We start from the raw sequence: 56,826 nt of genomic DNA on the forward strand, positions 1-56,826 counted from the left end.
CGATTCCCCCGTCGGCTGCCGCCGGACTGCCCCGGCCGGTCTCACACCTGACTAACGCGCGGTCCCATCTGCGGGTTCCCGGGCCCAACGGATACAGTCACCGCCAGGCAACCACGGGGACAGGAGAGGGCCATTAGCGGCAACCGGCAGACGAGCTGGGCGTTCGCCGACGCCTTTGTCGCCGAGGACGAGGCGCTGCTCTGGGCCCGCGACCGCGCGCGGGACGCGGGGCTGCGCTCCGTGTCGCCCGGCACCGGCGCCGCGCTGCGGCTGCTCGCCGCCACCGTGGACGCCAAGGCCGTCGCCGAGATCGGCACGGGCACGGGGGTCTCCGGCATCCACCTGCTGCACGGCATGCGCCCCGACGGGGTGCTGACCACCGTGGACCCGGAGCCCGAGCGCCAGCAGTTCGCCCGGATGGCGTTCCGGGCCGCGGGCTTCGCCGGGAACCGCGCCCGCTTCATCCCGGGCCGCGCCCTCGACGTCCTGCCGCGCCTCGCCGACGGCGGCTACGACCTCGTCTTCTGCGACGGCGATCGGCTCGAGTGCCTCGACTACCTCGCTGAATCGTTGCGCCTGCTGCGTCCCGGGGGCCTCGTCTGTTTCGAGGGCGTGTTCTTCGACGGCCGCACCGTCGACTCCGGACCCCAGCCCATAGAGGTACTGCGGCTGCGCGAGCTGCTCCGCGCGGTGCGCGAGAGCCAGGACCTCGTGCCGTCGATCCTGCCGGTGGGCGACGGCTTGCTGTGCGCGGTCAAACGATAGGTCGCCGCCGTGACGGCCGGGCCGTCACCGGGTCCGCGGGCCGGGCGCGTCAAACTCCCGTATGCCTTTGGGCCGCTCGACGATCTTCCGCACACAGCACTGCCCCGGCTCGTCGTACGATGCCGGGGCAGTGGAAAAGTGTGGGCGATTGCGCGTCAGCCGACGACCTTCTTCAGGGCGTCGCCGAGTGCGTCGGCCTCATCCGGGGTCAGTTCGACGACAAGTCGACCGCCGCCTTCGAGCGGAACGCGCATGACGATGCCCCGCCCCTCCTTGGTCACCTCGAGCGGGCCGTCGCCCGTCCGCGGCTTCATGGCCGCCATGCTCGTTCCCCTTCCTGAAACCAGCTTGTCGCAGCCGACAACCCAGGTGTCACCGGCATCGAACACATTGCTTCCAGGTCATTATCCCGCATGGCGGGACCCGATGACCAACATCGGTCGGCATCGCTTGCGCAACGCACGCCCGCAAAACCACTCAATTCGGCGATGTGACTGCAATACTTCGCCGCCCCAGGCGCTTCTTCCGCCTCTTGTTCTTTGACGCAGGTCACATCTCCGACGGCGTACCGGTGGCCGATGATCTAGGTCATGCTGGGCGCACCGAGGCCCAGGGACACACGCCCACGGGACCACCACACAGGACCAGCGGAGGGGACCCCACCATGGCCGACACCGTGCTCTACGAAGTGAGTGACGGGCTCGCGACGATCACGCTGAACCGCCCCGACGCGATGAACGCGATGAACACCGAGGCCAAGGTGGCCCTCCGGGACGCCGCGCGCGCGGCGGCGTCCGACCCGGAGGTGCGCGCGGTGCTGCTCACCGCGACCGGCCGCGCCTTCTGCGTGGGCCAGGACCTCAAGGAGCACATCGGGGTGCTCCAGGAGTCGCGCGCGTCGGGCTCCGGGCAGACCATGAGCACGGTGCGTGAGCACTACAACCCGATCGTGCGAGCGCTGACCGGCATGGCCAAGCCGGTCGTGGCGGGCGTCAACGGGGTCGCGGCGGGCGCGGGCCTCGGCTTCGCCCTCGCCGCCGACTACCGCGTGGTCGCGGACACCGCGTCGTTCACCACCTCCTTCGCCGGGGTCGCGCTGACCGCCGACTCGGGCGTGTCCTGGACGCTGTCCCGGCTCGTCGGCCAGAGCCGCGCCGCCGACCTGCTGCTCTTCCCGCGCAGCATCAAGGCGCAGGAGGCGCTCGACCTGGGCATCGCCAACAAGGTGGTCCCGGCGGACTCCCTCGCCGACGAGGCGCGCGCGGTGGCCCGGGCGCTGGCCGAGGGCCCGACCCTCGCGTACGGGGCGATCAAGGAGTCCCTCGCGTACGCCGCCGGGCACTCCCTGGACGAGACCCTGGACAAGGAGGACGAGCTCCAGACGAAGGCGGGTGCCTCCGAGGACCACGCCATCGCCGTGCAGGCCTTCCTGGACAAGGCCGCGCCCCGCTATCTGGGCCGCTAGGGCCTGGCCGAGCCGCTCGCCTCGCGGGCCACGCAGTCCGCGAGGTGGTCGTTCACCAGGCCGCAGGCCTGCATCAGGGCGTAGGCGGTGGTGGGGCCGATGAAGCGCAGGCCGCGCTTCTTCAGGTCCTTGGCCAGGGCCGTGGAGGCGTCCGTGACCGCGGGCACGTCGGCGAGCGTCCGCGGCGCGGGGCGGTCGGCGGCGTCCGGCGCGAACGACCAGATCAGGCGGTCGAGCTCGCCTTCGGGCCAGTCGGCGAGCACGCGCGCGTTGGCGAGGGTCGCGTCCACCTTCGCGCGGTTGCGGATGATGCCCTCGTCGGCCAGGAGGCGCTCGCGGTCGGCGGCCGTGAACTCCGCGACCGCGGCGACCTTGAAGCCGGAGAAGGCCGCGCGGAAGCCCTCCCGGCGGCGCAGGATCGTGATCCACGACAGGCCCGACTGGAAGGCCTCCAGACAGAGGCGCTCGAACAGCGCGTCGTCGCCGTGGACAGGGCGGCCCCACTCCTCGTCGTGGTACGCCACGTAGTCCTCGGTGGACAGGCCCCAGGGGCAGCGCAGGGCGCCGTCCGGGCCGGGGATCGCGTCGCTCATCGGTCGTCCTCCGGTCGCTCGGCCCGGGGGGCCGCCGGGTCGTCCTCGCCGTCCGGGGCGCGGTCGCCCGGGCCGCGCTTCTCCAGGTCAGGGGCACCGGGCCCCGCGTACGTCGTGAAGAGGCCGGGGCCGCCGACCGCGGTGGCCTGGGCGCCCGCGAGGGCCGTCTCCAGCTCCGCGATGCGGGCGTCCCGCTCGGCCAGCTCCGCGCCCAGGCGGTCCAGCGCCTCGTCGACGTCCACCATGCGGTAGCCGCGGACGGTCATGGGGAAGCGGACCGCCTCCACGTCGGCCCGGCGCAGCGGGCGGTCCGGCGGCAGCGGGTCGGCGAAGCGCTCCGGCACCACGTCCGGCAGCGCGCCGCTCTCGGAGCCGCCGAGGACGGCCAGCGTCACCGCGGCGACGACCACCACGAGGGCGACGACCAGGAACAGGAACATGACCATCTGTGCGGGTCCCCACGCTCGGATGCCGACCGCGGCCGGTCGGCACGGAACTGTCTGGCTGATGTCTGGCTCCGATCGTGCCATGCGCCTCTGACAGTTAAGGTCACAGGCGGCGACGGCCACGCGGTCGGCCGCGTAACGAAAGGGAGGCGCACAGCGGATGCTCAAGCTGGGCAGGCGCGTGTTCGAGGCGCATGAGCCGGTCATCATGGCGATCGTGAACCGGACCCCGGACTCCTTCTACGACCAGGGCGCCACGTTCCGCGACGAACCCGCGCTCGCGCGCGTGGAGCAGGCCGTGGCCGAGGGTGCCGCCATCATCGACATCGGCGGCGTCAAGGCCGGTCCCGGCGAGGAGGTGACCGCCGAGGAGGAGGCCCGCAGGACCGTCGGGTTCGTCGCCGAGGTGCGACGGCGCTTCCCCGACGTCGTCATCAGCGTCGACACCTGGCGGCACGAGGTCGGCGAGGCCGTGTGCGACGTCGGCGCCGATCTGCTCAACGACGCGTGGGGCGGGGTCGACCCCAAGCTCGCGGAGGTCGCCGCGCGGTACGGGGTGGGGCTCGTGTGCACCCACGCGGGCGGCGCCGAGCCGCGGACCCGGCCGCACCGGGTGGAGTACGAGGACGTCGTGGCCGACATCCTGCGCGTGACCGTCGGACTCGCCGAGCGGGCCGTGGAGTTGGGGGTCCCCCGGGAGTCCGTGCTCATCGACCCCGGGCACGACTTCGGGAAGAACACGCGGCACTCCCTGGAGGCGACGCGACGGCTCGGGGAGCTGGTGGACACCGGGTGGCCCGTGCTGGTGTCCCTGTCCAACAAGGACTTCGTCGGAGAGACCCTCGACCGGCCGCTCAAGGAGCGGGTGGTGGGGACCCTGGCCACCACCGCGGTGTCCGCGTGGCTGGGGGCGCAGGTGTACCGGGTGCACGAGGTGGCCGAGACGCGGCAGGTCGTCGACATGGTCGCCACGATCGCGGGGCACAGGCCTCCGGCGGTCGCCCGACGGGGGCTGGCCTGAGGCCCTGCCGGGAGGCCCCCAAGCCCGCCCCTTCACCGAAACCAGGGGCCGCCGCCCCTGGGACCCCGCCCGTTATCGGCGCTGCGCGCCTCGTCCTCAAACGCCGGACGGGCTGGATTTCCCAGCCCCGCGAGGCCTAGCGCCCCACTTCCTTCGTCACCAGGCTGACCGCCTCGTCCACGTCGTCCGTCACGTGGAACAGGAGCAGGTCGTGCTCCGAGGCCTTGCCCTGGGCCACGACCGTGTCGCGGAGCCAGTCGACGAGACCGCCCCAGTAGGCGGAGCCGAAGAGGACGATGGGGAAGCGGGTCACCTTGCGGGTCTGGACGAGGGTGAGCGCCTCGAAGAGCTCGTCGAGGGTGCCGAGCCCGCCGGGCAGGACCACGAAGCCCTGCGCGTACTTCACGAACATCGTCTTGCGGACGAAGAAGTAGCGGAAGTTGACGCCGATGTCGACGTGCGGGTTGAGCCCCTGCTCGAAGGGCAGCTCGATGCCGAGCCCGACGGAGACGCCCTTCGCGTCGCGGGCCCCCTTGTTGGCGGCCTCCATGGCCCCCGGGCCGCCGCCGGTGATCACGGCGAAGCCCGCCTCCACGAGGGCCTTGCCGATGCGGACCCCCGCCTCGTACTCGGCGCTGTCGGGGCGGGTGCGGGCCGAGCCGAAGACGCTGATCGCGCTGGGGAGTTCGGCCAGGGCACCGAAGCCCTCGACGAACTCGGACTGGATGCGCATCACCCGCCAGGGGTCGGTGTGCACCCACGCCGAGTCGCCCCCCTCGGTGTCGAGGAGCCGCTGGTCGGTGGTGCCGGGCGTGATCTGTTCACGGCGCCGCACCACCGGCCCCAGGTGCTGCTCCTCCGGCGGACCCTGAGCTTCCGGACTGCCCATGAACATCCCCTTCCACTGGCGGTCGCGGCGGGCCGGGTGGCCCCTGCCGCGCCCCACTCACTCGTTGTGCCACTTCAGCGTAGGTCTACGGGCGTTACGCGCGGCGTAATTCCACAAGGCGGCCGGGGTCAGGAGGTGAGCCAGGCGCGCAACCGGGCCTCCGCCTCGGGGATCAAGGAGGCCTTGACCCGCTCGTCCACCTTGTGGGCGAGGAGCGGCTCGCCGGGGCTGTAGTTGACGGCGGGCACGCCGAGGGCGCTGAAGCGGGCCACGTCGGTCCAGCCGTACTTGGGCCGGGCCTCGCCGCCGACGGCCGCGAGGAAGGCCTGCGCGGAGGGGTGCGTGAGGCCCGGGCGCGCGCCCCCCGTGTGGTCGTCGACGACGAACTCGTCGATCCCGCAGTCGGCGAAGTAGTCGCGGACGAAGGCCTCCGCCTCCTCGGGCGTGCGGTCGGGCGCGTAGCGGAAGTTCACGACCACCGTGCAGGCGTCGGGGATGACGTTGGTCGCGACGCCGCCCTCGATGCCGACCGCGTTGAGGCCCTCGTGGTACTGGAGGCCGTCGACGACCGGCTGGCGCGCCTCGTACGCGGCCAGCTTCGCGAGGATCGGGGCGGCAGCGTGGATGGCGTTGGAGCCCATCCACGCGCGCGCGGAGTGCGCCCGCTCCCCCGTCGTCTTCAGGTGGACCCGCAGCGTGCCCTGGCAGCCGCCCTCGACCTGGTTGTTCGTGGGCTCCAGGAGCACCGCGAAGTCGCCCGCGAGCCAGTCGGGGTGGGCCTCGGCGACGTGCCCCAGGCCGTTGAGGTGCGCGGCGACCTCTTCGTTGTCGTAGAACACGAAGGTGAGGTCGCGGTTGGGCTCGGGCACGGTCTGGGCGATGCGCAGCTGGACCGCGACACCGGACTTCATGTCGCAGGTGCCGCAGCCCCACAGCACGCCGTCCTCGTCCAGGCGCGAGGGCACGTTCCCGGCGATCGGGACCGTGTCGATGTGACCGGCCAGGACGACGCGCTCGGCGCGGCCCAGGTTCGTGCGGGCCACGACGTTGTTGCCGTGCCGGTCGACCGTCAGGTGCGGCAGGGCGCGCAGCGCGGTCTCGATGGCGTCCGCGAGCGCCTTCTCCTGGCCGCTGGGGGACGGGAAGTCGACGAGTGCGGCCGTCAGCGCGGCGGCGTCCATGGTGAGGTCGAGCGGCGGCTGCGCCGGGGTCTGATCCATGGCCTCGACCCTAACTCTCCGCCGCGGGTCGCCTCCCGTTCCGTCCCGCCGCCCGGCGCCACGCCCGAACCGTCCCTCTCCGTGCCCAGGCCGGCACTGTCAGTCCGCTCCAGTACCTTGGTGCGCGTGTCCGAGCCGTCCCTCCTCGTCCGGCGCGGCCGCCTCCCGCGCGCCGGGGCGGCCCTCGCCGTACTGCTCGCCGTGGTGGCCTATGTCGTGGTTCAGTACGTTTCCGGAAGCCGTTCCGACCCCCGCTGCACGGTCGTGTCGGGCAACGGCGACGGGGCGACGTACGAGATGAACGCGGAGCAGGCCGTCAACGCCGCGACCATCGCGGTCGTCGGCACCCGGCGCGGCATGCCCGAGCGCGCGGTGACGATCGCCCTCGCGACGGCCCTCCAGGAGTCCGGCCTGCGCAACATCCGCCACGGCGACCGGGATTCGCTCGGCCTGTTCCAGCAGCGGCCCTCGCAGGGCTGGGGCTCGCGGCGGCAGATCATGGACCCGGTGTACGCGTCGGTGCGGTTCTACGACCGCCTCAAGGGCGTGCCGGGCTATTCGCGCCTGCCCCTGACGGTCGCCGCGCAGCGCGTGCAGCGCAGCGGCTTCCCGCAGGCGTACGCGAAGCACGAGCCGGACGCCGCGCTGCTGGCCGCCGCGCTCACCGGGCGCACCCCGGCGACGCTCAGCTGTCAGGGCCTGCCGGGCATCGACCCGGGCGGCCCGCGCGAGGTGCGGCGGGCGCTCGCGCGGGACTTCGGTCGGGACCTGCTGCCCGAAGGCACGCCCGCGCGCGGGCGCGTGGTGAGGGTCCCCGTCACCGAGGCGGCCGCCGCCTCACCGGAAAGTGGCACTCCGCAGCGCGGCTGGGAGCTGGCGCACTGGGCCGTGGCCAACGCGACGGCCCTGCACATCGAGCGGGTCGCGTACGGGGGCCGGGAGTGGAGCGCCGGGGATTCCGCCGATCCCGGGGCCATGTGGCGCACGACCGGTGCGCGGACGCGCGAAGTCCGAATCGTCGCTGGGCAGTAGTGCGGAAGGGTCCCTCGAATGAGGGACGGCGATTACCGCGCGGAGACGCCCGGAGGCCCCTTTCGAACAGGTGCGGCAGCCCCCTCACATTCCTTGAGAACAAGGGCTGTTGAGCGGTCTTGACAGCATTTCCACGCATCGCGTTTGCCCGAATTTATCCGCAGCCGATAATGCGACGCATTGCCAACTCTTTACGTTGGCCCACCGCAACCTTCGTGAGCTTCGAGCGGTAGTCACTGCGTCAAGCGCCGGAGATCCTCCGGTCGGACACCTCACCGTCCCCTCCCGCTAAGGAGCATCATGTCCCTCCCCCTGACCCGCCGGATCGCCCGCGCCGCGCTGCTCGTCGCCGCGGCGGCGCCCGTGGTCGGTGCGGCCGGCTCCGCGAGCGCCGCCGACCTGCCCGACACCTCGAAGCTGGGCGGGCTCAGCGCCGTCGACCCGGGCAGCCTGGGCGACACGGTCGACGGCGCGACGCAGAAGGCCAGTGGCGTCGCGACGGAGGCCGGGAGCAAGGCCGTCAAGAAGGGTGTGCCGACCGCGGGCAAGGCGGTGGGCAAGGGCGCGAAGACGACGGCGCCTGCCGCGAAGGGGGCCGCGGATGACGTGGCCGAGGGGGCCGGTGAGGTTCTCGGGGGTGCGGCGGGCAAGGGGCTGCCGACCGAGCAGCTGCCGGTGAAGAGCCTGCCGCTGGGCTGACCCTCCGGGTCCGGGTACGCGGAAGGGGTGCGGGGAGCTTTGCAGCTCCCCGCGCCCCTTTGCTACCTCAGGCGCGATACCGCTGCTGCCACGCGTTCGTCCGTTGCTGTCATCGCTACGCGGACGAAGTGGGCGCCCGCCTCGCCATAGAAGTCGCCGGGGGCCACCAGGATGCCGAGGGAGGCGAGGTGGGCGACCGTGTCCCAGCAGGACTCGTCGCGGGTGGCCCACAGGTACAGGCTCGCCTCGCTGTGCTCGATGCGGAAGCCGTGCCGGACCAGGGCCTCGCGCAGGGCCGTGCGGCGGGCCGCGTAGCGCTCGCGCTGCGCGTGGACGTGGGCGTCGTCCCCGAGGGCCGCGATCACCGCGGCCTGCGTCGGAGCGGAAGTCATCATTCCGCCGTGCTTGCGGATCTGGAGGAGGTCGCCGAGCACGGCGGCGTCCCCGGCGGCGAACGCCGCGCGGTAGCCCGCGAGGTTCGAGCGCTTGGAGAGGGAGTGGACCGCCACGATGCCCTCGTACGAGCCGCCGCAGACGTCCGGGTGCAGGACCGACGTCGGGTCGGCTTCCCAGCCGAGCTCCAGATAGCACTCGTCGCTGACCAGCAGGACGCCGTGCTCGCGCGCCCAGGCCACGACCCGGGTCAGCTCGTCCTTTGACAGGACACGGCCGGTCGGGTTGGAGGGCGAGTTGAGCCACAGGAGCGCGAGGCCCGTGGGGTCGAGCTCCAGCGGGTCCTCGTACGTGACGTACTCCGCGCGGGCCAGGCGCGCGCCGACCTCGTACGTCGGGTAGGCCAGGCGCGGATAGGCGACCTTGGCGCCGGGGCCGAGGCCGAGCTGGGTGGGGAGCCAGGCGACGAGCTCCTTGGAGCCGACGATCGGCAGCACGTTGTGGTGGGTCAGATCGCGGGCGCCGAGGCGCCGGGCGCACCAGCCGGTGATCGCGTCGCGCAGCTCGGGCGTGCCCCACACCGTGGGATAGCCGGGCGAGTCGGCGGCCGCGACGAGCGCCTTCTGGATCAGCTCGGGCACCGGGTCGACGGGGGTGCCGACCGACAGGTCGACGATGCCGTCCGGGTGGGCCGCCGCCGTCTCCTTGTACGGCTCGAGCTTGTCCCAGGGGAACGTGGGAAGACGGTCCGAGACTGCTGACACGAGATGCGCTCCAGGCGGTGCGGGGGTCTTGTACAAACGCCCCGGCCCCGTACAGCGGACGTGGCCGTACGGGACCGGGGCGGCGCTTGAGCGGCCGCTTACTGGTTCTGCGGCGGCAGGCCTGCGACGAAGGGGTGGTCGCGCTCGATCAGGCCGAGCTTGCTGGCGCCACCGGGCGAGCCGAGCTCGTCGAAGAACTCGACGTTCGCCTTGTAGTAGTCCTTCCACTCCTCAGGAGTGTCGTCCTCGTAGAAGATCGCCTCGACCGGGCAGACCGGTTCGCAGGCTCCACAGTCGACGCATTCGTCCGGGTGGATGTACAAGGAGCGGTTGCCCTCGTAAATGCAGTCGACCGGGCACTCCTCGATGCACGCCTTGTCCTTGACGTCGACACAAGGCTGCGCGATGACGTAGGTCACGCTGTCGTTCCTCCTCGATACGGGCGCTGGCGGGCCGTCCTCAGGCTCCGCTCGCCTGGCGCGCGGGAGCGCGGCGTCGTCGATGCCCGCACCTAGTATCTCCGTTCCCGGGCAAGATCCGAACAGGAGGGGCGTACAGAGCTGTGGAATTCACTGCGGGCGGACGGCTCGAGGTCCGAATCACCCCTTCTGACGTGGGTAAACGCGTATCGGTTCGACGTGTGAGCGAGGCGGACGCCCCGGGCTCCCGGTTCACCGACACGGTGGGCGTTCTCACATCGTGGAACGACGGTGTGTTGGTGATCACACGCAAGAGTGGCGAGGCTGTCCGGATTGCGGAGAGTGCCCTGGTCGCGGGGAAGGTCGTGCCGAGCGCGCCCGCGCGCCGCCGGGGACCCGCCGCGACGTACGAGGAGCTGGCGCGGGCGGGGGCGCGCTCCTGGCAGCCGGTGGAGAGCGAGCGCCTCGGCGCGTGGACGCTGCGGGCCGCCGCCGGATTCACCCGACGGGCCAACTCCGTGCTGCCGCTGGGCGATCCGGGCCGCCCCCTCGACGACGCGCTGACGTACGTGCGCAGTTGGTACGCGGACCGCGGCCTGCCCGCGTACGTGCAGGCCGCGACCGGCGTCGACGACGCGCAGGACCGGCTCCGCGCGGAGCTCGAACGGCGCGGCTGGGCGCGGGAGGTGACCACACAGGTGCTGATCGGCGCGCTCGCCCCGGTCGGTGACCTGCCCGTGGACACCGGGCGGGTGACGCTGTCGCGGAGCGTCGACGCGGCGTGGCTGCGGCGGTACGGGCGGGCCGGGGCGGCGGGACCACATGTGGTCGAGGTACTGACGAGCGGCCCCTCGGTGTGGTTCGCTTCCGTGCCCGGCGACGAGGGCACGCCGGCGGCGATCGGGCGGTGCGTGGTCGACGGCCGGTGGGCGGGGTTCATGGCGGTGGAGGTGGACCCCGCGGCGCGGCGGCGGGGCCTGGCCACGGCCGTGATGACGGCCCTCGCGCGGCGGGCGCTCGACGAGGGGGCGTCGGCCGCGTGGCTCCAGGTCGAGGAGGACAACGGCGGTGCGCGGGCGCTGTACGACGGGATGGGATTCTCCGTCCACCACCGTTACCACCACTACAGGCAGCCCGAGCGACCGGAGGCATGAGCGACGACGGAGGGCCCGGGCGGCCGCGTCCGGGCGGCGGGACGCCCCGGACCGGGCGCGACGGCGCTTCGGCCCGCACGGACGGCGTCGTACGCGTACGCCGGTCGCAGGCGTACGGCGAAGACAGCACGGGAAGCAGCACCCCGGCACCACCCCTCGGCCCGGCCGGACGGGCCCACACAGAAACGACAGAGGCACGGATGCGCGCACAGCCCGCGAAGTCCAGTGAATGGCGGCGCAGATTCGCCGACGAGGCCAGGTCCGAGCGGCCCGACCTGTCCCTGCTGTGCCTGCTGCTGAGCGGGGAGGCGGACCCGGAGCTCGACGACGCGGGCATCGTGGCGGCGCAGATCGAGCTGGACACGCTCGCCGGGCAGCTCCCCTACCGGCCGGGCGGGGCGCGCGCGTGGGCCGCCGCGATGTCCGAACTGCTCGGGGGGCGGCACGGCTTCCACGGCACCGCGACGGACTACCAGCGCCTGGAGTCCTCGCTCCTGCACGAGGTGCTGCGGCACAGGCGGGGCCTGCCGATCCTGTTGTCCGTGGTGTGGATAGAGGTGGCCCGGCGTGCGGGCGCCCCGGTGTACGGCGTCGCGCTGCCCGGCCACTTCGTGGTGGGCTTCGGCAGCCCGGACGAGTACGGCGCGACGGAGCAGGTCCTCGCCGACCCGTTCAACGGCGGGCGGCTGCTGAGCCGCGAGGACGCGGAGCGGCTGGTCGCGCAGACCACGGGCGGCAAGCTCAACTCCTCGCTCCTGACGGCCGCGGCCCCGCTGAACATCATGCTGCGCATCCTCAACAACATCCGGGCCTGGGCCGCGGCCCGCTCCGAGCGCTCCCACGTGGCGCTGTGGGCCCTCGAACTGTCGCTCCTGCTGCCCTCGCACCCGGCGCGGCTGCGCTACGAGCGGGCCCAGCTGCTCGTCGAGCGCGGTGACTTCCTTGAGGGCGCGCGGGGGCTCGACGAGTACGCCGAGGTCGTCGAGTCGATCGAGCCCACGACGGCGGAGCGGGTCCGGCTCCAGGCGCGGGCGGCCCGGGCGAAGCTCAACTGAGGCCTCCCGGCGCGCCCCACCGGGTCCGCTCCGGCCGCTGAGGAACCGGTTGGGGAGGCCTCGGTCGGGCACCACCGTCGTATGCGTGCGTGGCGTCGAGCCTTCGCGGTGGAGGCCAGGGCCGAGCGGCCCGACCTCGCGCTGCTGTGCCTGCTGATCGGCGCGGAGGCGGACCCCGCGCTCGACGCGGCGGGCATCGCCGCGGCGCGCCACCAGCTCGACCTGCTCGCGCGGCTGCTTCCGCCGAGCCCGGGCGGGCCCCGCGCCTGGGCCGCCGCGCTCGCCGAACTCCTTGGCGGGCGCTTGGGGTTCGGCGGGCGGCCCGGTGACTACCAGCGCCTGGAGTCGGCCCTGCTGCACCGCGTCCTGCGGCGCAGGAGCGGCCTGCCGATCCTGCTGTCCGTGCTGTGGATCGAGGTGGCCCGGCGGGCGGGCGCCCCGGTGTACGGCGTCGCGCTGCCCGGCCACTTCGTGGTCGCCTTCGGCAGCCCGGACGCCTGCCCGGGCGAGGGCTGCGGCGCGTACGACTCCTGCGGCGGCCGGGGCGGGTGCGAGGAGCGCGTGCTCGCCGACCCGTTCGGCGGAGGGCGCCTACTGAGCTGTACGGAGGTGCGGCTGCTGGTCGCGGGCGCCACCGGGGCGCCGCCGGAACCGGCGATGCTACGGCCCGCCGACCCGCGCGAGATCGTCCTGCGCGTCCTGAACAACATCCGCGTCTGGGCCGCGGCCCGGCCCGAGCGCTCCGACGTCGCCCTGTGGGCCGTGGAGCTCGCGCTGCTGCTTCCCGGGCCCGCGGCCGGGCTGCACCACGACCGGGCCCAGCTCCTGGTCCAGCGCGGCGACTTCCGCACCGGCGCCGCCGAGCTGGAGACCTACGCCGACGCCCTCGCCCCGCGCGACGCGGCGGCGGCCGAGCGGGTGCGGCGCCAGGCGCGGGCGGCCCGGGCGCGGCTCAACTGAGCCCGGCCGGGCGGCGGGTCACAGCCAGCCCTTGTCCCGGGCGACCCGCACGGCCTCGGCGCGGTTGCGCGCGGCGAGCTTCTGGATGGCCGTCGACAGGTAGTTGCGGACCGTGCCCTGGGACAGGTGGAGGGCGGCGGCGAGTTCGGCGTTGGTGGAGCCGTCGGCGGCGGCGCGCAGGACCTCCCGCTCGCGGTCGGTCAGCGGGTTGGCGCCCTCGGCGAGGGCGGCCGCGGCCAGCGTGGGGTCGATGACGCGCTCGCCCGCGAGGACGCGGCGCACGGCGTCGGCGAGCTGGGCCGCGGGCGCGTCCTTCACCAGGAAGGCCACGGCCCCAGCCTCCATGGCGCTGCGCAGATAGCCGGGGCGGCCGAAGGTGGTGAGGACGACGACCTTCACCGCGGGCAGGGCCGCGCGCAGCTCCGCCGCCGCCTCGATGCCGGTGCGGCCCGGCATCTCGATGTCGAGGAGCGCCACGTCGACGGGGTGGGCGCGGGCGGCGGCGAGCACCTCGTCGCCGCGCGCCACCTGCGCCACGACCTCGATGTCCGGTTCCAGGCCGAGCAGCGCCGCGAGGGCCTCGCGGACCATGGACTGGTCCTCGGCGAGCAGCACCCGGACGGGGCCGCCCGCGGGGGCGTCGGCTTCGCCGGGGTCTGCGGGGGTGTGCGTGCCGGTCATGCGGGTGATCCTAGAGCGGACGCCGCGGCCGCCCCCGCCGGGTCCGCCGCCAGCGGCACGCGCGCGGCGAGCCGGAAGCCGCGGCCCCCGCGCCCGCCGCCCGAGCCCACCTCCAGGACGCCGCCGACGGCCTCCAGGCGCTCGGTGAGGCCGGTCAGGCCGTTGCCGTGGCCGGTGCCCGCCGTGAGGCCCACGCCGTCGTCCTCCACGGCCAGTTCGAGCACCGGGCCCGCGAGGGTCTGGCGGTGGGTGAGCGTGACCGCGCAGCGGCTCGCCCCGCTGTGCCGTACGACGTTCGTCACGGCCTCGCGCAGCGCCCAGGCGAGCGCGGCCTCCCGCTCCTCGTCGGGTGCCCGCGGGCCCGCGGGCACCTCCAGGGGGACGGTGGCCTCGACGCCCGCGGCGGTCAGCGCGGTGCGCGCCCCGGCGAGCTGGCCGGGCAGGGTGAGCCTGCGGTAGCCGGTGACCGCCTCGCGGACGTCCACCAGGGCCTGGCGGCTGACCTGCTCGATGTCCGCGACCTGCTGGGCGGCCCGGTCCGGGTGGTCGGGCAGCATCCGCCCGGCCAGCTCGCTCTTCAGCGTGATCAGCGACAGCGAGTGGCCGAGCAGGTCGTGCAGGTCGCGGGCCAGGCGCAGGCGCTCCTCGTTCGCGGCGAGCTGGGCGACCGTGGCGCGGGCCTGGCGGAGCTGGAGGGTCGTACGGATCAGATGGCGGACGCCGGTCATCGCGAAGCCGACGAGGAAGGTCGTCACGCCGAGGCCGGTGATCAGGTCCGCCGCGCCCACGCCCTGCGCGTACACGCCGATCGCCAGCATCGCCCCGGTGACGGCCGGGATCACCCACAGGGCCTGCGCCATCGGCAGGACCGCGCCCGCGGACACCGCGACGTACACCCACAGGCCGAGCCAGGCGGAGTCCATCCAGGCCGAGAGGGCGGCCGCGAGGAGCACGAGGGCCCCGTACGTGACGTACACCCAGCGCCAGCTGAGCACCCGGGTCGTGTACCGGAAGACCAGGGTCAGGTAGCAGCCGACGAAGGCGGCGAGGCCGAGCGAGCCGAGGACCGTCGCCGCCGTGGAGCGGCCGCCGTCGGCCAGGTCCTTCACCGGTGCCGCCATGAAGACCAGCCAGATGCCGATCCAGGCGGCCTTGGTGCGGGCCGCGCGGCGGTCCGTGACGGGCCGCCCGAAGCTGTGCAGGGGGTGGCTGCGCTCCAGGTCCAGTGGTTCGTTCACGCCTTCAGTGTGTCCTTCCGGTACAGCCAGGCCGCGCCCGTGGCGAAGGCCGTGAAGTACGCGACGAGCAGGACGACGTCCTTGGTGTGCGGGGCGCCGCCCAGCTCGATGGCGCGGCCGAGCGCCGCGTACGCGTGCGTGGGCAGCCACTCGCCGAGGGTCTGGAGCCAGTGCGGGAAGGTCGTGGCGGGCATCCACAGGCCGCCGAGGACCGAGAGGGTGAAGTACAGGATCATCGCGATCGGGCGAGCCGTGTCGCTGGTGGCGAGGTAGCCGACGGCCACGCCGAGCGCGGCGAAGCAGAGGCTGCCCGCCCAGATCGAGCCGGTCAGGGCCAGCCACTGCCAGGCGTCCAGGCGGACGCCCTTGACGGCGGCCCCGGCCACGAAGACCACGAGGATCGAGGGCAGGCTGACGACGGCGGCGCTGGCCGTCTTGGCGAGCACGTAGCCGCGGCCGGGCAGGCTGGTCAGGCGCAGCTGGCGCACCCAGCCGCTCTCGCGCTCCTTGGCGATGCGCTCGCTGTTGCCCATCAGGACGGCGGTGAGCGCTCCGAAGGAGGCCATGGACACCATCAGGTACGCGGGCACGCTCAGGCCGCCGCTGCCGGGCATCGTGGCGTCGGCGTCCTGGCCGCCCGCGGTGATCAGGAAGAGCAGCGCCGGGAAGAGCACGGAGAAGAACAGGAACTTCCGGTTGCGCAGGGAGCGCTTGATCTCCAGCTTGACGAGGGCCGCGGAGGAGAAGCCCGCCGCGCCCCGCCGGGCGCCCGCCCGTGCCGTCGCCGGGTGCGTCGCTTCCGTGGGGTGCGTCGCCGTGGTCACGTGGGTCTCCGTGCTCGTGTCGGTGTGCGGGGTGGTGTCTGTGTGTGCAGTGGTGTCTGTGTGTGCAGTGGTGGTGGAGGTGCGCGGGGTGGTGGAGGTGCGCGGGGTGGTGGAGGTGCGCGGGGTGGTGGAGGTGCCGGTCATGCCGTCTTCGCCTCCTCGGCCGCGGTGATCGCGACGAAGGCCTGCTCCAGGCCGAGGCCCGCGACCTCCAGGTTGCGGGGGTAGACGCCGAGGCCGTACAGCGCGTGCACGGTGGCGTCGGCGTCGGTGGACTGCAGCCGGACCGTGCGCCCGGACACGTCGAGCGCGCTGACGTGCGGCAGGCGGCGCAGCTCGGCGGTCAGCTCGGCGCCCCGCGCGGCCAGCTCCACCAGGTCGAAGCTGACCTTGCGGGCGCCCGCCCGTGCCTTGATCTCGGCGGCGGTGCCGTCGGCGAGGAGGCGGCCGCGGTGCAGCACCAGGACGCGGTCGGCGATCGCGTCGGCCTCCTCCAGGTAGTGCGTGGCGAAGAGGACCGCGCGGCCCTGGTCCGCCTGCTCCCGCATGGTCGCCCAGAACGCCTGGCGGGCGCTGACGTCCATGCCGGTGGTCGGCTCGTCGAGGACGATCAGGTCGTTGGGTCCGGCGGTCGCGAGCGCGAACCGGACGCGCTGCTCCTGGCCGCCGGAGAGCCGGTTGACCTTGCGGTCGGCGATCTGGGTGATGCCCGCGTGCGCGAGGACGTCGTTCACGCGGTACGGCCGCGGGTGCAACGCGCAGGCGAGGCGCACCAGTTCGCGCACCGAGACCTCGTCCATGAGGCCGCCGCTCTGCAGCATCGCCCCGACGCGGCCCGCGGTGATCGCCTCGCGCGGTCCGGTGCCGAACACGCTGACCGTGCCGCTGTCCGGGCGGCGCAGGCCGAGGAGCAGGTCGAGCGTGGACGACTTGCCCGCGCCGTTCGGCCCGAGCAGCGCCACCGTCTCCCCGGGCCGCAGATCGAGGCTCAGGCCGTCGACGGCCCGTACGTCGCCGTAGGACTTGGTCACCGATTCGAACCGCACGGCACTCGTCAAGGGGCCCGCCGCGGTGGTCGCTGTCATCGTCATGTGCACCATCGTCGCTGGTCAGAGCGGTACGACGGCAGTGTCGGGTGTGGTGACATCCGCATGACAGATGTCATGCGGACGAGCTGACCGAAGGCGGCGGGGGCACCCACGCGGGCAGACGAAAGCGCCGGGCGGGACCAGTGAACTGGTCCCGCCCGGCGCCGGTGTGCCAGCGGCTAGCTCGCGTTGGTCTCGATCACACCAATCCGCTCCGCGGGCGTCTTGCCGCGCAGCGCCTTGCCCATGGCCTGCGCGACGTCCGTCGGCTGGACCGGCGTCTTCTTGCCGTTGCCGCGCTGGATCAGGACGCCGTCGAAGGTGCTGCCGTAGAGCGCCTTGAGCGCCTTGAGGTCGTACGTCTCGACGAGCTTGCCGTTCACGACCTTCACGCCGAGCACCTGCGGCAGCGACCGCGCGGGGCCGAGCGGGATGCCGCTGCCCGTGCTCGTCTTGATCATGACGTTGGCGGACATGGCGGGCTTGGCGAACTCCCGCATGAACCGGTCGACCTCGGCGTCCGAGACCGTCGGCTTGCGGTTCGTGACGGGCACCGCCACGCTGCCCGCGCTGCCGGTCTCGACCTGCTTCTTGTACGCCTCCGCGACCGCGCTCGATGCCTTCTCGGCGTCGATGCCCTTGCCCGCCCTGCCGTGCACGGCGACGGCCTTGCCGGGCACGAACTTGACCGTGCCCTCCTTGGCGGTGCCGGAGCCGGAGCCGCCCGCGGCGCGCTCCAGGGCGGCCGTCAGCTTCTCCTCGTCGACGGGCATCTCCGGCTCGACGACGCGCTCGCCGCCGAACAGGCCGCCGATCACCGACACGGGGTTGTAGTCGCTGCCCGCGGCGGAGCGGACCGTGGCCTGGCTGTCGAGCGTGAGCCCGGCCTGGTCCGGCTTGAGGGTGAGCGTGTCGCCGCCGACCGTCAGCTTGAGCGGCTTGTTGACGCGCTCGCCGAGCGCCGCGTCGAGCTTCTTGACGGCCTCGTCGCGGGTGCCGCCGCCGATGTCGACGCCGAGGACGGTGGTGCCCTTCGGTACGTCCGCGTGGTTCATCAGGAGGCCCGCGCCGTACGCGCCGCAGCCGATGACCACGACGAGCCCGGCGAGCATGACCAGCTTGCTGCGGCCCTTCTTCTTCGCCTTCTTGGCCGCCGGGGCCGCCGGGGCCTTCTGCTGCGCGGGCTCGGGCAGCTTGGGCGGCGTGTGCGGCAGCGGCCCGTCGGGGGCGCCGGGCGCGAACGGCCCGTTCTGGGCGGGCGGGACGACCGGGATGCCGCTGTTGAGCGTGTCCCCGGAGACGTTTCCTCCAGGCGCTCCGGGGGCACCAGCGGCGGGCGGGCGCGGGCCGCCGGGGCCGCCCGCGCCGGGCACGGGCTTCTGCGGCGTGAGGATCGCGGTGTCGTCGCTGAGGCGGCCGGGGCCGCCGGGGCCACCGGGACCTGCGGGGCCGCCCGCGAACGGCTCGGTGCCGGTCCCGTAGGGGTCGGGCCCCGCCGCGTACGGGTCGGGCTCGGCCGGGGGCTCCGGCGTCAGCATCGGGCCGTCCCCGGTCACCGGTCCCCCGGTGGGCCCGGCGGGCCGGTCGTCGCCGAAGTACGGGAGGTCGTCGCGCCGCGGCTCCCCGCCGGAGCCGAGCGGTCCGGCCGCCACGGCGGCGGACACGTCGTAGCCACCCGTGCCGGAGTCACCCGAACCGGTGCCCGAAGAGGGAGGAGGGCTCGACGGAGTGGACGGACCCTTGGCCGGGGCCTTGCGCGGTGCGAACCAGTCGCTCGCGGGCTCCCCGCCGTCATCGCCGGAAGCGGAACCTCCGGTGGGCCCCGTGGACGCCTGCGGAGCGGCGCCGCCGTTCAGGGCCCCGCCGGGGGCGGGGGCGGGCGCGCCGGGACCGGGCAGCGCCGAGGCGGCACCCGTACCGGAGCCGGTGTCGTCCGGGGCGTGGGGTTCCGTGCCTCTGTCACCGTCGGCGTCCCCGACCGGCGTGCGCATCACGACGGGCGGGATGGGCCGCGATCCGGGGATGTTGATCCGGATCCGGGTGGTCAGCGTGGTCTCGGTCTTCGGTTCGCCGGACCGCCGGTCGCCGGGCCCGAGCCCGGCGCCGTCCGCTGCGCCGTCCGGGCCGACGCCCTGAGCGGGCGAGCCGTACGGCGGCGTCCCCGACGGGTACGCGGCTCCCGCGCGCCCGTGAGGACCGGAGGACGAACTGTCAGTTTCACGACTCAAGGCAGGTTCTCCTGGTTGGCTCCGCCGCCCGTCTCGACCACTCGGGCGGCTCGGCGGCGCGCACCACCATACTGGCCGCCGTCGGCAGGCATCCCGTGACCGGCGTCAAACCCCTGCCGGGAACGGGCTCAAGTGGTACGTCACTTGCCAAGTCGGGCGTCGGACGCGCCTGGTTGCGGCCGCTGCCCGAGCGTGGCACACATCACAGCCACGCCCATGCCGCCGAGCAGGAAGACGTACGACCCGAGCCCGGCGCCGAACACGAAGTCGCCCTCAGGGCGGGTCGCCGTGAGCAGCATGACGGCGGCGAGCCACCCTCCGGCGGGCGCGAGGGCCCCGGCTCTGGTGCCGGTGGCGGTGGCGCCGCCGTAGAAGGCACCGGCGGCTCCGGCGAGCGCGAGCAGCAACCCGCCCGGGAACCAGCCCTGTTGGACGAGCGCCCCCGCGACCCCGACGAACGCGCCGAGCAGGAAGAGCGCGACGTACGCCACCAGGCGTGCGGCGTTCAGCGGCTGGGCGAGGAAGCTGCCGGGGACGGCGGCGGCCGCCGCGCCGGAGCCCGCGGCCGGGGACGGCTTCGCGGCCTTGGCGGACGGCTTCGCGGCCTTGGCGGACGGCTTCGCGCCCTTGGCCGACGACGAGGCCTTGGATCGCGTACTCACTGGTCCGCCCCTTCCGTGCCGAGCCCGGCGAACAGGTCGGTCTCGCGCGCGCCGGGCGCCGCCCCCGACTCGCCCCGTACGAGCTCGTAGTACTCGGTGTCGAAGATCGGCTGGGCCAGGCCGTTCGACAGGGCGAACAGCGGCTCGCTCACCTCGATCTGCGTGGCGTGGGCCCGCATGGCCGCGGCCTTGGCGGCGGCGAAGGCGGGCCCGCCGGTCTCCGCGGTGATCCGCTCGTCGTCCGTGACGCCGGGCACGTCGGCCAGGGAGGCGACGGCCGTGAAGGGCGTGCCGGGGAGCGCGTCCGGGAGGGTTCTGAAGCGCTTCTCGACGACCGAGCGCGGCGCGCGGTTCCAGTAGACCTTGGCGATCGTGTGCGGCGCGCCCAGGTCGGTGCGGAAGCCGGGCTCGCCCGCCAGGTCCGCGGCGCGCATGGCGACGCGGTGGGCCTGGATGTGGTCGGGGTGGCCGTAGCCGCCGTCGGGGTCGTAGGTGACGAGCACCTGCGGCCGCACCTCGCGGATCACCGCGACGAGGTGCGCGGCGGCCTCGTCCAGGTCGGCGGCCCAGAAGGCGCCGGGGCGGTGGTTCTGTTCGAGGCCCATCATCCCGGAGTCGCGGTAGCGCCCCGCGCCGCCGAGGAAGCGGTGGTCGCCGACGCCGAGCTCCTTCATCGCGGCGGCCAGCTCCCCGACGCGGTACGCGCCGAGCGTGTCCTCGCGGTCGGGGGCGAGGTGCGCGAGCTCCGCCGGGATGACCTCGCCCTCCTCGCCGAGCGTGCAGGTCACCAACGTGACACGGGCACCGGCGGCCGCGTACGCGGCCATCGTCGCGCCGTTGTTGATCGACTCGTCGTCGGGGTGCGCGTGCACGAGCAGCAGGCGCCGGGCGGGCAGTTCCGTCATGGGAACAGCCTACGAGCCCGGCGCACCCGCCCCGCGCGCATGCCGCACGTACGCCCCTGTCGCGCCGGTGGGACAGGGGCGACAGGGGCGGCGGTGACGCTTCTCTACGGGTCGATGTCCTCGATCACGCCCGCCAGGTTCGTCGACAGCTCGTCGATGGTCGGCGCCAAGGACGAACTGGCCAGGTAGAACCCGAGCAGGGCGCACACGATCGCGTGGATCGTCTTGAGCCCCTGCTTCCGCACCAACATGACCACGATGATGGCCAGCAACAGCACCACCGAGACCGACAGCACCACGCCGGTTCACCTCCCACTTCCCCGAGCCTCACCCCTGCCTCGCCGGCGGAGTCCTCCACCCGTGCCAGCAAGGTCCTACCCACCACGCGCTACGGATCATAACTATCCGTGGAATCACATGAGTCGGAGCACCGAAACACAGGGGGCGCATCACACTTAGGCTCGGGGGATGACCACCCAGAACCCCGAGACCGCCGAGCGTTCCGAGACGTCCGAGCACGCTGGTACTCCGCCCGGCGCCGCGGCGCCGGAGCGCACGGACCCCTCCGACACCACGGCGCCGCAGCCGTCCTTCCCGCGCCTGCACGCCCGTACGCAGCGCTTCTCCCTCGGCACGCCGCGCGCCTTCACCGTCGCGCCCGACGGCTCCCGCGTCGTCTTCCTGCGCTCCGCGTCCGGCACGGACCGGGCGAACCAGCTGTGGGTCCTCGACCTCGCCGCGGACGGGCCCCCCGTGGAGCGCGTGGCCGCCGACCCTCAGGCGCTGCTCGGCGGGGCCGCGGAGCAGCTCTCCGCGGCCGAGCGGGCGCGCCGCGAGCGCAGCCGCGAGGGCGGCGCCGGGATCGTCGGGTACGCCACGGACGCGGCGGCCGAGCTGGCGGCCTTCGCCCTCTCGGGCCGCCTCTTCGCCGCCGAGCTGCGCGCGGGCACCGCGCGCGAGCTGCCCGCGCCCGCCCCGGTGATCGACCCGCGCCCGTCGCCGGACGGGCGGCACATCGCGTACGTCGCCGGGGGCGCGCTGCGCGTCACGGCTGCCGACGGCGGCGCGGACCGGGCCCTCGCGGAGCCCGACGGCGACGGGGCGGGCACGGTGACGTACGGGCTCGCGGAGTTCATCGCGGCCGAGGAGATGCAGCGCTCCCGGGGCTTCTGGTGGTCGCCGGAGTCGGACCGGCTCCTGGTCGCGCGGGTCGACGACACCCCGGTGCGGCGCTGGTGGATCGCCGACCCCGCGCACCCGGAGCGGGAGCCGGAGCAGGTGGCCTACCCCGCGGCGGGCACGCCCAACGCGGAGGTGCGGCTCTTCGTGATCGGCCTCGACGGCGCCCGCACGGAGGTCGTCTGGGACCGCGAGCGCTATCCGTACCTGGCCCGCGTGCACTGGTCGGCGAGCGGTGCGCCGCTGCTCCTCGTGCAGGCCCGCGACCAGCGCAGCGCGCTGTATCTGGCCGTGGACCCCGACACCGGGACGACGCGGATGGTGCACGCCGACGAGGACGACGACTGGCTCGAACTGTTCCCCGGTGTGCCCTGCTGGTCGCCCAGCGGGCAGCTCGTGCGGATCGCCGACGAGGGCGGCGCGCGCGTCCTCGCGGTCGGCGAACGGCCGTTGACGGGGCCGCAGCTGCACGTCCGCGCCGTGCTCGACGTGACCGACGACTCGGTCCTGATCTCGGCGTCCGCGGGCGAGGCCGCCACCGACCCGGCCCTCGGCGAGGTGCACGTCTACCGCGTCAACGAGCTCGGCGTGGAGCGGGTCTCGCAGGAGCCCGGGGTGCACTCGGCGGTGCGGGCGGGTGACGTCACCGTGCTGGTTTCGGCCACGCTCGATCACTACGGCTCACGGGTCCGCGTCCTGCGCGAGGGCAAGCAGGTGGCCACCGTCGTCTCGCACGCGCAGCAGCCGGGGCTCACCCCGCGCGTGACACTCACCGAAGGGGGCGCACGACGGATTCCGTGCGCCGTCCTGCTTCCGACGGGGTACGACCCCTCCTCCGGAGTGCGGCTGCCCGTCCTCATGGATCCGTACGGCGGCCCGCACGCCCAGCGGGTGCTCAGCGCGCGGAACGCCTTCCTGACCTCGCAGTGGTTCGCCGACCAGGGCTTCGCGGTCGTCGTCGCCGACGGGCGCGGTACGCCGGGGCGCTCGCCCGCCTGGGAGAAGGCCGTCAAGGGCGATCTGACCCGCACCCTCGACGACCAGGTGGAGGCCCTGCACGCCCTCGCCGAGCGCTTCCCGCTCGACCTGGACCGCGTCGCCATCCGCGGCTGGTCCTTCGGCGGCTACCTCTCGGCCATGGCGGTCCTGCGCCGCCCCGACGTCTTCCACGCGGCGGTGGCCGGGGCGCCGGTGACGGATCTGCGCCTGTACGACACGCACTACCAGGAGCGCTACCTCGGCGACCCGGGCACCTCGCCCGAGGCCTACCGCACCAGCTCCCTCGTCGCCGACGACGGGCTCGTCGACCCCGCCGAGCCGCACCGGCCGCTCCTGGTCATCCACGGCCTCGCCGACGACAACGTGGTGGTCGCGCACTCGCTGCGGCTCTCCTCCGCGCTGCTCGCCGCCGGGCGCCCGCACGAGGTGCTGCCCCTCTCCGGGGTCACGCACATGACGCCCCAGGAGCAGGTCGCGGAGAACCTCCTGCTGCTCCAGGTCGACTTCCTGAAGCGCGCGCTCGGCCTGTAGGCCGGGACGACCGGCCGGGGCCACATGGCGCCCCGGCCGGTCCAACGGCACCCGCACGGCCGTACGCCACCAGGCTGGCGCGCTCTCTTTACCTCCTGGGGTCGCCGGGGTTGCCGCCCTGTTACCGCCCTCGCGGGTGGCGCCCCAGACCCGCCCCTTCCCGCTTCCTGGGGGCTCCGCCCCCAGACCCCCGCTCCTCAAACGCCGGAGGGGCTATTCATAGCCCGTCCGGCGTTTGAGGACGAGGCGCGGAGCGCCGACAAACGGGGGCACGGGGGCGGCAGCCCCCGGATCGGGAAGGGGCGGGTCAGGGGCGTCCCACGCGGGTCAGGGCACCACCTGTTTCTCCTCCGCGAAATGGCACGCCGAATCATGCGCCGCAGGCCCCGTGACCAGGCGGAACTCCGCAGGGACGGCAAGGGCCGGGACCTCCAGGGCGCAGCGCTCCCGGGCCTTCCAGCAGCGCGTACGGAACCGGCACCCCGAGGGCGGATTCGCGGGCGAGGGCACGTCCCCGCTGAGGATGACGCGCTCGCGGTGCTCCCGGGCCCGCGGATCGGGCACGGGCACGGCGGAGAGCAGCGCCTGCGTATAGGGGTGCGTCGGATGCTCGTAGATCTCCGCGTCCGTGCCGACCTCGACGATCCGCCCCAGGTACATGACCCCGACCCGGTCGGAGATGTGCCGCACGATCGACAGGTCGTGCGCGATGAAGACGTAGGACAGCTCGAACTCGCTCTGGAGGCGCTCCAGGAGGTTCACGACCTGCGCCTGCACGGAGACGTCGAGCGCGGAGACGGGCTCGTCGGCGACGATGACCTCCGGGCGGAGGGCGAGCCCGCGCGCGATGCCGATGCGCTGGCGCTGTCCGCCGGAGAACTGGTGGGGGTAGCGGTTGATGTACTCGGGGTTGAGCCCGACCACGTCGAGGAGGTCCTGGACCTTCTTGCGGCGCGAGCCCTTCGGCGCGACCTCCGGGTGGATCTCGTAGGGCTCGCCGATGATGTCGCCGACGGTCATGCGGGGGTTCAGGGACGTGTAGGGGTCCTGGAACACCATCTGGATGTTCCGGCGGACGGCCTTCAGGGCCCGGCCCGAGAGCCCGGCGATGTCCTCGCCCTTGAAGCGGATCTCCCCCGCCGTGGGCCGCTCCAGATGGACGAGCATCTTGGCGACGGTGGACTTCCCGCAGCCGGACTCCCCCACGATGCCGAGGGTTTCGCCGCGCCGCAGGTCGAAGTCCACGCCGTCGACGGCCTTGACGGCGCCGACCTGCTTCTTCAGCACGATCCCCTGGGTGAGCGGGTAGTGCTTGACGAGTCCGCGCACTTCCAGAATGGGCTCAGCCACGGAGGCACTCCTTCCAGAAGTGGCAGGCGCTGCGCCGCTCCCCCGCGAGCCCCTCGTACGTGACCGGGGCGAGCGGCGGTTCGTCGGTGCGGCACACGTCCTGGGCCATGGGGCAGCGCGGGTTGAAGGCGCAGCCGGGCGGGATGTTCGTGAGGTTGGGCGGCAGGCCCTTGATGGCGTAGAGGTCCTGGCCCTTCTGGTCCAGGCGCGGGATCGAGTCGAGGAGGCCGCGCGTGTAGGGGTGCGCGGGCGCCTTGTAGATCTCGTGGACGGGGGCCTTCTCGACGATGCGGCCCGCGTACATGACGGCGATGGTGTCGGCCACGTCGGCGACCACGCCCAGGTCGTGGGTGATGAGGATCAGGCCCATGTTCAGCTCGCTCTTGAGCTCCGCGAGGAGGTCCATCACCTGGGCCTGGACGGTGACGTCGAGCGCGGTCGTCGGCTCGTCCGCGATGATCAGGGCCGGTTCCAGGGCCATCGCCATGGCGATCATGATGCGTTGGCGCATGCCGCCGCTGAACTGGTGCGGATACTGCCCGACGCGCTCCCTGGCGGCGGGGATGCGCACGCGGTCCATCAGCTCGACGGCCTTGGCGCGGGCGTCCTTGCGGGACATGCCCCGGTGGACGACGAACATCTCGCCGAGCTGGTCGCCGACGCTGAGCACGGGGTTCAGGGAGCTGAGCGCGTCCTGGAAGATCATCGCCATGCCCGCGCCGCGCACCTTGCGCCGCTCGTCCTCCTTGAGCTTCAGCAGGTCCCGGCCCTGGAAGAGGATCTCGCCGCCGCTGATGCGGCCGGGCGGCATGTCGAGGATGCCCATGACGGCCTGCGCGGTGACGGACTTGCCGGAGCCCGACTCGCCGAGCACGGCGAGCGTCTCGCCCGCCGCGACGGCGTAGTCGACGCCGTTGACGGCCTTGGCCACGCCGTCGCGGGTGCGGAACTCCACGTGCAGGTCGCGCACTTCGAGCAGCTTGCCCTGCGGGGGCGCCGCGGCCGCTGCGGATTCCGGGGGTGCCGTGGGTGCCATGGCGCCTACCTCAGCTTCGGGTCGAGGGCGTCGCGCACCGCGTCGCCGAGCATGATGAACGCGAGCACGGTGACGGCGAGGGCCCCGGCGGGCCACAGCAGCATGTGCGGGGCGTTGCGGACGTACGCGGACGCCGCCGAGATGTCGATGCCCCAGCTGACCGTCGGCGGCTTCAGACCGACGCCCAGGTACGAGAGCGTGGCCTCCAGGGCGATGTACGTACCGAGCGCGATGGTGGCGACGACGATGACCGGCGCGACCGCGTTGGGCGCGATGTGGCGCAGCAGCATCCGCGTGTTGGAGGCGCCGAGGGCGCGGGCCGCCTGGACGTAGTCGTTCTGCTTGGCGGTGATCACCGAGCCGCGGGCGATGCGGGAGATCTGCGGCCAGCCGAGCAGCACCATGAAGCCGATGACCGGCCAGACGGTGCTCGAGGTGACCACGGACAGCAGCACGAGACCGCCGAGCACCACCGGGATGGCGAAGAAGATGTCGGTGATGCGGGAGAGGACCGCGTCCCACGCGCCGCCGAAGAACCCGGCGAGCCCGCCGAGCACGCTGCCGAGGAACGCCACGCCGAGGGTGGCGCACACGCCGACGGTGACCGAGGCGCGGGCCCCGTAGACGGTCCTGGTGTAGACGTCGCAGCCCTGGCCGTCGAAGCCGAAGGGGTGCCCCGGCGAGGAGCTCTTCTGGGCGTTGGCCAGATCGCAGTCCAGCGGGTCGCCGGAGGCGATCGCGGAGGGCCACAGGGAGATGAAGACGAGGAAGAGGATGATCAGGCCCGAGACGATGAAGACGGGGTTGCGGCGCAGGTCGTGCCAGGCGTCGGACCACAGGCTGCGCGCGGGCGCGGTGGGCCCGCCCGGGCCGCCGGGGGCGAGCGTCGTCGCCTCGCTGGCGGCGAGGTCCATCGCGCCGCCCGCGCCGGTCCCCGCGATGGCGCCTTGGGGCTCCTGGGGTTCAGGCATAGCGGATCCTCGGGTCGAGTACGGCGTACAGGAGGTCGACGATGAGGTTGGCGACCAGGAAGACGAGGACGAGCACGGTCACGAAGCCGACGACGGTCTGGGTGCTCTGCCGCAGGATGCCCTGGTAGAGCTGGAAGCCGACGCCGTGGATGTTGAAGATGCGCTCGGTGACGATCGCGCCGCCCATGAGCGCGCCCACGTCGGTGCCGATGAACGTGACGACGGGGATGAGGGAGTTGCGGAGCAGGTGCCGCAGGACGACGCGGCGCCGGGGCAGGCCCTTGGCGACGGCGGTGCGGACGTAGTCGGCGCGGCGGTTCTCGGCGATGGACGTCCGGGTGAGCCGGGTGACGTAGGCGAGCGAGACGGAGGCGAGCACGAGGCCCGGCACGATCAGCTCGTCCACTCGCGCCTCGGACGACACCGACGGCTTGATGACACCCCACTCCACGCCGAGCAGCAGCTGGAGCAGCAGGCCGGTGACGAACGTCGGCACCGAGATGACGACCAGGGTGAGGATGAGGACCGTGGTGTCGATGGGCCTGCCGCGCCGCAGCCCGGTCAGGACGCCCAGGCTGATGCCGATGACGATCTCGAAGACGATGGCGACGAGCGTGAGGCGGACGGTGACGGGGAACGCGGTCCCCATCAGCTCGGTGACCTTCTGCCCGTTGAAGGCGGTGCCGAAGTCGCCGGTGAAGACGTTGCCCATGTAGGTCACGTACTGCTGCCAGACGGGCTTATCGAGGCCGAACTCCTTCTTCAGCTGGGCGGCCGTCGCGGGGTCGCACTTGCGGTCGCCGCACAGGCCCGCGATGGGGTCGCCCATCACGTTCACCATCAGGAAGATCAGCAGGGTGGCGCCGAAGAAGACCGGGATCATCTGCAGCAGGCGCCGGATCACATATCGCCCCATGGGCTGGCTCCGGAGGTAGGGGGAGCGGCCGCCCCGGTGTCCTGGGGACCGGACGGCCGCTCCGCGCGGCTCAGTTGACCTTGATCTCCGCGTACACGGGCACGCTGAACTGGTTCAGCGACACGTCCGAGACCCGGTCCGAGTAGCCGGCGCTGCCGTTCTGGTACCAGAGCGGGATCGCCGCCATGTCCTTGGCGAGCACCTTCTCCGCGTCCTGGAAGGTGGAGACGGCCTTGCCGGTGTCGGTCTCGGCGTTGGCCTTGTCGACGAGCTCGTCGAACTCCTTGCTGGTGTACTTGCCGTCGTTGGACGGGGCGTCGGTGTAGTACACCGGCTGGAGGAAGTTCTGGATCAGCGGGTAGTCCATCTGCCAGCCCGCGCGCCAGGCGCCGTCGAGCTTCTGCTGCGAGGCCTGGCTGCGGAAGTCGGCGAAGGTGCCGATGGAGTTGCCGACGCAGGACCTGTTGTTGCCCAGGGCCTTGTTGATGGAGTTGCACACGGCGTCCACCCACTCCTTGTGGGAGCCGGTGTCCGCGTTGTACGAGATCTTCAGGGTGCCGCCGGGGATGCCGCCGCCCTCCTCGACGAGCTTCTTGGCCCGCGCGGCGTCGTACTCGCAGGCGTCGCCGCAGACGCTGTCGCTGTAGCCGCCGTCCTTGCCGAGCACCGGCGAGGTCCAGTCCTTGGCGGGCGTCCGCGTCTTCTGGAAGATCGTCTCGGTGATCTGCTTGCGGTTGATGGCCATGGAGAGGCCCCTGCGGACCTTCTCCATGCCGGGCTTGTTCCACTTGCTGTCGTAGAAGGCGAAGGACAGCGTCTGGATGATGCCCGCGGGGGTGTTGATGTAGCGGTCGCCGAGGTCGCTCTTGACGTTCCTGAGCTGCGCGGCCGGCACGTCGTCGACGAGGTCGAGGTTCCCGGCCATCAGGTCGTTGTAGGCGATGCTGTTGTCGGTGTAGACCTTGAGGTCCACGCCGCCGTTCTGCGCCTTGTCGTCGCCGCTGTAGTCGTCCCACTTCCTGAGCTCCATCTTGGAGCCCTTCTGGTACGACGTGATGCTGTACGGGCCGTTGCCGACGGGCTTGGCGAGCCAGGCCGAGCGGTCGTCGAAGAAGGCCTTGGGCAGAGGCGCGAAGGCCGGGTAGCCGAGGGTCTCGGGCCAGGTGGAGAACTTCTGCGAGAGCTTGACGGTGAAGGTCCGCGCGTCGACGACCTTCAGGCCGGACAGGGTGTCCGCGCTCGGGTCGCCCTTCTCGGGGTGGACCTTGTCGTAGCCCTCGATGTAGCCGAAGAAGTAGGCGTTCTTCTGGTTGTTCTTGAGGTGCGCCCCGTAGTTCCAGGCGTCCACGAACGACTTCGAGGTGACGGCCTCGCCGTTGCTGAACTTCCACCCGTCCTTGACCTTGACGGTGTAGGTCCGCGAGTCCTTCGTCTCGATGGACTCCGCGACCATGTCCTTGGCCTCGCCGGTCTTCGGGTCGTACCGCTTGAGGCCCCGGAAGATCATGTCGAGGACCTTGCCGCCCTGCACCTCGTTGGTGTTGGCGGGCTCCAGCGGGTTCTGCGGGTCGCCCCAGGAGGAGCTCACGACCCCGGAGCCGTCGCCACCGCCGCTCCCACCACCACAGGCTGTCGCCGCGAGCGCGACCGCCGCCGCACAAGCGGCCCACTTGGCGTGCGTGGCTCCACGCATGAACTGCCTCCTCGCCTCCACCGCGCACCTGCCGCGCGCACTATTCGCCAATATGGCGCTATAGGTGGCAAGCAGCACATTCAGCCCGGCCGTATGAGGGAGGAGGCCCTCCGGATGTACGTATGCCGCGCCCGGAGGCCTCGCTACGCTGCCTTGATGGACTACGCCAAGATGCGCGCGATCGCCGAGGAGCTGGGCGCTTACGCCGAGCGCCTCGAAGGGACGTGGCGTGTCGAGATTGGCCCCTCGGGTCCGGTCCTGGCCATGACGTGCCCGTCGAAGCGCCATGAGGGCACGGTCCGCCGCATCCGCCAGCAATTGGACGCACAGCTCCCCGCCACCCACCCCGGCTACATCTGCGCGAACGGCCCGGAAATCGAGCACCCGTCCATCGGCCGCATGCGCCGCCCGGACGCCGTGGTGATCCCGGAGGCCGTGCTCGACGAAGAGGGTCTGGCGGTCGACGCCACCCAGGTCCTCGCCGCCGTTGAGATCGTCTCCCCCTCGAACCCGGAGAACGACTACGGCGCGAAACTCTCCGAGTACCCCGCCATGGGCATTGAGCTCTACATGATCGTCGACCCCCGAAGGGGCACCATCGAGGTGCACTCCGAGCCGTGCGGAACCCACTACGGGAAGAAGGTCCCCTACATCTTCGGCGACCAGGTCTCCCTGGGACCCTGGACCCTGGACACGTCCGCTTTCCGCCGTTACGCACAGCCCGGGCAGGGCTGAGTCACCGGCCGTGGGAGCCGGGCGCCGTAGGGCAGGCCGCCGTGCGGGCCCCGCACGCGCGTGTGCCCCGCCGGGCTCAGGGACCGGCGGGGCACACGGACGGTGTCGCGGTGCTAGGCCGCGTGCACCACGTCCTTCTCCTCCGCGAAGTGGCACGCCGACTCGTGGGCGGCCGGGGTGTCCGCGTCCTTGAAGCGCTCGGGGATCGCGAGCAGCGGGATCTCCTCGGCGCACTTGTCCTGCGCCTTCCAGCAGCGGGTGCGGAAGCGGCAGCCCGAGGGCGGGTTGGCCGGGGACGGCACGTCGCCGGTGAGGATGATGCGCTCGCGGCCCTCGCGGGCCTCCGGGTCGGGGACCGGGACGGCCGAGAGGAGCGCCTGCGTGTACGGGTGCGTCGGGTGGTCGTAGATCTGCTCGTCGGAGCCGATCTCGGCCATCTTGCCGAGGTACATCACGCCCACGCGGTCCGAGATGTGCCGGACGATCGACAGGTCGTGCGCGATGAAGAGGTAGGACAGGTTGAACTCGTCCTGGAGCTTCTCCATCAGGTTGATGACCTGGGCCTGGACGGACACGTCCAGGGCCGAGACCGGCTCGTCGCAGATGATGATCTCGGGGTTGAGGGCCAGGCCGCGGGCGATGCCGATGCGCTGGCGCTGACCGCCCGAGAACTGGTGCGGGTAGCGGTTGATGTACTCGGGGTTGAGCCCGACCACGTCCAGGAGCTCCTGGACCTTGCGGCGGCGGTCGCCCTTCGGCGCCACCTCGGGGTGGATCTCGAAGGGCTCCCCGATGATGTCGCCCACCGTCATGCGCGGGTTGAGCGAGGTGTACGGGTCCTGGAACACCATCTGGATGTTGCGGCGCACGGCCTTCAGGGCCCGCCCTGACAGCTTGGTGATGTCCTGGCCCTTGTAGAAGACCTCGCCCGCGGTGGCCCGCTCCAGGGTCATGAGCAGCTTCGCCACCGTGGACTTGCCACAGCCGGACTCGCCCACGATGCCGAGCGTCTCGCCCTGGTAGAGGTCGAAGGAGATGCCGTCGACCGCCTTCACCGCGCCGATCTGGCGCTTGATGAGGATGCCCTGGGTCAGCGGGAAGTGCTTCACCAGATTGCGGACCTGGAGGATCGGCTCGCCGCGCTCGACGGGGGCCTCGATGGCCGCGACGGCCTCCTCGGGCGTCGCCGCGTCGACCGTCTCCACCTCGGTGACGTTCGGCGTGGCGTCGGTGACGTCCGCGGCGTCCTTCTTGAGCTCCTCAGCCATGGATCGTCTCCTTCCAGAAGTGGCACGCGCTGCCGCGGCCGACGAGCTCCCCGCCGTCCCGCTCCGTGACCGGGGCGAGCGCCGGGATCTCGGTGCGGCAGATGTCCTGGGCCTTCGGGCAGCGCGGGTTGAACGCGCACCCCGTGGGGATCCTCAGGAGGTTGGGCGGCAGACCCTTGATCGCGTACAGCTCCTGGCCCTTCTGGTCCAGGCGCGGGATCGAGTCGAGCAGACCGCGGGTGTAGGGGTGCGCCGGGCGCTTGTACAGCTCGTGCACCGGCGCCGTCTCCACGATCCGGCCCGCGTACATGACGGCGATCTTGTCCGCCACGTCCGCGACCACACCGAGGTCGTGGGTGATCAGGATCAGGCCCATGTTGTACTCGCGCTGCAGCTCCGCGAGCAGGTCCATGACCTGCGCCTGGACCGTCACGTCGAGGGCCGTGGTGGGCTCGTCGGCGATGATCAGGTCCGGCTCCAGGGCGAGCGCCATCGCGATCATGATGCGCTGGCGCATGCCGCCCGAGAACTGGTGCGGGTAGTCGTTCACCCGCTCCTTGGCGGCCGGGATCTTGACCTTGTCCATCAGCTCGATGGCCTTGGCCTTGGCCTCCTTGCGGCTGGCGCCCTGGTGCACCCGGAACATCTCGCCGAGCTGGTAGCCGACGCTGAGCACCGGGTTCAGGGAGCTGAGCGCGTCCTGGAAGATCATCGCGATCTTGCGGCCGCGGATCTTCCTGCGCTCCTCGTTGGACATCTTCAGCATGTCCTGGCCGCGGAAGAGGATCTCGCCCTTCCCGATCTTGCCGGGCGGCATGTCCAGGATGCCCATGATCGCCTGCGCGGTCACGGACTTGCCGGAGCCCGACTCGCCGAGCACGGCGAGCGTCTCGCCGGGCTCCACGGTGTAGTTGACGCCGTTGACGGCCTTGGCCACGCCCTCGCGGGTGTGGAACTCGACGTGCAGGTCCCGGACTTCGAGCAGGGGTGCCCGCTCGGCGTCGCGCGGGGCGGGCACGCTCGCCTCTTTCTCGATGGTGGTCACGTACGCCTCCCTCAGCGCAGCTTGGGGTCGAGGGCGTCGCGCACGGCGTCGCCCAGCATGATGAACGCCAGGACGGTCAGGCTCAGCATGCCGGCCGGGAAGAACAGGATGTACGGGTTGTTGCGCAGCTGCTTGGCGGCGTCGGAGATGTCGCTGCCCCACGAGATCGCGTCGTCCGACAGGCCCATGCCGAGGAAGGAGAGGGTCGCCTCGGCCGTGATGTAGCCGCCGAGCGCGATGGTCGCGACGACGATCACGGGCGCTGCCGCGTTCGGCAGGATGTGCCGGATCAGGATCCGCCAGGTGCTCGCACCGAGCGCCTTGGCCGCGACCACGTAGTCGGAGTGCTTGGTGGTGATCACGGATCCGCGCATGACGCGGGTGATCTGGGTCCAGCCGAGCACCGTGAGGGCGCCCACCACCGTCCACACCGTGCGGTCGGTCACGGCGTTCATCACGACCATGGTGCCGAGCAGGAACGGGACGCCGAAGAACACATCGGTGATCCGCGAGATGATCGCGTCCCAGATGCCGCCGAAGTATCCGGCGAGCATGCCGAGGATGGAGCCGATGATGGTGACGGCGATGGTGACGCAGATGCCGACCGTGATCGAGTTGCGGGCTCCGTACAGCACGCGGGCGTAGATGGACCGGCCCTGGCCGTCGTAGCCGAACCACTCCGGCTGGAAGAAGTGCGTGTAGCTCGGCTTCTCCAGGAAGTGGTTGCGCAGGTCGCCCTTGGTCGGGTCGGCGCTGGTGAACAGGCCCGGGAAGAACGCGATCACCACGAGCAGCACGATGAGGAGCGCGGATATCACGAAGAACGGGTTGCGGCGCAGGTCCCGCCAGGCGTCCGCGGCAAGCGAGCGGGGCTTGCCCGGCGCCGGGCCCGCCGCGCTCTCGGGTGCCGCCGCGGCCTTGACCGCGGCGTCGGAGGCGGCCTCCGGCTGGGTGGTCTTGGTGACGTCAGGCATAACGGATCCTCGGGTCCAGGACCGCGTAGAGCAGGTCAACGATCAGGCTCGCGGCCAGATAGACGAGCACCAGGATGGTCACCGTGCCGACGATGACCTGGCCCTCACGGCGTGCGAGACCGTCGAACAGAGTGTTGCCGACGCCCGGCACGTTGAAAATGCCCTCCGTGACGACCGCTCCGCCCATCAGGGTGCCGATGTCGGTGCCGAGGAAGGTCACCACCGGGATCAGCGAGTTGCGCAGCAGGTGGCGCGTCATGATCCGGCTCTTGGGCAGGCCCTTGGCGACGGCGGTGCGGATGTAGTCGGCGCGCAGGTTCTCCGCGATGCTCGTCCGCGTGAGCCGGGCGACGTACGCGAGGGAGAGCGAGCCGAGCACGATCGCCGGAAGGATCAGCTGCGTGATGTCCGTGGCGTCCTGGACCGTTGGCTCGGTCCACTTCAGCTGGAGTCCGAACACCGTCTGGACGATGTAGCCGAGCACGAACACCGGAACCGAGATGACGAGCAGCGTGAAGACCAGGATCAGGTTGTCCACGACGCGGCCGCGGCGCACACCGGCGAGCATGCCGAGGGCGATGCCGAGGACCATCTCGATGCCGAAGGCGAGCAGGGCGAGCCGCACCGTGACGGGGAACGCCTGGCTGAGGATGTCGCCGACCGGCCGGCCACCGATGTTGGTGCCCAGGTCACCGACGGCCAGGTTCTTCATGTAGTGCAGATACTGCTGCCAGAGCGGGAGGTCGAGACCGCGCTGGTGGCGAATGGCCTCCATCTGCGCCGGGTCCGGCGGCTTGTCCCCCCACAGCGCCCGTACCGGGTCGCCGGGAAGCACATTGACCATCAAGAAAATGAGAAGAGTGGTCCCAATGAAGACTGGGATCATCTGGAGCAGTCGCCGCGCGACGTAGCGCCCCATGGAAGCCTCCGTCCTGTGCGAAGCCGCCCGTGGTGCCGACCGGGATCACCGGTCGGCACCACGGGCTGAGCCCTCGCGAACTACTTCTTGTACACCTGGACTTCAGTGAAGATCGGGCTCGCTTGCTGGTCGAACTTCACGCCAGAGACATTGGTGGAGTAGCCGGTCTGGAACTTGCCGTACCAGAGCGGGATGGAGGGGAAGCTGTTCTGCAGGCTGCGCTCGGCCTCGTTGTAGAGGTCGGCGGACTTCTCGATGGTCGGCGCCTTGTCGGCCTTCGCGGTCAGCTTGTCGAAGTCCTTGTTCGAGAAGCCGCTCTGGTTGCCGCCGACGCCGGTGCCGTAGAGGTCACGCAGGAAGTTGCCGTTGAACGGGTAGTCGAGGACCCAGCCGGAGCGGTACATCGACTTGACCTTCTTGGCGTCACGCGTCTGCGTGTCGGCCTGGAAGTCGGTCTTCGGGTCGCCCACGCAGTTCACGCCGGTCGCCTGCTTGATGCTGTTGCAGACGGCGGTGACCCAGCCCTTGTGCGGCTGGTCGGCGTTGTACTGGATGGAGACCTTGTTGTCCGGGACGCCGCCGCCGTCCTTGATGAGCTGCTTGGCCTTCTTCGGGTCGAACTTGCAGTACTCACCGCAAGCGCCGGCCTTGTAGCCGATGACGTCCTTGGCGACCCAGCCGGTGGCGGGCTCACGGGTGTTGTTCAGGACCGTCTTGATGATGGTGTCGCGGTCGATCGCCATCGACAGGCCCTGGAGGACCTTGACGTCGATGTTCTTCCACTGCTTGGTGTAGCGGGCGAACGCGATCGTCTGGATCATCGAGAAGTCCTGGTTGATCGCGCGATCACCCAGGTCTTCCTGGTAGTTGGCCAGCTCGCCTTCCGGCACGATGGCCATGGAGTCGACGTTGTTCGACACCAGGTCCTTGTACGCGCCGTCGGAGGAGGCGTAGTTCTTGAAGGTGACGCCACCGTTCTTGGCCTTGTTCGGGCCCTGGTAGCCGTCGTAGCGGGTGACCTTGATGGACTTCTTGTGGTCCCAGCTGGCGAACTTGTACGGGCCGTTGCCGACCGGCTTCTCGCCGTAGCCCTTCGGGTCCTTGAAGAAGCCCGAGGGCAGCGGGGAGAAGACCTCGTAGCCCAGCTTGTACGCGTAGTACGGGATGCCCGTGGTCAGCGTGATCGTGAACTCGTTCTCGCCCTTGACCTTCAGACCCGACATCTTGTTGGTCTTCGGCTTGCCCTTCTCGGGGTGGACGTCGGTGTAACCCGCGATGTCCGCGAACCAAGAGCTGTTGGTCTGGTTGTTCGGCGTGTAGGCCGCCCAGTTCCAGGCGTCGACGTACGACTTCGCGGTGACCGCCTCGCCGTTGTGGAACTTCCACCCCGGCTTGAGCTTGACCGTCCAGGTCTTGTTGTCCTTGGACGGCGTCACCGACTCCGCGTTCATGTTGACCAGCTTGCCGGTGCCCGGCGTGTAGTCGACGAGACCGGTGAACAGCGTGTGGATGACGTCGCTTCCGTACGCCTCCTTGGTGTTCGCCGGCTGAAGCGGGTTCTGCGGCTCGCCACTCGCGTAGACGAAGGTGCCGTTCTTGTCGATCGCCCGGTTCTTGTTGTCACTGCCGCTGTCGCCGCCACCACAGGCCGTCGCGGCAAGGGCGATAACAACCGCGCCCCCAACCCACTTGGCGCTCTTGGCACCACGCATGGGGTTCCTCCTCATGAGTCCACTTGTTCGCTACAAGAGGGGGTACGTCAAGCAGCGCCGACACCCCTGCCGGCGAAGATCGAGTACCCCAGTGTGCTCGTGAGTCGGCGCTCCCCACAGCGCGTGACCCATTGACCCGAGCTATACGCGGTCAACTATTAGCCATGAGGTACGGCCCGACCACACCCTTTTGGTCTCGGTTCAATCACACCTGGCACGTACAACTTCCAAAATCCGGACAAACCGATCCCAGATAGATGGTTGCGAAACGGACGTGTTACCCATCTAACGGTCAAGAGAGTCCGTATAGCGGACAGATCGTGGGCAAAAACCGGTTGCCGAGGTCCGTCGACGCCCCCCCCCGAACGCGCGGGAGGCCGGTTTCCCCCACACGCACCCGTGCGGGGGAAACCGGCCTCAGCGCCGAACGCCCTGAAGGGGCGCGGGGAACTGCGCGACCAGCCACGGCAAAGCCGCAGATGAAAGACGACCGAAGAGGCTAGGCCACGCCTGCGTGGCTCAGCCGTGCTTGGCGCGCGACGCCGCACGGGCGCGCTCGCGCTGGTCCAGGTTCACCTTGCGGATGCGGACCGCCTCCGGGGTCACCTCGACGCACTCGTCGTCGCGGCAGAACTCCAGGGACTGCTCCAGGGAGAGCTTGCGCGGGGGCACCACGTTCTCGGTGTTGTCCGCGGAAGCCGCACGCATGTTGGTGAGCTTCTTCTCCTTGGTGATGTTCACGTCCATGTCGTCGGAGCGCGAGTTCTCGCCGACGATCATGCCCTCGTACACCTCGGTGCCGGGCTCCACGAAGAGCACGCCGCGCTCCTGGAGGTTGATCATCGCGAACGGCGTGACCGCGCCCGCGCGGTCGGCGACCAGCGAACCGTTGTTACGGGTCTGGAGCTGGCCGAACCACGGCTCGTGGCCCTCGTGGATGGAGTGCGCGATGCCCGTGCCGCGGGTGTTCGTCAGGAACTCCGTACGGAAGCCGATGAGGCCGCGGGACGGGACGACGAACTCCATGCGCACCCAGCCGGAGCCGTGGTTGGACATGTTGTCCATGCGGCCCTTGCGGACGCCCATGAGCTGCGTGACGGCGCCCATGTGCTCCTCGGGCACGTCGATGGTCATGCGCTCGACCGGCTCGTGCGTCTTGCCGTCGATCTCCTGGGTGACCACCTGGGGCTTGCCGATGGTCAGCTCGAAGCCCTCGCGGCGCATCTGCTCGACCAGGATGGCGAGCGCCAGCTCGCCGCGGCCCTGCACCTCCCAGGCGTCCGGGCGTCCCGTCTCCAGGACACGCAGCGAGACGTTACCGATCAGCTCGCGGTCCAGACGGTCCTTGACCTGGCGGGCGGTGACCTTGCGGTCCTTGACGGCGGACTTGGCGTCCGCGCCCTTGCCGGTGCCGCCGCGGCCGACCAGCGGCGAGGTGTTCGTACCGATCGTCATGGAGATCGCGGGCTCGTCGACCGTGATCAGCGGGAGCGCGATCGGGTTCTCCGGGTCCGCGAGGGTCTCGCCGATCATGATGTCGGGGATGCCCGCGACGGCGCAGATGTCACCGGGGCCCGCCTTCTCGGCGGGCTTGCGGGTGAGGGCCTCGGTCATCATCAGCTCGGTGATGCGGACGTTGGAGATCGAACCGTCGCGCTTGATCCAGGCGACGGTCTGGCCCTTGCGCAGCTCGCCCTGCTCGACGCGGAGCAGCGCGATGCGGCCGAGGAAGTTGTCGGCGTCCAGGTTGGTGACGTGGGCCTGGAGCGGGGCCGACTCGTCGTACTCGGGGGCCGGGACGTGCTCCAGGAGCGTCGTGAAGAACGGCTCCAGGTTGGTGCTGTCCGCCGGGACGGTGCCGTCCTCCGGCTTGGTCAGCGAGGCCACGCCGTCACGGCCGCAGGCGTAGACGATCGGGAACTCGATCTGGTCCTCGTCGGCGTCCAGGTCGAGGAAGAGGTCGTACGTCTCGTTGACGACCTCGTCGATGCGGGAGTCCGGGCGGTCCGTCTTGTTGATGCAGAGGATCACCGGCAGCCGCTGCTGGAGCGCCTTGCGGAGCACGAAGCGGGTCTGCGGCAGCGGACCCTCGGAGGCGTCGACCAGAAGGACGACCGCGTCCACCATCGACAGACCGCGCTCGACCTCGCCACCGAAGTCGGCGTGACCGGGGGTGTCGATGATGTTGATCGTGATCGGGTCGCCACCGTCCTTCGGGTGGTACTTGACCGCGGTGTTCTTGGCCAGGATCGTGATGCCCTTCTCACGCTCCAGGTCGTTGCTGTCCATCATGCGGTCGTCGAGGGACTCTGCGGCGTGCGCGGCAAAGGCGCCCGCCTGCTTGAGCATGGCGTCGACGATGGTCGTCTTGCCGTGGTCGACGTGGGCGACGATGGCGACGTTACGAATGTCGTGGCGCGTGGGCATGCGAGGTGCGCTTCTCCCGGGAAGAGTGGAAGGCTGCGCGTACTTTTCTCTTTTGGTACGCGCGCCCTGCCGGGCAGACACACGCCACGGCCTTACCCCATTCTACGCGGCCCCGCCGGAACCGGCCCGGCGGGGCCCCGGCCTCAGCCCCGGGACGGGCTCTCGGCGGGTCTGGCGCCGGGCTTGCGGTAGCCCATGTCCTCGTAGAGCGGGGTCGCGAAGCCGAAGGCCCCGGCGTTGGCGAGGTTCGGCCGGGCCGCCACCAGTTGGGGGCGCTGGTAGAGGGGGATGGAGCCCGCCGCCGCCCAGATGCGGGCGTCGGCCTTCTTCACCAGGGAGCGCATCTCGCCCTCGTCGAGCTCGGCGAGGGCCTGGTCGAAGAGCTGGTCGATGTGGTCGGTGCCGACGCGGGTGTAGTTCTGTTCGACGTTGAGGGAGCCGTCCGCGGCGGGCACCGGCTTGGCGAAGATCGGCCGGGCGTCGGTGGCGGGGAAGGCGGACGCGGGCCAGGAGTACAGGGCAAGGTCGTACTGGCCGGACGCGATGTGGTCCTTGAAGTAGCTCTCGTCGGCGACCTTCGCGATCTCCGTACGGACGCCGATGCGCTCCAGCATCCGGGAGATGCGGTCGGCGACGCCGCGCAGCGCCTGGGAGCCGTCGCCGGACGGCAGGACGAAGCGGAGCGTGAGCGGCTTGCCGTCCTTGGCCAGGGGCCCGCCCGCCCCCTTGCCCGCCTTCGGGGCGGCGGTGCCCTTGGGGGCATAGGCTCCCGGGGCACCGCCCCTGGCGTGCTTCTCCGTGTGCTTCTCGGCGTGCTTGCGCGCGTGCTTCTTGGCCGGGGCGCCCGGGTCCTTGCGCTGCTCCTTGTCGGCGTCGCGGCGCGCGGTGAGGGCGTCGGCCTGGCGGGCCAGGACGGCCTGCTGGAACGCGGCTGCGGGGGCGGGCGCGAGGACCGAGGCGCCCCGGTCGCCGGGCTTCTGGTCGTCCTCGCCGACGATGTACGTGCCGTCGTCGCCGCCCTCGTCGCGGGCGTCCGCCTCGCTCCCGGCCGCGTTCTCCTTCTTGTCCTTCTTCTGGAGCTTCTCCTTGAGCGGGCCGCCGGGCGTCCAGCCCGCGTCGGCGAGCAGCGCCCGCGCCTCGGCGGTGTCCTGGTCGCCGAGCGCCCCGCTGTTGTCCGCGTACGCGTCCTGACCGGCCAGGGCCAGATGGCTGCCGACCGGGGCGGCGGGCAGGCCGAGCGGCTTCAGAACCGTTTCCGCGAGCTCGGTGCGGTTCAGGGCGCGGGCGACCGCGCGGCGGACCCGGTCGTCGGCGAGGGGGCCCTCGGCTCCGTTGAGGGCGAGCTGGGTGTAGGCGGGTTCGAGGGACTTGCGGACGGTGTAGCCGCGCAGGCCCGCCTGCTCGTCGGCGTACCGCGCGACGGCCTTGTCCGTCCGCTCGCGCGCCTCCTGCTCGGCCGCGGCGGCCTCCTCGTCCGTGCCGTGGGCGACCGCCCAGGAGCGCAGGGCGTCGGCGGGGGTGAGCCGGGCGCCGGGGCCGTGCGCGAGCGGGCCCCGGTCGCCCTTGTCGCGGGCGGCCAGGGCGATCCGGCCCGCCTCGTCGGCGTCCACGTCGGCCAGGTCGACCTTGCCCGCGGCCAGCGCGGCGGCGCGGCGCTCGCGCGGCACCTCGCGCAGGACGAGCGCGTCGAGCTTGGCGGGGCTGCCCCACCAGCGCGGGCTGCGCCGGAGCGTGACCTCGCCCGCGCCCCGGTCGACGTCCTTGAGGGCGAAGGGGCCCGCGGTGACCTTCAGCCGGGTGCGCGCGCCGTCGTTGAAGGAGTCGGGGGTGCCCATGACCTCCTTCGGGTACAGCGGCGAGAACAGCGAGCGCCAGTCCGCGTACGGCTGCGCGAAGGTGACGCGCACCTCCAGGTTGTTGGCGCCGCGCTCGATCTTCTCGATGCGGTCGTAGCCCGCGTTGCGGGCCGTCCAGTACGCGCTGTCCTTGCCGGACAGGGCCCGCCACTGGGCGGCGAAGTCGTCCGCGCCGATCTCCCGGCCGTCGCTCCACACCGCCTGCTGGTTCAGCTTGTAGAGCACGACCTGCTTGGGCTCGCGCTCGACGACCTTCGCGGTCTCCAGGAAGTCCGGGTTGCGCTGCACGCGGCCCTGCGCGTCGAGGCGGAACAGGGAGGGCAGGACGGCGCCCGCCACCCGGGACGTGGCGTCGTCCGCGTCCGACTGGAAGGTGTTGAAGGTCTCCGGCAGCGCGTCGACGGCCCACTTCACGGTGCCGCCGTCGGCCACCAGGTCCCGGGCGGCGGGCGCGATGTCCTGGGCCGCCGCGGGGGTGCTCGTCTCGTCGTCCGCGCCGCACCCCGCGAGGGCGGGCAGCGCGAGGACTCCCGCGGCGAGGAACACGGCCGATCGGACCGTGGCCTTCGGGCGGACCGGTCGCTGCGGCCTGGCGCGGTCGTGGGGCATGACGGATACCTCCGGGGCTGGCCCGGCCGCGATCCGCCCTGCCGGGCGGGGGTGGGAGGGGGCCGGGGCTGGTGACGTGGTGCCGTTCGTGGTCCGGGTGGGGGGCTCGCAGCGCCGTTCCGCGGGGCCTTGGGGTGGCGTCCCTGGGGTGTCCCCGGGGGCTCCCGGGGGCGGTGTCCCCGGGGGCTCCCGGGGGCGGTGTCCCCGGGGGCGGTGTCCCTGGAGGCGGTGTCCCCGGGGGCGGTGCTCCCGGGGGCGGCGCCCCTGGAGGCGATGTCCCTGGAGGCGATGTCCCTGGAGGCGATGTCCCTGGAGGCGATGCCTTCGGGCGGTGCCTTCGGAGGCAGGGCCTTTAGGGCGGTGCCCCCTGGGACGGTGCCTTCGGGGCGTGGCCCTGGGGGCTGTGCCTTCGGGGCGTGGCCCTGGAGGCTGTGCCTTCGGGGCAGGTGCCCCCGGAGGCGGTGCCTCTCAGGCCATGCCTTCAGGGCGTGTCCCTAGAGGCCGTGCCTTCGAGGCAGGCGCCCCCGGAGGCGATGTCCCTTGGGCCATGCCTTCGGAGCGTGTCCCTAAAGGCCGTGCCTTCGAGGCAAGTGCCCCCGGAGGCGGTGCCCCTCAGGGCCATGCCACAGGAGCGGTGCCCCCGAAGGCGATGTCCCTCGGGCCGTGCCTCAGGAGCGGTGCTCCTGGAGACAGTGCCCCTCGGGACGGTGCCCTGGAGGCGGTGTCCCCGGAGTGGCGCCCCTGGAGACGGTGCCCCCGGAGACAGTGCCTTCGGGAGGTGTCCCCGGAGGCAGTGCCTTTAGGACGATGCCCCTGGAAGCGATGCCCTCGGACCGTGCCCAAGGACGACGCCTCTGGAGACAGTGCCCCCAGGGGCGTGCCCCTGGAGACAGTGCCCCGAGGGCTGTGTCCCTGAGGCAGTGCCTTGGGGGCGATGCCTCTGGAGTCGGTGCCCCTAAGACCGTGCCTTCGGGGCGGTGGCCCTGGAGGCAGTGCCCTGGGAGGTGGTGCCCTTGTGGGGCGGTCTCCTTGGCGGTGGTGCTCGGGGTGCCGTTTCCATGGGTCTGCGCGGATAGCGGCGCTACGGGCGAAATATGGAGTTGATCACATGTATCACCCCCACTGAACGCGACGGCCCCCGGCGAAGCCCCCCGACACGACGGCCCTCCCCCCAGAACCCACCCATGCGGCCCAACGCCCCCTCCCCCGCCCCGGGAACGGCGGACGACGGAAGAACAACAGCGGACGAGCGGCCCCCCAGCCCGTCCGGCGCTTGAGGACAAGCGCGCCAGCGCGACAGGGAGACGAGCAGGAGACCGAGACAAACAACCCCGTCCCACGCCCGAGGACAAGCGCAGCAACGCAATGGGAAGACGAACGGAAGCACAGAGAACCAAGCCCGTCCGGCGCTTGAGGACAAGCGCGGCAGCCCGACAGGGAGACGAGCAGGAGGCCGAGACAAACAAGCCCATCCCACGCCCGAGGACAAGCACGTCAGCGCAAAGGGAAGACGAACGGAAGCGCAGAGAACCAAGCCCGTCCGGCGCTTGAGGACAAGCGCGGCAGCCCGACGGGGAAACGAACGGGAGGCCGAGGTAACAAGCCCGTCCGGCGCTTGAGGACGAGGCCGGAGGCCGATGGGGGAACGGGCGGCAGGACCGGCCCGGCCCCGCCGGAAGGAGAGCCGGAGCGCGGCCCCACCGGGGCCGCCGGGGCGCACTCCGGCGGACATGAGCCACCCCACCCCCTTCCCGGGCCCAATCACGACAGATCCCTTCCCAAGCCGGGATGTGAGGCGCGACACTCGCAGGCGCATGAGCGTTTACGACCGCACCCCTTGAAGTGAGGGCAAGTCATGGCTCTGCAAGACGACCTGACGGCCATTCAGCGCTGTGTCGACGACCTCGTCCGCACGGTCGGCCGGATCGAGCGGCAGGCCGAGGCGGACGCGGCGGGCGTCGACTTCCGCCGGGTCCGCATGGACACCGACCACCTGCGCGAGAGCGTCGCGCTGCTGCGCGCGGCCGTGGCCCCCGCATCCCCGACCGACCACCAGACCCAGGCGCCCCCGCCCCCCGCGCGGCCCGCGATGGTCCCCGTACCGGACACCCCGTACGACAGCTCCCTGTGGACGGACTCCGACGACGAGGGCCTGGGCGCCCGCTACCGCCGCGCGCCCTAGCCCGGCCCCGGCCCCGGCCCGCCCGCCCCGACCCCCCGGCCCCCCGGGCCCGCGCCCGTCGTAACCCACCCGTCGACGAAGGAGTGGAGCCTCGTTGGCAACTGGCACCGAACCCCATCTGAACAAGGGCACGGCCCCCGGCGGCGTACGGCACGGCACGCGCGCCGCGATCGCCGCTGCCCATCTGCGGACGGACCGCTGGTGGCTCCAGCCCGCCGCGACCGCCGCCGGGCTGTTCGCCTTCGTCGTGTACTCGACGTGGCGGGCGTTCGCGAATTCCGACTACTACGCGGCGCCGTACGTCTCGCCGTTCTACTCGCCGTGCGTCGCGGACAATTGCAAGCCGATGAAGAACGGCCCGAACTGGGAGGTCTTCGGCAGCTGGTGGGGCCTGTCCCCCGCCCTGCTCATCCTCATCTTCCCGCTGGGCTTCCGGCTCACCTGCTACTACTACCGCAAGGCCTACTACCGCGGATTCTGGGCGTCCCCGCCCGCCTGCGCGGTCGCCGAGCCGCACGCCAAGTACACCGGCGAGACGCGTTTCCCGCTGATCCTGCAGAACATCCACCGGTACTTCTTCTACGCCGCCGTGCCGGTCGCGGGCATTCTCACGTACGACACCGTGCTCGCCTTCCGCGACGAGCACTACGAGTGGGGTCACATGGGCCTCGGCACGCTCGTGTTCCTGGTGAACATCGTGCTGATCTGGGCGTACACGCTCTCCTGCCACTCGTGCCGACACGTCGTCGGCGGAAAGCTCAAGCACTTCTCCAAGCATCCGGTGCGCTATCGGCTGTGGCAGTGGGTGGGCTGGCTGAACGGCCGTCACATGCTGCTTGCCTGGGCGTCGTTGATCAGCGTCGCGCTCGCCGACTTCTATGTGTATCTGATCGCCTCCGGCGCGTTCGACGATCCGGCACTGTTCTGACGACGAAGATGAAAGACGAAATAGGGGCGTTCTGATGTCTCAAGTGGAGCGGCAGCAGTGGGATGTCGTCGTCGTGGGCGCCGGCGGTGCGGGCCTGAGGGCCGCGATCGAGGCCCGTGAGCAGGGCGCGCGCACGGCGGTGATCTGCAAGTCGCTGTTCGGCAAGGCGCATACGGTGATGGCCGAGGGCGGCATCGCGGCCGCCATGGCGAACGTGAATTCCGGCGACAACTGGCAGGTGCACTTCCGTGACACCCTGCGCGGCGGAAAGTTCCTCAACCAGTGGCGGATGGCCGAACTGCACGCGCGCGAGGCACCCGATCGCGTATGGGAACTGGAGACCTGGGGGGCGCTCTTCGACCGCACCAAGGACGGCCGCATCTCACAGCGGAACTTCGGCGGCCACGAATACCCCCGGCTCGCCCACGTCGGCGACCGTACGGGGCTCGAACTGATCCGCACCCTCCAGCAGAAGATCGTGGCCCTCCAGCAGGAGGACGAGAGGGAATTCGGCGACTACGAAGCCCGGCTGAAGGTCTTCCAGGAGTGCACGGTCACGCGCGTACTCAAAGAGGGCGACCGGGTCAGCGGTGCCTTCTGCTACGAGCGGGAGAGCGGGCGGTTCTTCGTCATCGAGGCGCCCAGCGTCGTGCTCGCCACCGGAGGCATCGGCAAGTCCTTCAAGGTGACGTCGAATTCGTGGGAGTACACGGGCGACGGGCACGCCCTCGCGCTGCTCGCGGGCGCCCCGCTGCTCAACATGGAATTCGTCCAGTTCCACCCGACGGGAATGGTGTGGCCGCCGTCGGTGAAAGGCATCCTCGTCACCGAGTCCGTACGCGGCGACGGCGGTGTCCTGCGGAACTCCGAGGGCAAGCGGTTCATGTTCGACTACGTCCCGGACGTCTTCAAGGAGAAGTACGCGGAGTCCGAGGAGGAGGGCGACCGCTGGTACGAGGACCCGGACCACAACCGCAGGCCGCCCGAGCTGCTGCCCCGGGACGAGGTGGCACGGGCCATCAACTCCGAGGTGAAGGCGGGGCGCGGCTCGCCGCACGGCGGGGTGTTCCTGGACGTGTCGACGCGGATGCCCGCCGAGGTGATCCGGCGCCGGCTCCCCTCGATGTACCACCAGTTCAAGGAGCTGGCGGACGTCGACATCACCGCGGAGGCGATGGAGGTCGGCCCGACCTGCCACTACGTGATGGGCGGCATCGCGGTCGACTCCGACACGGCGGCGGCGCGCGGGGTGCCGGGCCTGTTCGCGGCTGGTGAGGTCGCGGGCGGCATGCACGGCTCCAACCGGCTCGGCGGCAACTCCCTGTCCGACCTGCTCGTGTTCGGCCGCCGCGCCGGTCTCCACGCGGCGCGGTACGCGGACGAGCTGGCCGTGCGCCCCGTGGTGGACGAGCCGCAGCTGGACACGGCGGCGGCGGAGGCACTGCGTCCGTTCAGCGCGGAGGGCCCCTCGGACGGGGCGCCCCCGGAGAACCCGTACACGCTCCACCAGGAGCTCCAGCAGACCATGAACGACCTGGTCGGCATCATCCGTCGCGCGGGCGAGATGGAGCGGGCCCTGGAGAAGCTCGCCGACCTCCGGGTGCGGGCGCGGCGGGCCGGGGTCGAGGGGCACCGGCAGTTCAACCCGGGCTGGCACCTGGCGCTCGACCTCAGGAACATGCTGCTCGTCAGCGAGTGCGTGGCGCGCGCGGCCCTGGAGCGCACCGAGAGCCGCGGCGGGCACACCCGCGACGACCACCCCGGGATGAACCGCGAGTGGCGCCGCGTGAACCTGCTGTGCCGCCTCGTCGACCCGACCGGCGGCCTCGCCGCGACCGACCCGGTGCGCGGCCAGATCGACCTCGAACGCGTCACGACCGATCCCATCCGCCCCGACCTGCTCGCCCTCTTCGAGAAGGAGGAGCTGGTCAAGTACCTGGCCGAAGAGGAGCTCTACGAGTGAGCACAGCTGCATCGTCCACGGCGTACGACGCGCGCTTCAGGGTCTGGCGCGGCGACACCGGCGGGGGCGGCCTCGAGGACTTCACGGTCGAGGTCAACGAGGGCGAGGTGGTCCTCGACATCATCCACCGCCTCCAGGCCACCCAGGCGCCGGACCTCGCGGTGCGCTGGAACTGCAAGGCGGGCAAGTGCGGTTCCTGCTCGGCGGAGATCAACGGTCGGCCGCGCCTGATGTGCATGACCCGGATGTCGGTGTTCTCGCGCGAGGAGACCATCACCGTCACGCCGCTGCGGGCGTTCCCCGTGGTCCGCGACCTGGTGACCGACGTGGGCTTCAACTACGCCAAGGCGCGCGAGGTGCCCGCCTTCGTGCCGCCGCCCGGTGTGGGCCCCGGCGAGTACCGCATGATGCAGGAGGACGTGGACCGCTCCCAGGAGTTCCGCAAGTGCATCGAGTGCTTCCTGTGCCAGGACACCTGCCACGTGGTACGTGACCACGAGGAGAACAAGACGGCGTTCGCGGGGCCGCGCTTCCTGATGCGCGTCGCGGAGCTGGACATGCACCCGCTGGACGCCGCGGCGGACACGGGCCTCGACCGCAAGGCGACCGCCCAGGACGAGCACGGACTCGGCTACTGCAACATCACCAAGTGCTGTACGGAGGTCTGCCCCGAGGGCATCCGCATCACGGACAACGCGCTGATTCCCCTGAAGGAGCGGACGGTGGACCGCAAGTACGATCCGCTGGTCTGGCTGGGGAACAAGATCCGGCGGCGGGGGGAGTAGGCGCGGCTCGCACGAGGGCGGACGAGATCCGGGGCTGCCGGGTGCGGACCGGGGCCGACGGGTGCGGACCGGGGCCGACGGGGGTTGTCGAGGGTTGTGGGGGTAATCCCCCAGGCAAGTCTCGTGATCTCCCCCATGGTTCCGGCGTGGGCGCGCGGCCAGCATGGAGGCATGGACATTCGCACGGCGCGGAGCGCGCGCTCGATGAAGGTGCTGGCGGCCGCGGGGCTCGCGGCGGCGGTGACGCTGGGGGCCGGGGCCACCGCCCCGGCCTTCGCACGGGGGACGGAGAGCGCGGTGCGCGCACAGCCCGAGGAGGGGGTGCGCCCGGTGCTGCCCGCCCCGACAGGACCCCACCCCGTCGGCACGGTGACGTCCCGCCTCGTCGACCACTCCCGGCACGACCCCTGGGTCACCTCGCAGCCGTATCGGGAGCTGATGGTGAGCGTCTGGTATCCGGCGCGGAAGACCGGCGGCAGCCCCGCCCCCGCGCCCTATATGGCACCGGGCGCGGCCGAGCGGTGGGACGCCGCCGCCCCGCACGGCATAGCGAAGGGCGCCGTCGACTGGCCAGGCATGCGCACCCACGCACGCCAGTCCGCCCCGGTCGACGACCGCGGCGGCCGACGCCCGGTGCTGCTCTATTCCGCGGGGGCCAACGACCCGCGGACCTGGGGCACCTCCCTGGTCGAGGAGATGGCGAGCCGCGGCTATGTGGTCATCACCGTCGACCACACCTATGAGGCACCGGGCGTGCAGTTCCCCGACGGTTCGGTCAAGGGCGACAAGCCCCTGCGGGACGCCCTCGCCAAGGTGACGGACGACCGGTCGCTGTCCCGGCTCCTGAAGAAGGTCCTGGACACCCGGGTCGCCGACGACAGGTTCGTCCTCGACCGGCTCGGCGCCCTGCCGCACGGCCTGTCCCGGGTGATCGACCGCGGCCGCGTCGGCATGGTCGGCCAGTCCGCGGGCGGAATCGCCGCCGCCGAGACGATGTACGAGGACAAGCGCGTCAAGGCCGCCGTCAACCTCGACGGCACCCTGGAGCTCAACGGCGAACCCAAGGGCACGAACCTCACCCCGGTCGCCCGGCACGGCGTCGACCGCCCGCTGCTCCTCATGGGCCGCGACGGCAGCGACCACACCACTGAGCCCTCATGGGGCGCCTTCTGGTCGCACACCCCGGGCTGGAAGCGGGACTTCACCCTCCGCGGCTCCCAGCACCAGACCTACACGGACCTGGCGGCCGTGCTGCCCCAGACCGGAGCCTCCCGAGCCGTCATCGAGAAGAACATAGGCACCGTCGACCCGAAGCGGGCCGTCGCCGCCCAGCGCTCCTATGTGGCGTCCTTCTTCGACCGCTGGCTGCGCGACCGGGACAACCACCTCCTGGACGGCCCGTCGCCCCAGTTCCCGGAGGTGCGCTACGTCCCGTAGCAGCGGGTGAGCTACGCCGTCCCGTAGAGGCGGGGGCGGCCCTCGACCGCCGTCCGCTCCGCGTGCTCCAGCCACGACAGATACCACTGAGCGAAGGTGACCCGGGGCTTGTCCTGCCGCGTCACGGGCTGCACACCCTCGCCGACAGCCCGCACGTCGTCCCACAGGGTGCCGCGCTCCGGGCCCGTCACCGCGAGGAGGGTGTAGTAGCCACAGCCCTGGTGGCCGAGGTGGAGGGTCCCATCGGTCAGAGAGTCGTGGAGCACGTCATGGCGCGCCTCCCAGGCCGCGTAGTCACGGCCCAGGGCCTCCTCGTCGGCGTAGTCGTCGGCACACGGCTGCTTGGCCTCATGCTCGGCCAGCTCGTCGGTGCCCTCCGGGCGGAACGGCAGCGCGCAGGCACCGGAGTCCGGCTCATCGTCCGGCCCCGGCGGCCTGCGGGTGAAGAGGCCGTAGTCCGGGCCCGCGCCACCCGCGCCGACCTGGCGGAGGAAGGCGCGGTACTCCCCCGGGAGTTCCACCCCCAGGTGGTGCTCGACGGCCCGCACCTCAGCCTCCGAGAGGACGGGCTCAAGACGGAAGCCGTGGCCGTGCTCGCCGAGCCAGTCCGCGCCGAACACCTCACGCCAGTGCGGCGCCTCCCGCACCGCAAGCACCCGTTCCCGCACGCCCGCCCAGACCTCGTCCACCGCCGGATCCCCCTCAGTTTGATCACTTCCACCGTACGAGAGGCCGTCGGCCCCCGGTCGCGAGGGCTCAGAGGCCGCCCTACGCTGCCAGATGTGACGTCGTTCCCGTCGTCCTGGCGGTCCGCGCTGCCTGCGCCCGCTGTGCCGCCCCCGCTGACCGCGTGGGCGCGCACCGCCGCGCGGGCCACGGCGGCCGTGCTCCTCCTCTGGTGCGGGCTGCCGGGGGCCGTGCCCTCGGCGTATGCGATGCCTGCCGGGGCCGCCGTGGCCGGGGCCCGGGTGGTGCCCGCCGACGACCCCGTGCGCCTGGACCGCGACGGCCAGATCACCGATAGGACGGGTGCGCTCGGGGACCGGCGAGCCGCCGTGGCCGACGCGCTCGACCGGCTCTACGACGACCGGAAGGTCCAGCTCTTCGTGGCCTACGTCCGGGACTTCTCCGGACGGTCCGCACACGACTGGGCGGACACCACGGCCGAGCGCAACGGCCTGGGGACGGACGACGTGCTGCTGGCCGTGGCCACCCACGACCGGCAGTACGCGTACTCGGCCGAGCAGGGCTCGCGGCTCAGCGAGGCGCAGCTCAGGGATGTCGCCGCGACCGCCGTCGAGCCCGCCCTGCGGCAGCACGACTGGGCGGGGGCGGCGATCGGCGCGGCCCAGGGGTACGCGGCCGTGCTCGCCGGGCAGCCCGTGCCCCGGCCCGCGATCACTCCCGGTGAGGCGGATCCGGGTGGCGGGGGCGCGGGTGATGACGGGGTGGCGGGTGACTTGGTGCTGCCCGTGGTCGCGGTCGGCGTGGCGGGCACCTTCGCGGCGGTCGCCTACCGGCGGCGCAGGCGGAGGTTCACCACGCGGACGACGCCCGGTGGCCGGGGCGAGGAGCAGCGGCTCACCCCCCTGCCCGAGCTGGACGCGCGCGCCGGGCGGCTGCTCGTCGAGACCGATGACGCGGTGCGCACCAGCACCGAGGAACTGGGCTTCGCCACCGCGCAGTTCGGCGAGGAGGCGGCCCGGCCGTTCGCGGCGGCGGTGGCGTACGCGCGCGCGGAGCTGACGGCGGCGTTCCGGCTGCGGCAGCGGCTCGACGACGCGTATCCGGAGGACGACGCGACGCGGCGGCGGATGCTCGACGAGATCGTGGCGCGCTGCACTCAGGCGGGGCGGCGGCTGGACGCGGAGGCTGCGGCGTTCGACGAGCTGCGTTCCCTGGAGCGCACCGCGCCCAGCGCCCTGGAGCACGCCGAGGCACTGCTCCGGCAGGTCAACGCGCGGGCCCTGGAGGCGGAGACGACGCTCAAGGAGCTGCGGGCGGCCTATGCGCCGACGGCGAGCGAGGCGGTCGTCGGGAGCGTGGCGCAGGCCAAGGACCGGCTCGCGTTCGCCGCGAGCCAGCTGGACCAGGCCCGCACGGCCGTCGACAGCGCGGACAACGGCACGGCCGCCGTGCATCTGCGCGCGGCGGAGGGAGCCGTCGACCAGGCGGGCACGTTCGTGGACGGCGTGGCCCGGCTCGCCGGTGAACTCGCCGAGGCCGACCGGCGGTTGCCGGGCGCGCTCAGCGAGGCCCAGGCCGACCTCGCCGACGCGCGCGGTCTGCTTGAGGGCGCGGACGCGGGCATGCCGACCGCCGATCTGCGCGGCAGGATCGCGCGGGCCGAGTCCGTCGTGGCGGAGGTGGGGCGCGCGCTGTCGGCGGGGGCGTACGACCCGATCGACGCGCTGCGCCGCGTCGAGGAGGCCGACGCAGCGCTCGACCAGGCCCTGGCCGGGGCGCGGCAGCGCGCGAGCGAGGACGACCGGGCCCGGACGCTCCTCGGCCAGGCGCTGCTCACCGCGCGCAGCGCCGTCGCCGCCGCCCGGGACCAGGTGACGACGCACCGGGGCGCGGTGGGCCCCGAGGCCCGGACCCGCCTTGCGGAGGCGGAGCGCCACCTGGAGCGGGCCGAGGCCCCCGGCGGCACCGCTCCCGCCGCCGCGCTCGCCGAGGCGCAGCGGGCCGACTCCCTGGCGCGGCAGGCCCAGGCGCTCGCCGAGCGGGACGTCCGCGCCTACGGCAATCCGTACGGCGGGGGCTTCGGCGCGGGCGGCCGGGGCGGGGGCATGGGCGGTGCCGTCCTCGGCGGGATCGTCCTCGGGGAGGTCCTCGGCGGGCTGGGGCGCGGCTCCGGAAGAAGCGGGGGCTTCGGGGGCGGGGGACCCGGGACGTTCGGCGGGGGTGGGACGCGGGGGCGGATGGGGGGCGGTGGCCGTTTCTGAGCGGGGACCGGCGCCCGCCCCTCGCCCTGGAGCCGGGGGCGGACCGGCGCCCGCCCCTCGCCCTGGAGCCAGGGGCGGACCGGCGCCCGCCCCGCCCCGGAGCCAGGGCCCTGGGCCAAGGCCCCGTACCAGGGCTTCGCACCAACGCCTCGTACAAGGAGAGCGACGACATGACCAAGCAGACCATCCTCGGGCGTGTGACCCAGCTGGCGAAGGCCAATGTGCATGCCCTCCTCGACCAGGCCGAGGACCCGCAGAAGATGCTGGACCAGCTGATCCGCGAGTACACGGACAACATCAAGGAGGCCGAGCAGGCCGTTGCGGCCACCATCGGTGACCTGCGGCTCATGGAGCAGGACCACGAGGAGGACCAGCAGGCGGCCGTCGAGTGGGGCGCGAAGGCGCTGGCCGCGAGCCGGAAGGCGGACGCGCTGCGGGCGGCGGACGGCGCCGTCGAGGCCGACCGGTTCGACGGCCTGGCGAAGGTCGCCCTGGGGCGGCAGCTGCGCGCGGAGAAGGAGGCCAAGGAGGCCGAGCCGACGATCGCCGCGCAGCGCGACGTGGTCGCGCGGCTCAAGGACGGCCTCGACTCGATGAAGATCAAGCTGACGGAGCTCCAGTCGAAGCGGAACGAGCTGGTGGCCCGGGCCAAGGCCGCGCGGGCGCGGAACCGGATGGCCGACGCCGCCGGGAGCCTGGACGTGCTCGACCCGACGACCGAGCTGAGCCGGTTCGAGGAGAAGGTGCGCAGGGAGGAGGCGCGGGCGCTCGGCCGCGAGGAGCTGGCCGCGTCGTCGCTCGACGCGCAGTTCGAGCAGCTGGAGAGCCTGAGCGACGAGGCGGAGGTCGAGGCCCGGCTCGCCGCGCTCAAGGCCACCACCTGAGCGGTCCGCTGGATCCGCCGTGCCTTGCCGTGCCGTCGTTCGGCTGCGGGTTCGTCGGGGCTGGTCGCGCAGTTCCCCGCGCCCCTTCGAGGCGCTTCCAGCACCCCGCCCCCCACGCGAAGCCCCGTCAGAACAGGCTCATCAACGCCTCCGCCGCGTCCATCGGCGGAGTGTTCCCGTCCGGCAGCGCCAGTTCGAACCAGACCGTCTTGCCGCGCGGGGTGCGCCGTGAGCCCCAGGCCGCGCTCAGCAGGCCGACGAGCTGGAGGCCGCGCCCACCCTCGTCGGTGTCGCGGGCGCGGCGGCGGCGCGGCTGGACCAGGCCCGCGTCCCACACCTCGCACACCAGGGTGCGGTCGAGGAGCAGCCGGAGCCGGATCTCGCCCTCGCCGTACCGCAGGGCGTTGGTGACGAGTTCGCTGACGAGGAGCTCGGCGGTGTCGACGAGCGCGTCGAGGCCCCACTCCCGCAGGCGCGCGCACGCCAGCTCGCGGGCGTGGCCCACCGAGCGCGGCTCGCGCGGCAGCGTCCAGTCGCCGACGTGCTCGGCGGGCAGCCCCTGGACGCGCGCCATGAGCAGCGCGATGTCGTCCTCGCCGTGGTGGGTGTCCAGGGTGCTGAGGACGTGGTCGCAGATGTCCTCCAGGGCCTGCTCGGGGTCGGTGAGGGCGCGGACGAACGCGTTCAGACCCTCGTCGAGCGGGTGGTCGCGGGACTCGACGAGGCCGTCGGTGTAGAGGGCGAGCAGGGCGCCCTCGGGCAGGTCGACCTCGACCTCCTCGAAGGGTTCGCCGCCGACGCCGAGCGGCATGCCGGGCGGTACGTCGAGCATGAGCGCGCTCTCGCCGGGTTCGACGAGGACGGGCGGCAGATGGCCCGCGTTGGCGATGGTGACGCGCCGGGTGACGGCGTCGTACACGGCGTACACGCAGGTGGCGAGGTACACCTCGGCGAGGTCGTCGGTGTCGCGGGCGCCCCGGGCCGTGGTGCGCCGGGGGCCCGAGGGGTTGCCGAGGCCGCGGGCGATCTCGTCGAGCGCGGCGAGCACCTCGGCGGGTTCCAGGTCGAGCAGGGCCAGGGTGCGCACGGCGGAGCGCAGTTCGCCCATGGTGACGGCGGCGCGCAGGCCGCGGCCCATGACGTCGCCGACGACGAGGGCGGTGCGGTGGCCTGGCAGTTCGATGACGTCGAACCAGTCGCCGCCGACCTCGGTGGCCGCGTTGCCCGGCAGATAGCGGCAGGCGATGTCGAGCCCGGCCGCCTCCGGGTCGCCGGGCGGGAGCAGGGAGCGCTGGAGGATCAGGGCGCGCTCGTGTTCGCGGCGGTAGAGGCGGGCGTTGTCGATGCAGACGGCGGCACGCGCGGCGAGCTCACCGGCGAGCGCGCGATCGCGTTCGCCGAAGGGCTCGCTGCCCTTCGTACGGGAGAACTGAGCGAGGCCCACGACGGTGTCGTGGGCGACCATCGGGACGGCCAGCGTGGACTGGATGAGGCCGCCGGTCAGCCGGGTCGGCCCGCAGTCGTCACCGGCGGCGATGAGGCGCGCCCGGGCGGTGCGCAGCGCGTCGGCGCAGGACGAGGTGAACGGGAAGCGGTGCACGGAGCCGACGTCGATGGGGCCCGTGCCCTCGGGGAAGGGCGCGTCGGCCACGGCGCTGGCGAAGGCGACGCGGCGCAGCTCGGCGCTGCCGTCGGCGAGCCCCGGCGGCGTCTCGTCGCCGTCGAGGAGGCCTTGGTAGAGGTCGACGGAGGCCAGGTCGCAGAAGCCGGGGACGGCGACGTCGAGGAGTTCGCGGGCGGTGGTCTCCAGGTCGAGGGAGTTGCCGATGCGGGCGCCCGCCTCGTTCAGGAGGGCGAGGTTGCGGCGGGCGTGGGCGGCCTCGCGGGCGGCGACGTGGCGGCTGGTGACGTCGTTGCCGAGGCCCGCGATGCCGATGGGGCGGCCCGAACCGCTGTGCACGCGGTAGAGGTTGACCGACCAGTGGCGGCGCTCGCTGCTGCCGGGGGCGGGCCCGACGATCTGCATGTCGTTGACGGCCTCGCCGGTCTCCAGGACGCGGCGGAGGGCGGCCTGCATGCGGTCGGCCTCGTGGCGCGGCAGGTAGTCGTGGACGGTGCGGCCGCGGTGGTCCTCGGCGGTGCCGCCGAAGACGGCCGCGAAGCGGCGGTTGGCGCGCCGCACCTTGAGGTCCGTGCCGAACAGGACGAACCCGAAGGGGGATTGGCCGAAGAGGGCCTGGGAGGCGGCGAGGTCGGACTCGATCTGCTGGAGCGCCCGGACGTCGACGACGAGACACACGGCGGACCGCTCGCCGTCCGCCGTCCTGGCGGGCATGACATAGACCTCGGCGACGCCCTCACGAAGGACGCCGCCCTCACGAACGGAGCCGCCCTCGCCAACGGACACGGCGGACGCGGCGGACGCGGCCGGAGCCGCGCTCGCGGGCCCGGCCGACTCCGGAAGACGGAAGGGGACCGATCCCGTCCACTCCCGGCCGTCGAGGATCTCCGCCATCTTCCGGTGGCCGCGCGGCCGCAGCTCCCGCGGGACGAACGCCTCGATCGGGTCCTTGCCGACGGCGTCCCGCGCGGGCACGCCGAACAGCCGCTCGGCCCGGCCGCTCCACTGGTCGACCAGGCCGTCCGGGCCGATCGAGAAGGACGCCACCTTGATGTAGTCGTAGAGGGAGCCGGGAGGGCTGTTCTGCCAGATGATGTCGCCCTGCGTGAGGGGCTTGTCCTCGACGCGCGGCCGGGCGCGGCCCGCGGCGTGGTGACGCGCGTCGACGTCGTCCGAGTCCCCGGCTACGCCATGCGCCGCACCGGTACCTACCGTCCCGGACGCGCCGCGCCCTACGCCACGGCCCTCGTCGGGCCGCGCGCCGCCGCCCGTGGTCCGCACCGGCAGGTCGCCGCCCGTGCCCTTCGCGGGTACGTCTCCCGGGGCGCCCGGGGCCCGGTCCGCTCCGCCGTCAGCGCGCTCGGGTCCGGCCGCGCCCGCGGGGCCGCGGCCGTGACCGGCCGTCGCGCCGACGGGGCCGTGGTCCGCGCCGCCACCTGCGGTGGTACGCGCACCGTCGCCCGCGCTCGACGCCGCGGTCCCGACCGGGCCCCCGGCCGCCGACGAGGCTGCCCGCCCCGCCCGCGCCGTCGGCCGCGCCGAACCCGTCGCCTTCGCTGGTATCTCGCTCACGCGAACCGTCCCCTCCAGCTCACCGCATCCGGCACCGGTCACCGAATGTGGCTGCCCGCAGTATCCAGCACTACGGGGCCGTGCCACACGCCGTTCACGATCACGGCACGCACTTACCGCTTTTTGGCCCGTGACCGCCTTGCGTCCGGCCCGTGCATTTGTACGTACCGGCGCTCTCTGTCTTCTAACCGGGCAGCGCCAGCTCGAACCACACCGTCTTCCCCGTCGTTCCCGTGCGTCCCGGGCGGGTGCCCCAGCGGCTCGACGACCTGGCGACCAGCTGGATTCCCCGGCCGCCCTCGTCGTCGGGCGCGGCGACGCGCTCGCGGGGCGGGTCGGGCACGGGGTCGGAGACCTCGACGAGGAGCGTGCCCAGCGGGCCCTCGGGGCGGACGAGCCGGACGACGATGGGCCCCGACGCGTACCGCAGGGAATTGGTCACCAGCTCGCTGACGAGCAGGACGGCGACGTCGCCCAGGGGGGCGAGGTTCCAGTCGCCCAGCTGCTTGCGGACGACGGCGCGGGCCCTGCGGACGGCGCCCGGGTCCGCGGGAAAGTCCCACTCGGCGCAGTCGCCTTCGGTGTCGAGCACGCCGATCACTTCCCAGCCGAGCAGCGGATCCATGTCCGGTTTCATGGGGTTAATGGGCACATACCCGATATCCCGGTGGGATTACCGTGTTCAAGGTGGCACTGTGGCACGAACGGCGTACGAGAAGCAGAACCTCACCTTGACGAACCTCGCGCGCCCCCTGCCGCCCCGCGCCGCACAGAGGCGCGCCGGGCCCTCCCGCGCCACGCCGGGGCCGCGCCCCAGGGGGCAGTCGCGGGCGGGCCGGAGGCCTCGCAGAAGGAGTCCCGGACAGGCCGGAGGCCTCGGCGGAGCTACCGTTCGCCCCGGTCCGCGAGGCCGAGCGCCCGGACGGCCGGGACGTCCCCCGCCAGCCACTCCACCGTCCACAGCTCGTCGGGCTCCAGCCAGCGCAGCGCGTCGTGGTCCTGGAGCGGCCGCGGCTCCCCCGCGAGCAGACGGGCCCGCCACACCCGCATCACATAGCCGCGCCCGAGCGGGAACTCCCCCGGGACGCGGTCGACGACCTCCGCCTCGACGCCCAGCTCCTCCTTGAGCTCGCGCACCAGCGCGTCCTCGTCGCGCTCGCCGGGTTCCACCTTGCCGCCCGGCAGCTCCCAGCGCCCGGCCAGTTCCTCGGGCGCGCTGCGGCGCGCGGCCAGCAGGCGGCGCTCGCCGTCGTACAGCGCGGCGCCGACCACCACGATCCGCTCAGTCATGCGCCGGAGCCTACGCCCGCGACGTCACCGGCCGCCGTTCTGGTTCAGCCGCTCGATCCAGTACAGCTGCTTGTGCCCGCGGTCGTCCAGGCTGTCGGCGATCTTCTGGGCCTCGGCCTTGGTCGCGTACCTTCCGACGCGGTAGCGGTTGCCGTTGTCGTCCTGCCGTATCACGAGCCAGGGAAGTATGACCGTCCCGTCGTTCATGCCGTCCCTCCGCTCCCCACCCCCGGCGTACCCCACGCCTCGATCAGTAAGGAAACCGCATTCCGCATATGCCCGAGCTTACGCCCGACCTTTACGCAGCGAATACGACTTTGCACAAAGAGATACGCAATCGGCCAGCGCGCAGGGGGCGCACCCTCACGGATGCGCCCCCTGTGTCGGCCACAACCGGCCGCGACGAGCCCTAACTCTCCCCCCTTTACGCCCCGTTGACCCAGGCGCCCCGTCTCCGTGCGCCCCGCCCACCGGGGCGCACGACGTTCGCACGAG

At 72.2% G+C, this 56,826-nt stretch carries 49 protein-coding genes; 17 read left to right on the top strand and 32 right to left on the bottom strand.

Features of this window, described 5'->3' with window-relative positions; genetic code table 11:
• The first annotated feature begins 66 nt into the window (after positions 1–66).
• The gene (locus ACIG3E_RS00510; protein ID WP_138961630.1) at positions 67–765 is read left to right on the top strand and encodes an O-methyltransferase; all 699 of its coding nucleotides are present in this window, start codon (positions 67–69) and stop codon (positions 763–765) included.
• A 155-nt stretch (positions 766–920) separates the two neighbouring features.
• Here ACIG3E_RS00510 and ACIG3E_RS00515 read toward each other — a convergent pair whose 3' ends face one another.
• Positions 921–1,088 carry a DUF3117 domain-containing protein gene (locus ACIG3E_RS00515; RefSeq protein ID WP_003966491.1) on the bottom strand — a complete coding sequence of 56 codons (168 nt, stop codon included), beginning with the start codon at positions 1,086–1,088 and terminating at the stop codon, positions 921–923.
• A 341-nt stretch (positions 1,089–1,429) separates the two neighbouring features.
• Between ACIG3E_RS00515 and ACIG3E_RS00520 the strand changes: the two genes are divergently transcribed.
• On the top strand, positions 1,430–2,230 hold the full coding sequence (locus tag ACIG3E_RS00520) for an enoyl-CoA hydratase/isomerase family protein (protein WP_399609527.1): 801 nt from the start codon (positions 1,430–1,432) through the stop codon (positions 2,228–2,230).
• Here ACIG3E_RS00520 and ACIG3E_RS00525 read toward each other — a convergent pair.
• Entirely contained in the window at positions 2,227–2,823 is a 597-nt protein-coding gene (locus tag ACIG3E_RS00525; protein WP_399609529.1) for a DNA-3-methyladenine glycosylase I, read from the bottom strand. The two genes, ACIG3E_RS00520 and ACIG3E_RS00525, sit on opposite strands and share 4 nt — an antisense overlap.
• On the bottom strand, positions 2,820–3,269 hold the full coding sequence (locus ACIG3E_RS00530; protein WP_399609531.1) for a DivIVA domain-containing protein: 450 nt from the start codon (positions 3,267–3,269) through the stop codon (positions 2,820–2,822). The genes ACIG3E_RS00525 and ACIG3E_RS00530 overlap by 4 nt, the downstream gene beginning before the upstream one ends.
• Positions 3,270–3,429: 160 nt before the next feature.
• Here ACIG3E_RS00530 and folP point away from each other — a divergent pair, with 160 nt between their 5' ends.
• A complete protein-coding gene (gene folP, locus ACIG3E_RS00535) occupies positions 3,430–4,290 on the top strand; it encodes a dihydropteroate synthase (protein ID WP_399609533.1) in 861 nt (286 codons plus the stop codon).
• A 136-nt stretch (positions 4,291–4,426) separates the two neighbouring features.
• Here the strand turns inward: folP and ACIG3E_RS00540 are convergent, their stop codons facing one another.
• Positions 4,427–5,179, bottom strand: a complete 753-nt coding sequence (locus tag ACIG3E_RS00540; RefSeq protein WP_399609535.1) for a TIGR00730 family Rossman fold protein — start codon at positions 5,177–5,179, stop codon at positions 4,427–4,429.
• 128 nt (positions 5,180–5,307) lie between these two features.
• On the bottom strand, positions 5,308–6,399 hold the full coding sequence (dapE, locus tag ACIG3E_RS00545) for a succinyl-diaminopimelate desuccinylase (RefSeq protein ID WP_399609537.1): 1,092 nt from the start codon (positions 6,397–6,399) through the stop codon (positions 5,308–5,310).
• Positions 6,400–6,525: 126 nt separating this feature from the next.
• Between dapE and ACIG3E_RS00550 the strand changes: the two genes are divergently transcribed.
• Together ACIG3E_RS00550 and ACIG3E_RS00555 are read left to right on the top strand one after the other, a co-directional pair.
• Entirely contained in the window at positions 6,526–7,431 is a 906-nt protein-coding gene (locus ACIG3E_RS00550; protein WP_399609539.1) for a heavy metal transporter, read from the top strand.
• A gap of 300 nt (positions 7,432–7,731) precedes the next feature.
• Positions 7,732–8,130: an ATP-binding protein gene (locus tag ACIG3E_RS00555; RefSeq protein ID WP_399609541.1), complete on the top strand. Its 399-nt coding sequence runs from the start codon at positions 7,732–7,734 to the stop codon at positions 8,128–8,130.
• Between the two features lie 62 nt (positions 8,131–8,192).
• On the opposite strand, the gene ACIG3E_RS00560 is transcribed toward ACIG3E_RS00555, so the two are convergent.
• Both ACIG3E_RS00560 and fdxA read right to left on the bottom strand, forming a co-directional pair.
• Positions 8,193–9,287 carry a bifunctional succinyldiaminopimelate transaminase/glutamate-prephenate aminotransferase gene (locus tag ACIG3E_RS00560; protein ID WP_399609543.1) on the bottom strand — a complete coding sequence of 365 codons (1,095 nt, stop codon included), beginning with the start codon at positions 9,285–9,287 and terminating at the stop codon, positions 8,193–8,195.
• Between the two features lie 98 nt (positions 9,288–9,385).
• Entirely contained in the window at positions 9,386–9,706 is a 321-nt protein-coding gene (gene fdxA / locus ACIG3E_RS00565; RefSeq protein ID WP_138961620.1) for a ferredoxin, read from the bottom strand.
• Between the two features lie 143 nt (positions 9,707–9,849).
• Here fdxA and ACIG3E_RS00570 point away from each other — a divergent pair, with 143 nt between their 5' ends.
• From ACIG3E_RS00570 to ACIG3E_RS00580, 3 genes are all read left to right on the top strand, one after another.
• Positions 9,850–10,860 (top strand): GNAT family N-acetyltransferase, encoded by a 1,011-nt coding sequence (locus tag ACIG3E_RS00570; RefSeq protein WP_399609546.1) that lies wholly within the window; start codon positions 9,850–9,852, stop codon positions 10,858–10,860.
• 200 nt (positions 10,861–11,060) lie between these two features.
• Positions 11,061–11,915 (top strand): transglutaminase-like domain-containing protein, encoded by an 855-nt coding sequence (locus ACIG3E_RS00575; protein ID WP_399609548.1) that lies wholly within the window; start codon positions 11,061–11,063, stop codon positions 11,913–11,915.
• Positions 11,916–11,996: 81 nt separating this feature from the next.
• On the top strand, positions 11,997–12,875 hold the full coding sequence (locus tag ACIG3E_RS00580) for a tetratricopeptide repeat protein (RefSeq protein WP_399609550.1): 879 nt from the start codon (positions 11,997–11,999) through the stop codon (positions 12,873–12,875).
• An 18-nt stretch (positions 12,876–12,893) separates the two neighbouring features.
• On the opposite strand, the gene ACIG3E_RS00585 is transcribed toward ACIG3E_RS00580, so the two are convergent.
• From ACIG3E_RS00585 to ACIG3E_RS00620, 8 genes are all read right to left on the bottom strand, one after another.
• Positions 12,894–13,556 (bottom strand): response regulator, encoded by a 663-nt coding sequence (locus tag ACIG3E_RS00585; RefSeq protein WP_399609551.1) that lies wholly within the window; start codon positions 13,554–13,556, stop codon positions 12,894–12,896.
• Positions 13,553–14,794, bottom strand: coding sequence for a sensor histidine kinase (locus ACIG3E_RS00590; RefSeq protein ID WP_399609553.1), 1,242 nt, complete (start codon positions 14,792–14,794; stop codon positions 13,553–13,555). The genes ACIG3E_RS00585 and ACIG3E_RS00590 overlap by 4 nt, the downstream gene beginning before the upstream one ends.
• Positions 14,791–15,516, bottom strand: coding sequence for an ABC transporter permease (locus tag ACIG3E_RS00595; protein ID WP_399610716.1), 726 nt, complete (start codon positions 15,514–15,516; stop codon positions 14,791–14,793). The genes ACIG3E_RS00590 and ACIG3E_RS00595 overlap by 4 nt, the downstream gene beginning before the upstream one ends.
• A 242-nt stretch (positions 15,517–15,758) precedes the next feature.
• Complete coding sequence (locus ACIG3E_RS00600) at positions 15,759–16,709, bottom strand: ABC transporter ATP-binding protein (RefSeq protein WP_399609555.1); 951 nt, start codon at positions 16,707–16,709, stop codon at positions 15,759–15,761.
• Positions 16,710–16,885: 176 nt separating this feature from the next.
• Entirely contained in the window at positions 16,886–18,934 is a 2,049-nt protein-coding gene (locus ACIG3E_RS00605; protein WP_399609557.1) for a hypothetical protein, read from the bottom strand.
• A 140-nt stretch (positions 18,935–19,074) separates the two neighbouring features.
• Positions 19,075–19,443: a DUF6113 family protein gene (locus tag ACIG3E_RS00610; protein ID WP_399610719.1), complete on the bottom strand. Its 369-nt coding sequence runs from the start codon at positions 19,441–19,443 to the stop codon at positions 19,075–19,077.
• A gap of 149 nt (positions 19,444–19,592) precedes the next feature.
• Positions 19,593–20,501, bottom strand: coding sequence for an N-acetyl-1-D-myo-inositol-2-amino-2-deoxy-alpha-D-glucopyranoside deacetylase (gene mshB, locus ACIG3E_RS00615; protein ID WP_399609559.1), 909 nt, complete (start codon positions 20,499–20,501; stop codon positions 19,593–19,595).
• A 104-nt stretch (positions 20,502–20,605) separates the two neighbouring features.
• The gene (locus tag ACIG3E_RS00620; RefSeq protein WP_399609561.1) at positions 20,606–20,800 is read right to left on the bottom strand and encodes a hypothetical protein; all 195 of its coding nucleotides are present in this window, start codon (positions 20,798–20,800) and stop codon (positions 20,606–20,608) included.
• 169 nt (positions 20,801–20,969) lie between these two features.
• Between ACIG3E_RS00620 and ACIG3E_RS00625 the strand changes: the two genes are divergently transcribed.
• Positions 20,970–23,210, top strand: a complete 2,241-nt coding sequence (locus ACIG3E_RS00625; protein WP_399609563.1) for a prolyl oligopeptidase family serine peptidase — start codon at positions 20,970–20,972, stop codon at positions 23,208–23,210.
• A gap of 327 nt (positions 23,211–23,537) precedes the next feature.
• Here ACIG3E_RS00625 and ACIG3E_RS00630 read toward each other — a convergent pair whose 3' ends face one another.
• The 5 genes from ACIG3E_RS00630 to ACIG3E_RS00650 all read right to left on the bottom strand — a co-directional run bounded on the left by ACIG3E_RS00630 (position 23,538) and on the right by ACIG3E_RS00650 (position 29,176).
• Entirely contained in the window at positions 23,538–24,560 is a 1,023-nt protein-coding gene (locus tag ACIG3E_RS00630) for an ABC transporter ATP-binding protein (RefSeq protein ID WP_399609565.1), read from the bottom strand.
• Complete coding sequence (locus ACIG3E_RS00635) at positions 24,553–25,596, bottom strand: ABC transporter ATP-binding protein (protein ID WP_399609567.1); 1,044 nt, start codon at positions 25,594–25,596, stop codon at positions 24,553–24,555. The genes ACIG3E_RS00630 and ACIG3E_RS00635 overlap by 8 nt, the downstream gene beginning before the upstream one ends.
• A 5-nt stretch (positions 25,597–25,601) precedes the next feature.
• The gene (locus tag ACIG3E_RS00640; protein WP_399609569.1) at positions 25,602–26,567 is read right to left on the bottom strand and encodes an ABC transporter permease; all 966 of its coding nucleotides are present in this window, start codon (positions 26,565–26,567) and stop codon (positions 25,602–25,604) included.
• Entirely contained in the window at positions 26,560–27,483 is a 924-nt protein-coding gene (locus tag ACIG3E_RS00645; RefSeq protein WP_399609571.1) for an ABC transporter permease, read from the bottom strand. The genes ACIG3E_RS00640 and ACIG3E_RS00645 overlap by 8 nt, the downstream gene beginning before the upstream one ends.
• Before the next feature lie 70 nt (positions 27,484–27,553).
• Positions 27,554–29,176: an ABC transporter substrate-binding protein gene (locus tag ACIG3E_RS00650; RefSeq protein WP_399609573.1), complete on the bottom strand. Its 1,623-nt coding sequence runs from the start codon at positions 29,174–29,176 to the stop codon at positions 27,554–27,556.
• A gap of 156 nt (positions 29,177–29,332) precedes the next feature.
• Between ACIG3E_RS00650 and ACIG3E_RS00655 the strand changes: the two genes are divergently transcribed.
• Entirely contained in the window at positions 29,333–29,911 is a 579-nt protein-coding gene (locus tag ACIG3E_RS00655; RefSeq protein ID WP_399609575.1) for a Uma2 family endonuclease, read from the top strand.
• A gap of 113 nt (positions 29,912–30,024) precedes the next feature.
• Here ACIG3E_RS00655 and ACIG3E_RS00660 read toward each other — a convergent pair whose 3' ends face one another.
• From ACIG3E_RS00660 to ACIG3E_RS00690, 7 genes are all read right to left on the bottom strand, one after another.
• Positions 30,025–31,179, bottom strand: coding sequence for an ABC transporter ATP-binding protein (locus ACIG3E_RS00660; protein WP_399609577.1), 1,155 nt, complete (start codon positions 31,177–31,179; stop codon positions 30,025–30,027).
• Complete coding sequence (locus tag ACIG3E_RS00665; protein ID WP_399609579.1) at positions 31,172–32,224, bottom strand: ABC transporter ATP-binding protein; 1,053 nt, start codon at positions 32,222–32,224, stop codon at positions 31,172–31,174. Before ACIG3E_RS00665 ends, ACIG3E_RS00660 begins: the two co-directional genes overlap by 8 nt.
• An 11-nt stretch (positions 32,225–32,235) precedes the next feature.
• Complete coding sequence (locus ACIG3E_RS00670; protein ID WP_399609581.1) at positions 32,236–33,198, bottom strand: ABC transporter permease; 963 nt, start codon at positions 33,196–33,198, stop codon at positions 32,236–32,238.
• Positions 33,191–34,117, bottom strand: coding sequence for an ABC transporter permease (locus ACIG3E_RS00675; RefSeq protein ID WP_138961602.1), 927 nt, complete (start codon positions 34,115–34,117; stop codon positions 33,191–33,193). Before ACIG3E_RS00675 ends, ACIG3E_RS00670 begins: the two co-directional genes overlap by 8 nt.
• A gap of 80 nt (positions 34,118–34,197) precedes the next feature.
• The gene (locus ACIG3E_RS00680) at positions 34,198–35,829 is read right to left on the bottom strand and encodes an ABC transporter substrate-binding protein (RefSeq protein ID WP_399609584.1); all 1,632 of its coding nucleotides are present in this window, start codon (positions 35,827–35,829) and stop codon (positions 34,198–34,200) included.
• A gap of 519 nt (positions 35,830–36,348) precedes the next feature.
• Positions 36,349–38,256, bottom strand: coding sequence for a translational GTPase TypA (typA, locus tag ACIG3E_RS00685; protein ID WP_399609586.1), 1,908 nt, complete (start codon positions 38,254–38,256; stop codon positions 36,349–36,351).
• 143 nt (positions 38,257–38,399) lie between these two features.
• Positions 38,400–40,721 carry an ABC transporter family substrate-binding protein gene (locus ACIG3E_RS00690; RefSeq protein ID WP_399609588.1) on the bottom strand — a complete coding sequence of 774 codons (2,322 nt, stop codon included), beginning with the start codon at positions 40,719–40,721 and terminating at the stop codon, positions 38,400–38,402.
• Positions 40,722–42,576: 1,855 nt separating this feature from the next.
• Between ACIG3E_RS00690 and ACIG3E_RS00695 the strand changes: the two genes are divergently transcribed.
• The 5 genes from ACIG3E_RS00695 to ACIG3E_RS00715 all read left to right on the top strand — a co-directional run bounded on the left by ACIG3E_RS00695 (position 42,577) and on the right by ACIG3E_RS00715 (position 48,016).
• Positions 42,577–42,903, top strand: a complete 327-nt coding sequence (locus ACIG3E_RS00695; protein WP_399609590.1) for a hypothetical protein — start codon at positions 42,577–42,579, stop codon at positions 42,901–42,903.
• Between the two features lie 94 nt (positions 42,904–42,997).
• A complete protein-coding gene (locus ACIG3E_RS00700) occupies positions 42,998–43,831 on the top strand; it encodes a hypothetical protein (protein ID WP_399609592.1) in 834 nt (277 codons plus the stop codon).
• A gap of 34 nt (positions 43,832–43,865) precedes the next feature.
• On the top strand, positions 43,866–45,794 hold the full coding sequence (locus ACIG3E_RS00705; protein ID WP_399609594.1) for a fumarate reductase/succinate dehydrogenase flavoprotein subunit: 1,929 nt from the start codon (positions 43,866–43,868) through the stop codon (positions 45,792–45,794).
• Positions 45,791–46,579 carry a succinate dehydrogenase/fumarate reductase iron-sulfur subunit gene (locus tag ACIG3E_RS00710; protein ID WP_399609596.1) on the top strand — a complete coding sequence of 263 codons (789 nt, stop codon included), beginning with the start codon at positions 45,791–45,793 and terminating at the stop codon, positions 46,577–46,579. The genes ACIG3E_RS00705 and ACIG3E_RS00710 overlap by 4 nt, the downstream gene beginning before the upstream one ends.
• Before the next feature lie 171 nt (positions 46,580–46,750).
• The gene (locus ACIG3E_RS00715) at positions 46,751–48,016 is read left to right on the top strand and encodes a hydrolase (RefSeq protein WP_399609598.1); all 1,266 of its coding nucleotides are present in this window, start codon (positions 46,751–46,753) and stop codon (positions 48,014–48,016) included.
• Positions 48,017–48,027: 11 nt separating this feature from the next.
• On the opposite strand, the gene ACIG3E_RS00720 is transcribed toward ACIG3E_RS00715, so the two are convergent.
• The gene (locus ACIG3E_RS00720) at positions 48,028–48,705 is read right to left on the bottom strand and encodes an SMI1/KNR4 family protein (RefSeq protein ID WP_399609600.1); all 678 of its coding nucleotides are present in this window, start codon (positions 48,703–48,705) and stop codon (positions 48,028–48,030) included.
• Positions 48,706–48,951: 246 nt separating this feature from the next.
• Here ACIG3E_RS00720 and ACIG3E_RS00725 point away from each other — a divergent pair, with 246 nt between their 5' ends.
• Both ACIG3E_RS00725 and ACIG3E_RS00730 read left to right on the top strand, forming a co-directional pair.
• Positions 48,952–50,964, top strand: coding sequence for a TPM domain-containing protein (locus tag ACIG3E_RS00725; RefSeq protein WP_399610721.1), 2,013 nt, complete (start codon positions 48,952–48,954; stop codon positions 50,962–50,964).
• A 170-nt stretch (positions 50,965–51,134) separates the two neighbouring features.
• On the top strand, positions 51,135–51,848 hold the full coding sequence (locus ACIG3E_RS00730; RefSeq protein WP_399609602.1) for a PspA/IM30 family protein: 714 nt from the start codon (positions 51,135–51,137) through the stop codon (positions 51,846–51,848).
• A gap of 127 nt (positions 51,849–51,975) precedes the next feature.
• On the opposite strand, the gene ACIG3E_RS00735 is transcribed toward ACIG3E_RS00730, so the two are convergent.
• The 4 genes from ACIG3E_RS00735 to ACIG3E_RS00750 form a co-directional block, all read right to left on the bottom strand.
• A complete protein-coding gene (locus ACIG3E_RS00735; protein ID WP_399610722.1) occupies positions 51,976–54,750 on the bottom strand; it encodes a SpoIIE family protein phosphatase in 2,775 nt (924 codons plus the stop codon).
• A 475-nt stretch (positions 54,751–55,225) separates the two neighbouring features.
• Positions 55,226–55,678: an ATP-binding protein gene (locus ACIG3E_RS00740; protein ID WP_399609604.1), complete on the bottom strand. Its 453-nt coding sequence runs from the start codon at positions 55,676–55,678 to the stop codon at positions 55,226–55,228.
• A gap of 248 nt (positions 55,679–55,926) precedes the next feature.
• Complete coding sequence (locus tag ACIG3E_RS00745; protein WP_399609606.1) at positions 55,927–56,331, bottom strand: (deoxy)nucleoside triphosphate pyrophosphohydrolase; 405 nt, start codon at positions 56,329–56,331, stop codon at positions 55,927–55,929.
• Between the two features lie 24 nt (positions 56,332–56,355).
• Positions 56,356–56,538 (bottom strand): SPOR domain-containing protein, encoded by a 183-nt coding sequence (locus ACIG3E_RS00750; protein WP_030687960.1) that lies wholly within the window; start codon positions 56,536–56,538, stop codon positions 56,356–56,358.
• Between the last annotated feature and the right edge of the window lie 288 nt (positions 56,539–56,826).

The organism is Streptomyces sp. NPDC053474 (genome assembly GCF_044544845.1).
Lineage (GTDB): Bacteria > Actinomycetota > Actinomycetes > Streptomycetales > Streptomycetaceae > Streptomyces.

Excerpts from the sequence above, each read along its gene's own strand:
- ACIG3E_RS00515 (WP_003966491.1), bottom strand. The coding sequence starts at position 1,088 with ATGGCGGCCATGAAGCCGCGGACGGGCGACGGCCCGCTCGAGGTGACC.
- ACIG3E_RS00520 (WP_399609527.1), top strand. The coding sequence starts at position 1,430 with ATGGCCGACACCGTGCTCTACGAAGTGAGTGACGGGCTCGCGACGATC.
- ACIG3E_RS00525 (WP_399609529.1), bottom strand. The coding sequence starts at position 2,823 with ATGAGCGACGCGATCCCCGGCCCGGACGGCGCCCTGCGCTGCCCCTGG.
- ACIG3E_RS00530 (WP_399609531.1), bottom strand. The coding sequence starts at position 3,269 with ATGGTCATGTTCCTGTTCCTGGTCGTCGCCCTCGTGGTGGTCGTCGCC.
- folP (WP_399609533.1), top strand. The coding sequence starts at position 3,430 with ATGCTCAAGCTGGGCAGGCGCGTGTTCGAGGCGCATGAGCCGGTCATC.
- ACIG3E_RS00540 (WP_399609535.1), bottom strand. The coding sequence starts at position 5,179 with ATGGGCAGTCCGGAAGCTCAGGGTCCGCCGGAGGAGCAGCACCTGGGG.
- dapE (WP_399609537.1), bottom strand. The coding sequence starts at position 6,399 with ATGGATCAGACCCCGGCGCAGCCGCCGCTCGACCTCACCATGGACGCC.
- ACIG3E_RS00555 (WP_399609541.1), top strand. The coding sequence starts at position 7,732 with ATGTCCCTCCCCCTGACCCGCCGGATCGCCCGCGCCGCGCTGCTCGTC.
- ACIG3E_RS00575 (WP_399609548.1), top strand. The coding sequence starts at position 11,061 with ATGCGCGCACAGCCCGCGAAGTCCAGTGAATGGCGGCGCAGATTCGCC.
- ACIG3E_RS00580 (WP_399609550.1), top strand. The coding sequence starts at position 11,997 with ATGCGTGCGTGGCGTCGAGCCTTCGCGGTGGAGGCCAGGGCCGAGCGG.
- ACIG3E_RS00585 (WP_399609551.1), bottom strand. The coding sequence starts at position 13,556 with ATGACCGGCACGCACACCCCCGCAGACCCCGGCGAAGCCGACGCCCCC.
- ACIG3E_RS00600 (WP_399609555.1), bottom strand. The coding sequence starts at position 16,709 with ATGACGATGACAGCGACCACCGCGGCGGGCCCCTTGACGAGTGCCGTG.
- mshB (WP_399609559.1), bottom strand. The coding sequence starts at position 20,501 with ATGACGGAACTGCCCGCCCGGCGCCTGCTGCTCGTGCACGCGCACCCC.
- ACIG3E_RS00625 (WP_399609563.1), top strand. The coding sequence starts at position 20,970 with ATGACCACCCAGAACCCCGAGACCGCCGAGCGTTCCGAGACGTCCGAG.
- ACIG3E_RS00635 (WP_399609567.1), bottom strand. The coding sequence starts at position 25,596 with ATGGCACCCACGGCACCCCCGGAATCCGCAGCGGCCGCGGCGCCCCCG.
- ACIG3E_RS00640 (WP_399609569.1), bottom strand. The coding sequence starts at position 26,567 with ATGCCTGAACCCCAGGAGCCCCAAGGCGCCATCGCGGGGACCGGCGCG.
- ACIG3E_RS00645 (WP_399609571.1), bottom strand. The coding sequence starts at position 27,483 with ATGGGGCGATATGTGATCCGGCGCCTGCTGCAGATGATCCCGGTCTTC.
- ACIG3E_RS00650 (WP_399609573.1), bottom strand. The coding sequence starts at position 29,176 with ATGCGTGGAGCCACGCACGCCAAGTGGGCCGCTTGTGCGGCGGCGGTC.
- ACIG3E_RS00655 (WP_399609575.1), top strand. The coding sequence starts at position 29,333 with ATGGACTACGCCAAGATGCGCGCGATCGCCGAGGAGCTGGGCGCTTAC.
- ACIG3E_RS00660 (WP_399609577.1), bottom strand. The coding sequence starts at position 31,179 with ATGGCTGAGGAGCTCAAGAAGGACGCCGCGGACGTCACCGACGCCACG.
- ACIG3E_RS00670 (WP_399609581.1), bottom strand. The coding sequence starts at position 33,198 with ATGCCTGACGTCACCAAGACCACCCAGCCGGAGGCCGCCTCCGACGCC.
- ACIG3E_RS00675 (WP_138961602.1), bottom strand. The coding sequence starts at position 34,117 with ATGGGGCGCTACGTCGCGCGGCGACTGCTCCAGATGATCCCAGTCTTC.
- ACIG3E_RS00680 (WP_399609584.1), bottom strand. The coding sequence starts at position 35,829 with ATGCGTGGTGCCAAGAGCGCCAAGTGGGTTGGGGGCGCGGTTGTTATC.
- typA (WP_399609586.1), bottom strand. The coding sequence starts at position 38,256 with ATGCCCACGCGCCACGACATTCGTAACGTCGCCATCGTCGCCCACGTC.
- ACIG3E_RS00690 (WP_399609588.1), bottom strand. The coding sequence starts at position 40,721 with ATGCCCCACGACCGCGCCAGGCCGCAGCGACCGGTCCGCCCGAAGGCC.
- ACIG3E_RS00695 (WP_399609590.1), top strand. The coding sequence starts at position 42,577 with ATGGCTCTGCAAGACGACCTGACGGCCATTCAGCGCTGTGTCGACGAC.
- ACIG3E_RS00705 (WP_399609594.1), top strand. The coding sequence starts at position 43,866 with ATGTCTCAAGTGGAGCGGCAGCAGTGGGATGTCGTCGTCGTGGGCGCC.
- ACIG3E_RS00715 (WP_399609598.1), top strand. The coding sequence starts at position 46,751 with ATGGACATTCGCACGGCGCGGAGCGCGCGCTCGATGAAGGTGCTGGCG.
- ACIG3E_RS00725 (WP_399610721.1), top strand. The coding sequence starts at position 48,952 with ATGCCTGCCGGGGCCGCCGTGGCCGGGGCCCGGGTGGTGCCCGCCGAC.
- ACIG3E_RS00730 (WP_399609602.1), top strand. The coding sequence starts at position 51,135 with ATGACCAAGCAGACCATCCTCGGGCGTGTGACCCAGCTGGCGAAGGCC.
- ACIG3E_RS00740 (WP_399609604.1), bottom strand. The coding sequence starts at position 55,678 with ATGAAACCGGACATGGATCCGCTGCTCGGCTGGGAAGTGATCGGCGTG.
- ACIG3E_RS00745 (WP_399609606.1), bottom strand. The coding sequence starts at position 56,331 with ATGACTGAGCGGATCGTGGTGGTCGGCGCCGCGCTGTACGACGGCGAG.
- ACIG3E_RS00750 (WP_030687960.1), bottom strand. The coding sequence starts at position 56,538 with ATGAACGACGGGACGGTCATACTTCCCTGGCTCGTGATACGGCAGGAC.